Here is a 43,938-nt window from a genome sequence, read left to right as displayed (position 1 = left end):
GGCATGCCCCGCCTCTTACACCACATCTCTGTGCGCTACCGATTCGAAGAGGTTGAAAGCCGTCAAACGCCCTTTAAAGGGGGTTATATAAATTGATTTTGAGCCCGTTTTTGCTCAGAACAGGCCGAAAAATATGACACCTCTTTTGCAACAGTACTCATATTTGGCATTTTTTGACCACGGGGTCCAAAACCATGCCCCAAAACACAAAAGGAGGGGCCTCGTAAGGCCCCTCCTTAGGAAAGGGAATCGATTTATTCCACAGCCGTAGATTAATCCTAGCCGCTACTCCATCATGTCGAGGACGGAGGGGCGCAGCTCGCTCTCGGCGGCCTCGGGATCGGTCTCGCGCAGGCGGTTGATATAGCGGTTGTACCACATCACGGCAAGGCCCAGGAAGACAACTACACCGCCAACGTTGTAGACCAGCGTCAGCCACAGCGGCTGATCGAGCGGGATGGTGCCGCAGACAAGCACAAAGCAGAAGACCACAAGCAGGAATGCGGCAACGACCAGACCAAAGCTGCGCGAGCCCATGCGGAAGTCACGGGGAGCGGCGTCGAAGTTCTTGCGCAGCATAAAGTAGGCAAGCAGGATCAGCAGCGGCGGGAGCAGAGCAGTGGCAGCCGTCATGTTGGTGACGATCATGAGCAGGTCGTCGAGGTTACCAGATCCCAAGGCCGGGATGATCAGGATGGGGACGACGATGGCGAACTGCAGCCAAGCGGCGCGGGCGGGAATGCCGTGCTCGTTGAGCTCGACGATCTTGCTACCAAAGACGCCCTTGGGGATCTCGGTGAAGAAGACCTTGATGGGAGCAGAGGTCCACATCATGAGGGAGCCCAGCGTGGCAGCGAGAAGGATCAGGCCAATGACGCGCGTGGACACTTCCATGGGAATGCCAAAGTGGGCAAAGACAGCGCCGAATACGTCGAAGATACCGGTGGAGATGGCAACGCCGCCCTCGGGAATGAACAGGTTGACCAGCAGCGAAGCGCCTGCGTACAGAAGGCCGATGGTCAGGCCGGCGATAACGACGGTGCGCACGAAGGCCTTGACGCCGCCCTTAAGGTCGTTAAGGAACACGCCGACAGACTCAGCGCCGCCAACGCCCTGGATGATCCAGGCAAGCGTACCGAAGAAGCCCCACATAGTTGCGAAGTTGCTCATGTCGGGAGCCATGTTAGCGGGGGTAGGAGCCGTAGCGAACTCGACGCCGCCAAAGGCAGCAGCCAGGGACAGCAAGATGAACACGGCAGTCAGGCCGAGAGCCGCGGTCGAGCCGAAGGAGGAAATGGAGCCGATCCGCTTAGCGCCCTTGGTCGAAACCCACGTGGCGATAGCAAAGACGACGATCTCGATAATGGTAATCCACAGCTGCGAAAGCTCGGCATTGGCATCAAAGAACACGTAGCTCGCGTAGATGATGACGTTGGGCAGGACGGACGCAAAGTAGAACAGGTTAACGAACCAGTAGCTAAATGCCGTCAGGAACGCCCAGCGACCACCCATCGAGGTCTTAACCCATGCGTACACGCCAGACTCGGAGTCCCTGTTGAGGCCGACGAACTCAGCGGTAACCAGGGTATAGGGGACAAAGTACAAAAGCGTGGCGAAGAAGAACGACGGCGCAGCTGCCAAGCCGATGGCCGCGTTGTTGTTGATGATGTTCTTGATACCGAACACGGCGGCGACCGTCATGCCCAGCAGAGCGAACGAACCGATCGTTCCTCGTTTTTCAGAGCTCATAAGCCCTCCCAATCATCCGTTATATCTCATCTAAAACCGTCCGGACTGCAAGCGCAATCGTGGACGACGCACCTGCTAAGGGGAATGGGGAAAAGGGAGTCAACAAAGCCATCCCCCTTAACGGCGCGAAGCAAACGTCCAAACGGACGAATACTACTTGTTGGGGAAGGAATAACCTTCAACCGTCACGTGCAGTACCACGACGCGGGGATCCGCGACATCGGCCACGACACGGTAGGCCTCGTCGATCTCGACGACGGCAACGCCGCCGGCGGGAATCGTCACGGTCTCCCCCGTACCCTCAAAGCGCTCGCGATCGTCGATATCGTTGTAGGCGCGCGTGCGGGTAAGATCCGTCTTGGAAGCCACCTCGACAGTCAGGTCGCCGTCGAGCGGGGCGAGCACGGCATGGTAGCGACGGTGACCGACCAGGTCGGCGGTAGCCGCCTCGTGGGCGTTCACCCACCAGTACACCAACGAGTCGCCGATGGAGTAAGCCACGTCGTGCTGCAGGTCGGCAACGCCATCGAGCGCCTGACCGGTGCGCATCCACTTCTTGACAGACTTCATCTGAGCGTCGAAATCGGCGCGCGAGTTAAAGACATGCATGACTTATGCCTCCTTAATGGGTGCCAGCGCCTGAGCCAGATCGGCAGACGTCAGCGGTCGCAAGGACACCTCAAAGCTGAAGCTCTCAAAACGGGTGCGGTAGGAATCGAGTACCTCGGAACCCCAAGAGTTCGAGCCAAGGCCGAGCAGCTGGTCGTTGATGTTGACCGTGACCGTATCGCCCTTGACAAGGTCGTAGACGTGCTTGGCGTTATCGATTGCCTCGCAGCTATAGGGCCATGCCGAGAACGAGAACGGGTTGGAGGCGGCATCAGCCGGACGAGTCACCAACACGCCGTCACCGTGACTGGAGCGCAGGGCAACCCAGCGGGTACCCTCACGGTTGGCGCAGTCCTGAGGCATAACGTAGGGCGTAAACATGTCGTCGACCGTAGTGCGGTAATGACCGACCGGGTTGGCGCGCAGCGAGTCCGGATAGTTCTCGCCCGGGCCGTGGCCGTACCACTCGACGGCACGATTGCAACCGGGGACCTCGAAGGAGATGCCGATGCGCGGGATGATATCCGAGTAATCGCCGTAGGGCTCGCCGGAAACCTTGAGGTCGACGCGGCCGCTCGGAAGCACGGTGTAGACGAGCTCGACGCGCATGCCGAACGCGCGGACGGGAGGAGCGATACGCTGGCTCACGGTAACGACGACCGCATTGCCATCCTGCTTCCAAGAAACCTTGCGGGTAGACGTCTGCATCACATCGATGAAGTTGTCCTTCCACAGGGAGTCATACTCCTGGGCGTGGTTATCGACGAGCGGATGCCAAAAACCAACCTGGGGGCCAGAAGCCATTACGTCGCGGCCGGATGCCTTCCACTCGCTCACGGTACCGTTAACTTTGTTGAAGGTCAGCTCACCGTTGAGGGAGTGAATGCGGATCTCCTGCTCGGTCTCCTCGACCGTAAGCTCAGGACGAGCGGGGGCGGCGATGGCCGGCGCCGGATGGTTGGCGATGGCAAACTGGCTAGCGCCCAACTGGAACATCGGCTCGCACCAGGCGTGAGCCGCCATGGTGTAGGCGCGCACGGTCAGCAGGGTCTCGCCTACCGCGGCCTCGCGAATCACCAGTGGCAGCTGGACGGATTCGCCGGGAGCCACCGCGCCGGGCATAAGCGTCTTGCGGCACACTACATCGCCGTCTACCAGGGTCTCCGCCGACAGGCAGACATCCTCGAGGGTAGTAAACCAGCGCTTGTTCGTGACGGTCAGCTCGCCTGCCTCGGCATCGTAGGCCATGCGAACCGGGCAGATGACCTGGCCGTACTCGGTAAGGCCCGGGCTCGGCTGCTGCCAAGGGAACACCATACCGTCGATGCAGAAGTTGCTGTTGTTGGGGTAATCGCCGTTGTCGCCACCATACATATCGTAGGCAACGCCATCCTCGGTCACAGCAGCCAAACCGTGGTCGCACCATTCCCAGATAAACTGGCCTTGGATGCAATCCCAGCGATCGAAGACCTCCTGGTACTCGGACAGGCCTCCGGGGCCATTGCCCATGGAGTGGCCGTACTCGCAGTTGATGCGCGGCTTGGGGAACGGATGCTCACCAAAGTCGTTCATCTGCGACACACGGGAGTACATCGTGGAAATGACGTCGACGGTATCGGCGTTGCGATCCTCCTCGTAGTGGACCGGACGATCATCGAGCTCGTGAGCCTTGGCGTACATCGCGCGGATGTTGCAGCCATAGCCGCTCTCGTTGCCCATCGACCACATAATGATGCAGGCATGGTTGCGTTCCTGCATCACCAGACGCTCAATGCGGTCGACGTAGGCCGGCTCCCATGCCGGGTCGTCGGTGACCAGAGCGATGTTGCCAATATTCTCGAAGCCGTGACTCTCCATATCGGTCTCGGCGACCAGCATGATGCCATACTCATCGCACAGCTCGTAGAAGCGCGGGTCATTGGCATAATGAGAGGTGCGCACCGCGTTGATGTTGTGTCGCTTCATGAGCTCCAGGTCACGGCGCATGCGATCGAGGCCCACAGCGCGACCCTTGTGATCGTCGTGATCGTGGCGGTTGACGCCATGCATCTTAAAGTAGGTGCCGTTGAGGTAGATATGATTGCCCTCGACCGTCACCTCGGCAAGGCCCTGGCGATGCGGAACGTACTCGCTGACCTCGTCACCGTCGTAGATCTCAAACGTAAGGTCATAGAGGAAGGGGTCCTCGGGGTTCCAGAAGTGGGCATCGGCAACGCTGCACTCGGCATGGCCGTCGACGCACTCGCCCGTAGCGACCACGTTCTCGCCATCGCTGAGCGTAAACACGACGCGGGTAGCGCCCTCGGCCACCGTATCGAGCGTGATCAGAGCGGCATCGCCCTCGCGATGCGTGCGGAACCTAAAGTCGACCAGGTGCGCGGCGGAACGCTGCATAAGGTACACATCGCGGAAGATGCCCGAAGCCCACCACATGTCCTGATCCTCGATATAGCTGCCATCGCTGTACTGCAGGACCTTGACCGCAAACAGGTTGTCGCCTTCGACGAGCGCGTCGGTCACGTCGAACTCGGCGGACAGACGCGAACCCTTGGTCATGCCGATAAACTGGCCGTTGACGTACAGCTCGCCATAGCTCTCGATGCCGTCGAAGCGAATGATCTCGCGGGCGCCGGCGGGGATGGCGGGAAGGTTGACGATGCGCTGGTAGACGCCCGTGGGGTCGTCAGAGGGAACGAACGGCTGATCCACCGGAAACGGGAAACCCTCGTCGGTGTAGGCAAGGTTGCCATAGCCGTCTACCTGCCATAGGTGCGGAACCTCCACGTGATCCCACTCGGACTTGTACGTGGAGAGCTCCTCGTTGGAGACGGCAGCAGGCCCCTCAAAGAGGCGGAACTGCCACGAGCCAGACAGCTGGACAAACCCGCGCGACAGCTCGCGGCTGTACGTAGCGGCGAGATCGGCGGTCTCATAACCCATAAAGTACGCATGGGGTGCCAGGCGGTTCCTGTGGGTGAGCGCTTGGTTTTCCCAATCGTTAATGGCGTCCATGGTGATGCTCCTTCGTCATCGTAGTGATTCTTGTGCAACCGGTTGTCCTTATCTTACGGGCGATGCAAAAAACTGTGCAACCGGTTGTCCGCTGAACGGTCGATTTGGCCGGATTAACGGTGCAACCGGTTGTACAACCGCGACACTTATGTCACCCTGAATATCGAAACTCAACGCAAAACATCGTTCTTAAGCTCGTAGGCAACCGCCACGCCCGCTGATATCTCACCCACACGAGACGTATTCGATTGCGGCTTGGTTGCAAAACGACACCTGTCACCGGATATCATGAACGCTGTTCAGGTGCACTATAGTAAGCTGTATCCGCACCAGCCCGTATCAGTGACAACATCGACCGCATTTTCCAGGAGACGCCATGACCCAGCCAGTTCGCACCGCACCTACGCTTGCCGAGGTTGCCGCAGCTGCCGGCGTGTCGCGCTCCACGGCATCGCGCGCCCTCAACGATTCGCCCCGCATTAGCGAGGAAACCAAAAAGCGCGTCCGTGCGGCGGCCAAGAAAGTCAATTTTGTCCCCAACGCTCGCGGCCGAGCGCTCGCTGTCGGGCGCACGGAAATCATCGCCGTGCTCGTGACCGAGCCCCTGAGTGAGCTCTTCAGCGACCCCACCTATAGCGAATTTTTGAGCGGCATTACCGAGGAACTGTCGGAGTCGTCCTATCTGCCCGTTATCTTGCAGGCGTCTTCTACGCATGAGCGCAACCGCGCACGCGAGCACTTTGAGCGCCGCTCGTTCGATGCCGTGATCGACGTCTCCCCTTACAAGGGCAGCGAGCTGCTCGAGGTGCTGCGCGAGCTGGGCGTACCCACCGTGTTGTGCGGCCAGCTCGAGGGCCACCCCTATCGCGATGTGTTCTCGACAGTCTACTCTGACGACGAAGAGGGTGGACGCTTTGCGGCACTCGCTATGAAAGATCGCGGGCGCAAAGATATCGTCGCCGTGTTGGGACCGCAAGACAACCCCGCTGTTGTCGACCGCCTGCGCGGCTACCGCACCGTCCTGGGCGAAGACCTCCCAGGCGCAAACGTTATCTATACCGGCTGGAACAGCGGAGACGGCTATCAGGCCATGCACCAGATCCTCGCGCGCGAGATTGCTTTCGATGGCGTGCTCTGCGGATCGGACCGTATCGCGGCTGGCGTCATCACCGCACTCAACGAGGCAGGCCTATCCGTTCCGGCGGACGTTTCTGTCGTCGGCTTCGACGATCACGAGATTGCGGCGCGCTGCGTCCCCGCACTCACGACCGTCCGCCAGCCCCTGCGCGAAGAAGGCCACATGGCCGCCAACATTGCGCTCGACATGATCAAGGGTGCCGAGCCCACCACCTCCGTGATGCACATGCAGCTCGTTCAGAGAGACTCGCTGTAGGAAACTGGGCCGGGCTTTTCGCCAGACAGTTGTTGCGGAAAGCCTGCCCCGTTTTGAGCGCTCATTCTGGGGCACAGTTTCCGTTAGACCGCTCAAGCGGAAACTGTGTCCCATTATTTTGCCGAATTCTGGGTCGCGCTTTCCCAGAGGACCCCCTTTGGGAAAGCGCGACCCGTTCTGGACGCAGATTCCGGGACGCACTTTCCGCAACGCCCGGTCATCCCATGCCCTCACAATCTCGGCGTATAAAAAACGAGGGAAGGAGCGCGTCCTTCCCTCGTTACGGGCAATATGTAGCTGCTCGCCTACATCAGGCGCAGGCTGACATCCTTGAGCTGGGCGCCGGAAACGGCACTCGGGGCGCCCGACATGAGGTCGGAGCCGCTGGCCGTCTTGGGGAACGCCATGACGTCGCGGATGGAGTCGGAACCGGTAAGCAGCATGCACACGCGGTCCAGGCCCAGAGCAAAACCGCCCATCGGAGGTGCACCAAACTTGAGGGCCTCCATGAGGAAGCCAAACTGAGACTCGGCACGCTCCTCGGTAAAGCCCAGGAGCTTGAGCATGGACATCTGCATCTCGGCGTTGTGGATACGCATACCGCCGCCACCGGCCTCAAAGCCGTCCATGACAAAGTCGTAGGTGCAAGAGCCGGCTGCCAGCGGATCTGCCTCGATCTTGGCGATGTCGGTCTCGGTCGGCAGAGTAAAGGGCTGATGCTCGGCTGCATAGGCCTTGCGATCCTCGTCCCAGTGGAACAGCGGGAAGTTGACGACCCACAGGAAGTCGTGGCCCTCGCGCTTGATCTCGAGCGCGTTAGCCATGTGGGAACGCATGCCGCCCAGGATCTCGTCGGAGAGCAGGCGCGGGCCGGCGGCGAACATCACAAGGTCGCCGGGCTCGACGTCCATGCGCTCGCGCAGGGCAGCCATCTCCTCGTCCGAGAAGAACTTGACGATGGGGCTGTTGATGGAGCCGTCCTCGCGGAAGGCGATCCAGGCAAGGCCCTTGGCGCCAAACGTGGAGGCCACGCCGGCGAGCTTGTCGATCTTGGCGCGAGCCCAGACACCGGCACCCTTGGCGTTGATGGCCTTGACGACAGAGCCCTCCTCGTTTGCAGCAGTCGCAAAGACCTTGAACTTGGAGTTGGCAAAGATGTCGGTCAGGTCAACCAGGTGCATGCCGTAGCGAGTATCGGGCTTGTCGGAGCCATAGGTGTCCATGGCCTCCCAGTAGTCCATGCGACGCAGCGGCGTGGGCATCTCGACACCCATGCGGCCGAAGGCGTCGGCCAGGACCTCTTCGAGCGCGCTCATAACGTCGTTCTGGTCCACGAAGGACATCTCGATATCGACCTGGGTGAACTCGGGCTGACGGTCGGCACGCAGGTCCTCGTCGCGGAAGCACTTGGCAACCTGATAGTAGCGCTCGACGCCACCGACCATAAGCAGCTGCTTCAGGAGCTGCGGGGACTGCGGCAGGGCGTAGAAGTTGCCCGGCTGAATACGGCTGGGAACGATGAAGTCGCGAGCGCCCTCGGGCGTGGACTTAAACAGGGAGGGCGTCTCGACCTCCATGAACTCACGGTTGTGCAGCGCCTCGCGAATGGCAAAGGTAAAGTCGGAGCGCAGCTTGAGGTTGGCCATCATCTCGGGACGACGAAGGTCCAGATAGCGATAGCGCAGACGGGTGTCCTCGCTGGTCTCGATGCCGTCCTCAATCTGGAACGGCGGGGTGACGGATGTGTTGAGCACCTCGGCGTGGTCGGTGAGGACCTCGATCTCGCCGGTCGCGAGCTTGGTGTTGGTGGTCTCCTCGCCACGGGCGCGCACGACGCCGTGAATCTTGATGGGCCACTCGGGACGCATGGTCTCGGCGATCTTAAAGGCATCGCCGTCGGAGTGCTCGGGGTCGAAGGTGAGCTGCGTGATGCCCTCACGGTCGCGAAGGTCGCAAAAGATTAGGCCGCCGTGGTCGCGGCGACGGCTCACCCAACCGGTGAGGGTGACCTCTTCGCCCACGTTCTCGCGGCGAAGCTCGCCGCAGGTACGGGTGTGCATGGAATGCTCGTCGATGGGACGGGTCTGGCTCATACCAGTGATCCTCCTTTATGGATCTGTGCCGCCCCGTGTCGTTCCGGGCGGCGTCGTACAGATTTGCCCGGCCTGCGTAAACCGCGCAGCCAGACATGGCGTTCTATCTTATCGCACCTGTGTCGATGTGCCGCGGAAAAGTAGCTCCTGCCCAAAGACTTGACGGAGACGAAACAATTGACGCACCGCGGCACCCGCCCGCACTCGTCACGTGCGACAATATGCCCCAATAAAACAGCACTCGGAAAGGCCCGCCATGACTGCACGCCTCATCGTTATGGATATCGACTCCACGCTCATCAACCAGGAGGTCATCGACCTGTTGGGCGAGGAGGCCGGCGTGGGCGAGCAGGTGGCACAGATCACCGAACGCGCCATGCGCGGCGAGCTTGACTTTAAGCAGGCGCTCGAGGAGCGCGTGGGGCTGCTCGCCGGCCTGGACGAGAGCGTGTTCGAGCGCACCTTTGAGCGCGTGACATTTACCCCCGGCGCGTTGGAGCTTGTGCGCTCAGCGCACAGCAAGGGCTGGAAGGTCGGCGTGGTGAGCGGCGGCTTTCACGAGGTCGCCGACAAGATCGTGGCTGCCACGGGCATCGATTTTTGCCTGGCCAATCGTCTGGAGGTCGTGGACGGCAAGCTCACCGGTAAGTTGGCTGCCGACATTGTGACCAAGGAGTCCAAGCTCATCCAGCTGCTGGACTGGGCAGTTGAGTGCGGCGTCGATATGGCACACACCGTGGCAATCGGCGACGGGGCAAACGACATCCCCATGATCCAGGCCGCAGGCACGGGCATCGCGTTTTGTGCCAAGCCCAAGACGCGCGAGGCCGCCCCGTTTACCATCGACGAGCGCAACCTGATGCTCGCCATGGACATCATCCTGCGCGACTAGTCGATCCGTCTAACAATTGAATCAGTCTGTCCTATAGTTTCCGAACAATTTTGTCTTAGTGTTCGGAAATATACCCTTTGAGTGCTAGACTTTGCGCCGTCGAAGGGAACATATATGGATAAGCGAAATCTTGAGCAATTGCTGAGCGATGTTGCCGGCGGAGCAGTCACCCCTGCCGACGCCCTCACGCGCATCCAGACGGCTCCGACCGCCGATTTGGGCTTTGCGCAGCTCGATCTTTCGCGCGGGGTGCGCCAGGGAGCCGGCGAGGTTGTCTACGGGGCCGGTAAAACCGCCGATCAGATTGCCGCCATTATCGAAGCACTGCGCGATGCCGGCCAAGAGCGCATCCTGGTCACGCGCCTGGATGCCGAAAAAGCCGCGCGCACCGCTGAGCTTCTTGGCAACGGCATCGACCTGGGATATGTCCCGGACGCACAGCTCGCCCTCGTGGGCGGCAAGCCCTTCCCTACCGGCAACGGACGCATCGTCGTCGCCTGCGCCGGCACGAGCGACCTGCCCGTCGCCGAAGAAGCCGCGTTGACGGCCGAGTTCTATGGCAACGAGGTCGACCGCCTCTACGACGTGGGTGTCGCCGGCCTGCACCGTCTGCTCGCGCATGCCGAGGAACTTGCCCAGGCACAGGTGGTCATCGCCATTGCCGGCATGGAGGGCGCACTGGCGAGCGTTGTCGGCGGCCTGGTAAGCTGTCCGGTCATAGCCGTTCCCACCAGCGTGGGTTACGGCGCGAGCTTTGGTGGCGTAGCCGCGCTGCTCGCCATGCTCAACTCCTGCGCCAGCGGCGTTTCGGTCGTCAACATCGACAACGGCTTTGGTGCCGCCTACCAGGCAAGTCTTATCAATCATCTGAGCGCCGGCACGCCCTGCGCCCGTTAAGGAGCATTCCATGTCCAATCATCAGCACACGCTTATCATCGACGGCACCTCGGGCATCAGCGGCGATATGACCGTCGCGGCCTTGCTCGACCTAGGCGCCAGCGAGGAGCACCTGCGCGAGCAGCTCGCCACGCTGCCGGTCGACGGCTTTACGATCGCCGTCACACGCGTAAGCAAGCATGGCATCGACGCCTGCGATTTCGACGTCCAGCTTGCAGAGGAGCTCGAGAACCACGATCACGATATGGTCTGGCTCTACGGCAACGAAGCAGCTGCCGAGCACACGCACGAGCATGAGCACCACCATCATGATCATGGCGAGCACGAACACGAGCACTGCCACGAGCATGACCACGACCACGAGGGTCACCATCACGCCCACGGCCATCACCACCGTTCTTTGGCGGATGTCACCGCCATCATCGATGGCTCGCAGTTAAGCGATGGCGCCAAGCGTCGCGCTCTCGCCATCTTCACCGCGCTCGCTGCCGCCGAGGCCAAGGCCCACGGCAAAACGCCCGAGACCGTCATGTTCCACGAGGTGGGTGCCATCGACTCCATCGTCGACGTCTGCTCTGTCGCCATCTGCCTCGATGACCTAGGTATTGAGGACATCGTGGTCGAGTCGCTCTCCGAGGGTCACGGCACCATCCGCTGTGCCCACGGCCTTATGCCCATTCCTGTCCCCGCTGTCGTCAACCTGTGCCAAGCGGGCAATATCGCCCTCACGCCCGCGCCGGTCGCCGGTGAGCTCGTGACGCCCACGGGCGCCGCCATCGTCGCCTCACTGCGCACGTCCGAGCACCTGCCGGCCCGCTACCGCATCGAGGCCGTCGGCTACGGCGCCGGTAAGCGCCCCTACGAGGGTTGCTCTGGTACGCTCCGCTGCCTGCTCGTTCACACGGACGCATAGCCATGGATGCCCGCAAGGCAAAAAGCCGCGCCGCCATCGTCGCGGCGTTCTCCGAACTGCTGCGCGAAGAGGACTACGGCAAGATCACCGTCGGTGACATCATCGCTCGCGCCCATGTGGGTCGGGCCACGTTCTATGGCCTCTTCAAGAGCAAAGATGACCTACTGTCCGAACTCGTGAGCGACATCTGCACCCACGCCCTCGACGACGATGGCACACCGCTCGATGATCCGCTCGTACAAGTCGAGCATATCCTCAACAACCTCTGGGAACGCCGCCAGGGCGTACGAGCCCTCGTAGCCGGCGCCGGCTCACGCGTCTTCGCCGACTGCTTACGCAAAACCATCATGTCACGAGCAGCCGAAACCGTCCCTACCGACCCCACAGGTCCCGCTGGCACTATGGACCGCAGCTTCCTCCTCCATCACATAGCCTCAAGCTTCGTAGCCACCGTCCAATGGTGGGCCTGGCACAACTTCCAAGCCAACAAATCCAACGTAGCCAAAGACTACCTCTCAGCCATACAGCCCCTCTTCAGCTAAGTAAGGCCCCCATCCCAAAGCGCCATCCCAACAAAGCGCCCGTCCCATCCCCAAGTCACGCTTTCTTGTAAGAGCACCCAAAAGCAAAGTGCCCCTCACATCCAAATTCAGATATACATGTTGAGTTGCTTGTTCGGACACAGCCAAGAATGCCCGGGGCTCGGTAAGGGTTAACTTTCCAACGCATTCCGCAGGACGCAAAAAGGCTCGCCGCACAAAGTGCGCAGCGAGCCTTTTTGCATGTCCGAGGACGCGTTGGAAAGTTAACCCTTACCGAGCCCGGACCTTATAGAGCCGTCCTTCGACTAGAACATGCCCAAGAAGCCATGCACAAACAGCGCGGCCACAATAGCACCGACAAACGGCGCGATGCCAGGAACGAGCAGGCCGTACTTCCAGTTGTTGTCGGCCTTGTTCTTGATCGGCAGCACCTGATAGGCCATGCGAGGACCAAGGTCACGAGCCTGGTTCATGGCGAAGCCGGTGATGCCGCCCATGCCCATGCCAACGGCCCAAACGATCAGGCCGACGCAGATGGCGAGCATCAGAACGTTCTCGCCGGCGCGGCTAGCGGCAGCAAGGATAGCGCTGATGAACACAAAGGTGCAGATAGCCTCGCAGAAGAAGTTACGAGCATAGTTCGTGCCCTCGGTGGTGGGGTTGGTCGAGAAGATGTTGCGCTGAGCAATGGGGTCGACGACGTCCTCGGAAGCCTTGAACTCATCGGCATACATAAACCAGGCGATTACGGCACCCACAAAGCCGCCGAGCATATCGGCAATCATGAAGGGGATGCAGCTGCCCCACGGCACCAAGCCGACGATGCACTGGGCAAGCACCATGGCGGGGTTCATGCACACGGCGCCGCCAAAGACAAACAGGCAGACCGAGATGCCAAAAGACCAGGTGGTGATGGCAAACATATGGCCGGAGCCCTGATACTTAGTGCCCTTGAGCACCGTATCGCAGTGCACGCCCACGCCAAAGATGATCATGAGGGCCGTTGCGCCGAATTCACAGAGGAGTTTGGTAAGCATAAAACCTTATCTTTCTTGTCGGTTATAAACGATTCGTTTAGGCCGCGCACTAGTGCTGCGCGACGACAACGCCCAGGCCATCGGGAATGACGGCAACCTTGGCATCGGCACCCTTCATCTCAAAAGCAAGCTTGAGCGCCTCCTCAAGGGTGTTGACCGGCGTCATGTGCATATCCTTGAGCATCTGGTGATTGCACAGGTCGGTGACCATGATCACAGGGTGATGCGCCAGGATGCGGGCAAAGATCTGGCTTGTCCACTGGTCGGGCAGGGTCTCGTCCTTAGGACGGTCGATGCAGGCGCGCTCAAACTCTGCCGGATCGTTGTCGGCGATGTTGTGATAGAAGCCCTCGCCACCGTGACCGTCGGCACAACCGGCGACATCGATGATCACGCCGCCCTCGGGAAGTGTGGCCTCGGCAGCGCACATGCCCTTCACGGCCTGATAGATGTTCTGGTCGAGAGGGTAGCCACCATTGGTGGTGATGGCAATCTCGCACTCAACGGGCTCAACGCCGGCAAGGCTCTTCACGAACTCGCAGCCGACCTCGTGCGCCTTGTGGATATCGCCGGCAAAGGAGCCAATGACCTCGTGCTTGCCGTTGAGCACCACGTTGAGCACAAAGGCAAGGTGAGCCATCTCGGCAGCGGCAAACATGTCCTCGCTCACGTGGTTGTGGCACAGGTTGCCGGCACGCGAATGAGAATCGTTCACAAACTGACCGTTGTGGTTGTACATGATGGTCTTATAGCTGGCGATGCCGGGCAAGACGGACTTACGGCTGCCAGAGAAACCGGCAAAGAAGTGCGGCTCAATGAAGCCCTCGGCAAGCAGCAGGTCGCAATCGGCAGCGATCTTGTTGATGATGCACTCGCCACCAGAAGGCAGGGTGCCGATCTTTTTCATCATGCTGTCGTCGGTCGCGACATGCATAACGATTTCCTCGTTGGCAACGATGTCCTCGCCATACTTATTGACGAGCTCCTCGTGCGTCGACGGACGGTGCATACCCGTAGCAACCAAAATACGCACGCGAGCCTCAGGCGCAGCGGAATGGATGTGATGCAGCAGAATAGGCATCGTCACACGCGAGGGGACGGGACGCGTATGATCGGAGCTAATGATGACGATATCCTTCTTGCCAGCACAAAGCTCCTCGAGCGAAGGCGAGCCGTAAGGGTTGGCAAGCGACTCCTCCACCAGCTCTTCCTGCGATTTCGTGGTCTTAAACTCGTTTTGATGACCTTCCATCACACCCGCGAAGTTCTTATCCTCGAGCTCCAGATGCAACGTTTTGTGGTCAAACGGCAGTTCACATTCAAACAATGATGATCGCCCTCTTCCTTTCAACTGACACACTAGATAAACCGTTGGAAGGATACGCCGCTCACCGAAAAACACCACCGTCCACCGACTCATTAACACAACGTTCATATTTGACCCACAACAAAACAACCGCGATCCCAAACGGGACCGCGGCCGCTACAGTCGTAAATCGAGAAGCGCCACATGCATCTCAATCCCAATCGATAAGATGCGAGGCGCGAAGCGCCAAACGCGCCGCCGGGACAAGCCCCATCCAAAACGCGCGAAGCGCGCCATTATTCCCCCAGCCAGTAATCCGCCGAAAACCGGACATCGCAGGGGCCGCCGTATGTTTGCTTTCCGGCGCACTCCGCAGGACGCAAGAAGCCCTCGCCGCACGAAGTGCGCAGCGAGGGCTTCTTGCATGTCCGAGGACGCGCCGGAAAGCAAACATACGGCGGCCCCGGACAGCGACTACAGGGCTATCGATTACCCCGTGTTCTGCAATCCTGCCGAGACGCCGGTCACAGTCGAAAGAATCAGGCTCATGTACTCGGCCTTCTTCTCCTCTGCCATCTCGTCCTGGTTCATACGCACCTCGCGAAGGGCGCGGACCTGGGCGATGGACAGGGCGTCGACGTAGGGGTTACGCACGCGGACGGCGCAGCCGAGCACGCGGCGACGCTGCAACGGCCACTCGTCACCGACGATGGCAAGGACCCACTTACGCGTGAGCTGCATCTCGGTGAAGACCTTCTTGGACAAATCCTGGCGGTCGCCCAGGTGCAGATACATCTTGGCGATGCGCTGGTCAGTCTTGGCGATCGACATCTCGATGTTGTCGATAAAGGTGCGGAAGAACGGCCACTCCTGGTAGGCAGCCTTAAGCTGGTCCAGATCGCCAAACTGCTCGCAGGCGGTACCCAGGCCGTACCAAGCGGCCAGGTTAATGCGCGCCTGGCTCCAGCTGAAGATCCACGGAATGGTACGCAGGTCGTCGAGCGACTTGGCACCCAAGCCGCGCTTGGCGGGACGCGAACCGATCGGCAGCAGACCGACCTCGGTCAGCGGCGTCACGGTCGAGAACCACGGTGTAAAGTCCTCGGTGTTCAGCAGGTCCAGATAGCGCTCGTGGCTTGCGGCGTTGAGCTTGTCGGCCATATCCCAGAACTTCTGCGTAGTCTCGGTGTTGGTCTTCTCGACACTCGGGGCCGACTGCAAAAGCGTTGCGGCGGCAACGGACTCAACATGGCGCTGAGCGAGCGTGCGGTTGCCGTAACGGGCAAAGATGACCTCGCCCTGCTCGGTGAGCTTAAAGAAACAGTTAACCGAGCCCTTGGGCTGCGCCAGCACGGCCTTGTTGGCCGGGCCGCCGCCACGGCCCACGGCACCGCCGCGACCGTGCATGAGCACCAGATCGATATCGTTCTTCTCGGCCCACTTGGCAATGCGCTCCTGCGCGGAGTGCAGCGCGAGCATAGCCGTGGTAGGACCGGCATCCTTGGAGGAGTCGGAGTAGCCCAGCATGACCTCCATGCGGCGGTTGGTCTGGGCAAGGCGCTTTTGCACCACGGGCAGTGTAAGCATCTGGTCGAGCACGTCGACGCAGCCCTCGAGGTCCTCGAGCTGCTCGAACAGCGGAATCACGTCGAGCTCGGGGACATCCTCCTCGTGTGCAAAGGACAGGTGGGCAAGCTCAAAGACGTCGGCCACATGCTGGGCGCTCTTGGTGAACGAGATGATGTAGCGGTGCGCCATCTTCTTGCCGTAGCGCTTTTGGATGGAGCCGATAGCGCGGAAGGTATCGATGACCTCGCGCGTCATGGGCTGCAGGTCGCCATGGATACCGTTCTCGTGGATATCCTTGAGGGCGCGAGCGTGCACCACGGAGTGCTGACGGAACTCCATCTCGACCATATGGAAGCCGAAGGACTCGACCTGCCAGATGATGGTCTGGACCGGGCCGTAGGCAGCACGGACGGCACCGCAGGCGGCCAGGGAGCGCTGAACGACACGCAGGTCATCCAGGAACTCATCGGCGCTGTGATACATGGTATCGGTGATACGGCGCACGGTGGCGTTGAGTCGGTCTGCCATGACGAGCATGACGGCGCGATGCGGCTCGTGCTCGGAGATCAGCTCGGCGCGGGCCGTGTACCGAGGGCTCATCTCGACCTGATGGTTCCACAGGTTGATGAGCTCGGCAGACGGCTTGCTGTAAGTGGCCTCGAGCGTGAGGTTACGGCCGATGCGGCGGCACTTGTCCTCGAGCTTGAGCACCATGTGGGTGAAGTACTTGGCGGCGACCTCACGGCTCACCTTGGCGGTGACGTTGGGGTTACCGTCGCGGTCGGAACCGATCCAGCTGCCGGGATGGAAGAACGCCGGGCACAGCGGCGGCACGGTACCGGCCTTGTCGCCCAGCACCCAGTCGTCAAAGCGACGATAGATGACGGGGATAACGTCGAACAGCGTGTTATCGAAGATGTCGATGATGGTATCGGCTTCCTCGACCGGCGTGGGCTTCTTGAGCGCGATGGGGCTCGTACGCACCAGGGCGTCGATCTCCTGCAGCATATGGCGCTCGTTCTCCACCAGGTCGGAGCCGCCCAGACGCGGACGCTCCTCCAGCAGGTTGGAGATACGGCGAATCTTGCCCTCGACGGCCTTGCGACGGGCCTCGGTGGGATGTGCGGTAAAGACAGGGTGGAACTCGAGCTTGCTGAGCAGCTCGTTGGCGCCCTCGACACCCATCTCGTTTACCAACTGGTGATAGGCGACGGTGAGCTCGTTGGCGGGATCGACCTCGGTATCGGTCGATGCGCCGGCCTCGCGCTCGCGCAGCTGCGCCACACGGTAGTTCTCCTCCGACAGGTTTGCCAGGTGGAAGAAGCTCGTAAAGGCGCGGACAATAACCTGCTGCTTATCGAGCGGCAGGCTGTCAATCAGATCGACGACCTCACGAAACGCCACAGCAGTAGGCTCGTCGGCGGTGGGCACGCCCTGCTCGTCGACGGACTCGTCGGCAGCACGGGCGCCGGGATTTCCGGCATTGGCCACAATCTCGGCCGTCAGGATCTTGTCGAACAGGTCCGCGATCTCGGGATCATACTCGCTAAGCACACGGCGCTCCAGGCGCAGGAACAGCGCCAAGTTGTCGCGCAGCTCCTCGGGGATCTCGATCTCGGCGAGACGCTCCCTGGACTCGGCATTCGAGCCGATTCGGTTAACGAGGCGGTTGACCACGGCAGCGACGCGCGCCGCGGCTTCGGGTACAGACTGGTTGCTTAGGTTCTCAGCCACGTTTCCTCCCATTCCTCCTTCTATGCACGTAACATGCGGTATTCATTATAGGCGCTTGCGAAATACTTTCGACACTGATTGCGCTTTACCACACAAAAGTATTTTCTGCATTGCAAGGGTTTTTGCCCTAAATGGTCGTATTTCTCGGTGGGCGGCATACGTAAATGGGGGCATTCCGCATAAAAGCGAAACACCCCCGTAACAATCGCTCGCAATGAGCTGGGCACCTCAGCGGCACTACAGCTCAAAAATCATGCGCTACAGGCGCTCGCGAACCGCCTCGACCACGTTGGCCAGATCGACGAGGGCCTCGTCATGGCTCTCCATGTCGCGCACCTTGACCTTGCCGGCGGCAAGCTCGTCGCCACCCAGGACCAAAATGAGCTTGGCGCCAACCTTGTCGGCCTGCTTAAACTGAGCTTTGAGCGAACGACCCTGGTAGTCGGCCTCGGTCACGATGCCAGCGGCACGAAGCTCCTGCGTGATGGCAAAGACGTTCTGGCGCAGCTCCTTGCCGGCATTGGCGACGTAGACGCACGGGGCCTCCTCGGCACCCAGGTCGCTGCCAAAGGCCTGCAGGGCCAGCAGCGCACGCTCAAAACCGACGGCAAAGCCGACGCCTGCCGTGGGCTTGCCACCCTCGAGCTCGACCAAGCCGTCATAGCGACCGCCGCCACCGATGGAACCGACGCCGGCGCCGGGAGCCTCGACCTCAAAGACGGTACGGGTGTAGTAGTCCAAGCCACGCACCAAGGTGGGATCCTCGACATACTCGATACCCGCCGCATCCAAATAGCGCTTGACCTGCTCGTAGTGCTCGCGGCACTCATCGCACAAGTTGTCGCCCATCAGCGGTGCGTCGGCCATGATCTCGCGGCAGTGGTCGTTCTTGCAGTCGAAGGCACGCAGCGGATTGAGCTCGGCGCGCTCGCGGCACTCGTCGCACATCTCGTCGGCGTGATCGAGGATAAACTGCTTGACCTGCTCGCGATAGGCCGGACGGCATTGGGCATCGCCCATCGAGTTAATGAGCAGACGGAGCTTGGAAAGATCGAAACCAAGGCGCTTGTAGAACTCCATGAGCATGATGATGCACTCGGCGTCTGCTGCCGGATCGGGAGCGCCGAGCCACTCGATGCCCACCTGGTGGAACTGGCGCAGGCGACCCTTCTGGGGACGCTCGCCACGGAACATGGCCTCGGCGTAGTACGCCTTAAACGGCGTGGAGCCCTGGGGCACCAGGTTGTTCTCCACGACGGCGCGCACCACACCGGCCGTGCCCTCGGGACGAAGCGCCAGGCGCTGCTTGGGCTTGAGCTTGCTATCGGTGCCCTCAGCAAAGACGCGCTCCAGGTTGGCGCCGCTAAAGACGCGGAACATCTCCTTGCGCACGACGTCGGTCGACTGGCCGATGCCGTGGACAAACACGTCCACCTGCTCGATGGCGGGCGTCTCGATGGGCTTAAAGCCAAACGGCTCGAACACGCCGGCAGCGATCTGCTGCATCTTTTGCCAGGCGCGCATCTCAGCGCCGATAAGGTCGCGGGTTCCCTCCGCCTTCTGTGCCTGCATGGGCAAACACCTTTCTTTTGTATCGCGTCATAGGTAGTGGTCATTATACGGCACAAACACAAACAGCGGCGGTGCATCTGACCGAACGAGGGTATGGGGACTCGTTCGGCCAGACACGCCGCCGCGGTAGCCACGGACGAAGCGGACAAGCGGCAATGCGCTTTGGCCTATCTACTCCCCCGCCACGCTCGCGCGCAGCTTGGCAGCGATGGGTTCGGACGCCAACAGGAACACGAGCATAACCACGGAGCACACCAGGCACACGATCCAGGTGCTCGCAAAGGAGCCCGTAGCGTCGAACAGCACACCCGAGACGATAGCGCCCACGGTGCCACCGACCATCTCGAGCGAGGTGATGGTGCCCGTGACCTTACCCAGGTCGGCCATGCCAAACTGCTTAGACGCAGCGATCGTGGGCGTAATGGTGCCCATGCACGTTCCGATACCAAAGCTAATGGCAGCCACGATGGGGCCGAGGTCGGTTGCGGGGAAGCACAGGGCGACGCAGGCGACGATGCACGCAACGGACCCCAACACATTGCCGAAACGCAGGCCAAATCGATCATAGATGGCGCCAAGGGAGATCTTGGCGATAACGACGGTAACCATGTAGGCCGAAAGCACGGTGCCTGCCCACATGGGGTCGTGGCCGCCCGTGACGATCTTGGTGCCGTTGACGGTGACGCTCGTCATATTCGTAACCTGGTTGGGCAGGATGGCGCCATTGACAAGGCCCATGAAGAGGAATGCCGCGACGAGCAGCCAGAATGCCGGGCTCTTCTTAATGCGCGACCAACCGACGCTGACCTCGGGGGCCGTATGCTCGTCCTTATCGCCCGCGGTGGAAACAGACGGATCGCCCGGGTTCTCGCCGAGCGGCTTCAGGCCAATCTCGGAAGGTTTGGTGCGGAAGGAATACGCCGTGATGGGCAGCGCCGCCACAATGCAGACGGCGGCAAGCACCAAGAAGGCGGAACGCCAACCCACGCTCACGATCAGCGAGCTTACGATCGGCGAGAGAATGGCACCGCCAAAGCCTGAGCCCGAAAGCGCAATGGAGATAGCAAGGCCGCGCTTGGCCGTAAACCAGTTGGCAGTCACCAGGCTAATGAACAGGCGGGTCGAGGAGACAGCGAAGCAGCCCGAGACGGCAAAGAGCACGTAGACCTGCCACAGCTCACCGACAAAGCTCATGCCCACGAGCACCGCCGAGGTGGCTATGACGGTAAGCGAACCCAAAATGCGACCACTAACCTTGTCGGCAACATGGCCAATGACAAGCGATCCGATAACGCTCACCACCGTGGAGATCGCATTGGAGATGTTGTACTGGGCAAGCGTGATCCCGAGGTCGCTGACGATGAGCGGCTGGAACAGGCTCATGCAGTTGACGAAAATGGTGTAGCACGTGGCCATGATCACAAAGCCGGAGGCCACCACGAGCCAGCCGGGGAAGAACTTACGTTACTGAGACATGCTGTTCCTTTTTTAAACAAACGAGCAGCAAGATTGGGTGCTACCGGTGGTCGGCGATGTAGCCCAAAGCGACGGCGGCATAAGCCGCGGCGCCAAGGGGAAGCTCGGCATCGCTAAAACGTGCCTTGGGATGATGCTGAGCAAAATGCTCGTCCGTATCAGTCACGGCAGCGCCCACGGTAAAGTACGCACTCGGGATCTCGCTCGAGATCAACGCGAAGTCCTCGCTCGCCATGGCGTGGAACAGCGGCAGGAAGGCGGACTTGGGCAGCACCGCGCCCACGTAGCCAAGCGACGCCTGCGTCATATCGTCATCGAGTACGAGCGGGGGAACATCCGAGAGCGTCTCAATAGTCGCCGGCGTACGATAGGTCGTGGCAACGCCTTTGACGACCTCCGCGATGCGGGCCTTGAGGTGCTCCATGAGCTCGACATCGAAGCCACGCAGCGTTCCCTCGAGCACACAAGTGTCGGGAATGACATTTGCGGCCTGACCGCCGGCGAACTTGCCAACGGTAAGCGCGACCTCCTTGGCCGCCGGCACCTCGCGAGCGATAAGCTCCTGAAGTGCCAGATGCACGTGCACACCCGCCGTAATGGGGTCGATGCAGATCTCGGGGCTCGAGCCATGACCGCCCTTGCCCTGCAACGTGATGCGGAAACCGTACACGCCCGAGAGCGCCGGACTGCCGTAAAGCACCAGGCCAAGCGGCGACTGGCTATTGACATGCATGGCAAAGGCGACCTGAGGGCGCGGGTTCTGCAGCAGACCGTCGGCGATGGCGGCGCGGGCACCCTCAAAGGTTTCCTCGCCCGGCTGGAACAGCAGCTTAACCGTGGCGTTGGCATCAACAAGCTCAGTCTCGCGCGCTTTGAGCATACGAGCCGCACCAAGCAGCGCCGTCGCGTGCATATCGTGACCGCAAGCATGCATGCAGCCGTTGACAGAGGCAAAAGGCTCGCCCGACTCTTCCGCGACGGGAAGGGCATCCATGTCACCGCGCAGCATGATGACCGTGCCGGCCTGATCGTCCGTGCACGTACCGTTGCCCTGGGCCGCCACGGCCGCACCGGCACCGATGAGGCCCACAACACAGGAGCCGTCGACGAGCGTGGCAAACGGGATGCCCATCTCGGTCAGACGTGCCTGGATATACGCAGAGGTTTGCGGAAGTCGATTACCCAACTCGGGCGTCTGGTGCAGGTCGTGGCGCCACGCAGCGAGCTCGTCTGCAAAAGCCTGAGCTTCTGCAACGAGACCGTCGCCGATAGCGGTCTGCGCCGCTGTGGTAGCCTGAGGCGCTGGTTGCGGTTGAAGATCGGAAAGAGCTGGTGCCATAAATGCCCTCCAGTAACGTTTTTGCAGCAAGCACTTTGATAGCGTAAAGTGCAAGGTACAACTTTAAGGGCGACGCATAAAAAATGCCGCCCCGAGAGGGCGGCGCAACAAGTTGTTTACAATTGCGGGCGCAGCTTTTTGCGCAAAAAATCGAAGCGAGTCTCGCTCAAGATAATCGACAGGAAGATGAGCACGAAGCCGGCGAGCAGGCGCGAGGTGAGCGCCTCCCCCATCAGCAGCACCGAGAACAGCACACCCGAAGGCGACTCCATCGAAAGAAGCAGTGAGCCCGTCGAGGCGGGAACATGCGCCAAACCGACGTTTTGGACGAGCAGCGCCACGCATGTGCAGCCCACCGAGAGGAAAACAGCCACACCGATAAACTCCGGCGTCCATGCAGAGAGGGGCGCCTGTGTCTCGAATAGCAGCGACGTGATTAAACTCAAAACGCCATTGCCCACAAACATCCAAAACGTGATGACGTTGATGTCCATCTTGCGACCGTACTTGGCAGTCACCGCCATCTGGATGGCGAAGAAGATCGCGCCGCCCAAGGTAATAACATCGCCGGCATTGAACTCGACGCTATCGAGCGCTACCAGGCCAATACCCGCCAGGCACAACAACGCTGCACCCAGGTTATACCGGGTAAGCTTTTCACCGCTCAGGACATAGCTTGCAAACGGCACAAGGATGCAATACGTGCCGGTCAAAAAAGCGCTCTTGCCCGCCGTGGTCTGTGCCAGGCCGATCGTCTGCAAACCGTAGGCACCCCACATGAGCGCACCCATGCCAAGCCCGACGATCAGGTTGCGGGCATTGAAATGAGCGATGATGCGCTTATGGAAAATTGCAAACATAACCAGTGATGCCGGGAGAAAGCGAACATAGACCAGCTCGAACACCGGAATGGTGTCGAGTGCGTCCTTCATAGTGGTAAAGGAGTAGCCCCAGATAATCGCCACCGAAAGCAGTAGAACTTTCCAGAACAACGGCGAGCGTGCGCCGGCACCCCGGGGAATACCACCCGCGCCCAAATCCTCACGGGCTACAGGGCTATCGGGCATGTTTTCGATTTCGTTGGCAGCGTATTGGGCCATGGAACATCCTCGCACTCAATCTGGGCGTGGTGTCCGCACGCGTATGGCTGCGTGCCGCCTCATGGTCAAATAAAAACGGGACGCGCCGGACCCCCGGCACGCCCCGCTACTGTAGCAACAACCAAGCAGCCCGTGCAATTCACCGCACTAAAGCGTTTTGTTCCGCCGTTCTACCGAACGGCGGACCGGCCGACGCTGCGCGAGCCGCATTCACGCCAATCTGACGTTCAATTTCAAGGGCGCGACCAGAAGGTCAGCGCCCTTTCATTTCACGTCACCTTGGCGCAAATGCGGCTCGCTCGCTGGCATTAGCGCTGCATCGGCGTTAACGTTGCTGTACTAGATAAGCTTTGTTGATTCCAGCTTTTCGATGATCCAGTCGTTGGCTTTGATGACCGGACGGCGGAAGACGACGCCCAGGGCCAGCGACGGAATCAGATAGCTCGCCAAGATACCCAGCTCGACCCAGTACTCCATATGATACGCACCGGCCATGGCGGCATGCATGGCGTTGATGCCGTGGGTGAACGGCAGGAACGGATAGATCGCCTGGAACACGGGGCCGGTCATCTCGATGGGGAACGTGCCGCCCGAACCGCCGACCTGCATGACCAGCAGCACGACGGCGAGCGCCTTGCCGATATCGCCAAACGACACGGTGAGCGTGTAGACGATATTGGAGAACACGAGACTCGCGACCCAGCCCGCCAGCACAAACTGCAGCGGGTTGTCGCACTGAATGCCAAAGAACAGAATGTCGCCCGCGCACACGAGCGTTGCCTGCAGCAGGGCCAAACCGCCAAAGAACAGGTAACGGCCCAGGTAGATCTCGTGCAGGCGTACGGGGATGAGCTCGTTGATAAGTTCATCGTCAACCGACACCTTCATCATGGCTGCCAGCACGATCGAGCCGACCCAAAGCGACAGAATCGTGTAGAACGGCGCCATGGCCGAACCGTAGTTGCGGATCGGATAGACCGGCTTGCGATCGAGCGCGACGGGACCGGAAAGCGACACGGCCAAACCCTCGGGGTCGTTGCCAATCATCGTCTTGATCGTGGCAAGGTCGTCCGACATCAGGGCGCCATCGAGCTCGTCCTTAAAGGCGCTGATCTTGTCCGATGCCTCACCCAGCTGATCGGAAGCCTTGTTGACCAGCGTCGCAGCCTTGGAGAGGCCCTTTGCGAGCGAGCCAGAGGCGTCGGTCAGACCGCTCACGGCGCTATCCAAGTCACCCGAGATACCGTTCAGGGAATCCAGAACGCCCGAAATGGTCTTCTTGAGCTCCTTGGCCTTAACCGAGAACGTGGAATCGTAGTCGGACTTGGCTCCCGAGATACCCGCCTTGGCATCGGCGATGGCCTGGTCGACCTCGGCACGCGAGTTGTTGACCTCCGCCATGCCGTCCGAAAGGGACTTTGCGGTCGCCGTCAGGTCCTTCGCATTGTTGCGGTACTCCACGGCAATTCTGCCCAGCGACGTCGCAGCGGACTCGAGACCGTCTTTGAGCTTGTCATCACTTACCTGGTCGGCAAGGTTACGGAGCTGATCGGTCATCGCATCGATATCGTCAGCACGCGTATTGAGCGCCGCTGCGGCTTCGTTGAGCTGAGACACCGTAAGGTCAACATGCTGATTCGCGGCATCGAATGCCTTCGCAAGCTCGGCGGACACGTTGTCGAACGAGCCCGCGCTTCCGTCAATCGCCGCGTCAACGGCATCGTTGGCGGCCTTGAGCGCTTCCTTGGAATCATTGATGCCACTCTTGGCGTGCTCCATCAGCTGCTTCGTCGACTCATCAACGGTGCCCGTCTGCTTGAGCATGCCGCCCGCCGATGTCAGTGAATCGGACGTGGAGCTCAAAATGCCCGCGAGCGACGTCGCACTCGCCTGAACGTCCTGCAGGTCCTCGACCGAATCGCCCAGCGTCGAGGACAGATTGGCGATAAAGCTGCTCACCTGGTCGGTACTCATATAGTCGAGCAGGCTGGACACGGTCTTAAGGCCGATGGTCGTGATGGTCTTGGTAAAGGTCTCGTTGACCTGACTCTGGACGGCGCTCGAACCCTTTTCAGTCACGATCTGTGCGATGGCGTTGGCCTTCTGATTCTCATAGAACTCGATATCGGCGTGCTTCACCTCGGTCGAGAAAAGCGTCATCATGTCGGCGCTAAACGTTTTAGGGATAACGACGGCAGCGTAGTACGCGCCCGACTTAACGCCCTCAATCGCCTTATCACGGTCGTTGAGGACGACCCAGTCGAAGTTCTCGTTGCCGCGCAGGGTGGCGGTTACGTTTTCGCCCACGTTGACCTCGACGGGAATCAGATCGCTCTCGTAACCCTCATCAGTGTTGACCACGGCGATCTTAAGGTTGCCGGTGTTGCCGTACGGATCCCAGCTTCCGGCGATGTTAAACCATGCATAGAGACATGGCACGATGATCAGGCCCATCACGACGACCATGCCGATCACGGAGCGAGACACGTTTTGGACATCGCGCTTAAACAGGTGCAGGATGTTTTTCATTTATGCCTCACCTCCTTTAGAGTGCTTGCCAAGCGAGGTGGTGTCCCCGTCGTTTCCGTTTACGTTGTCAGCGCCGTCGGCATCTTGAGCCTTACGATGCGCACCGATATGCGACAGACGGCTCGTAGGCTGTTCGCCTCCCTTGGCGCCACGCTCGCTGGCGTTGAGACCAAACATGCGACGGGCGGCAGGGATGGCAGCCGTGTGCTCGCGCATCTCGCGGCGAAGGTCCTCGTCCGAAAGCGCCGAGATACGCATCTGGGTATTGAGGCTCGCACGGATGTATTCGATGTTGATGAGCCAGCCGCAGATGGCGATAACCGAAATGATCCAGATAACGAGCAGGATGATCTTGCCGTTATTGTCGATATCGAGCACCGTCGAAAGCACAAAGAGCAGAACCTGCACGCCTACCACGGCGGCAAAACCGCCCTTGATGTAGTACGGGTAGCGATGCTCAAACGCCACGGCATGATCGAGCAGCTCGCGACGGTACGAATCCGAATCGAGCATGACGCGCATGGCCGTGCGCAGCGAATAGCGCTGGCGCGGCAGGTCGTTGGACTCGCAGATCATGAGGCCCGTCGTGGAAAGCTGCTTGTCAAAGAGCAGGTTGAGGTTGAGCAGCAGCGGACGCAGCTGCAAGCCAATAAAGAGTGCGATGGCAAGGAACACGCCCAGGATGCACAGGTTGAACAGGTAGTTGAACGAATACATGCCACCGACGGTCTCGCGCAGCAGGTTGATGCCATAGGTGAAGGGCAGCAGCGGATGCAGCCATTGGAAGAAGCCGGGCATCATCTCGATGGGATACATGCCCGACGAGCCGGGGATCTGCACAATGACGAGGATGACGCCAATGGCTTTACCGATATGCTTAAACGTGGTGGACAGCGCATAGATGATGTTGACGTAGGTGAACGAAATAGCGATGCCGCCCAGTACAAAGAGCAGCGGATTGACGCACTGAACGCCAATGACCAGGTCGCCCACCGTAACGATAATGGCCTGGAACGCGCCCAGGATCACCAGCAGCAGCCAGCGGCCAAAGTAGCCCTGACGCGCCGTAAAGCTACCGATGCCCTCGCGGTCGACCTCGAGTTTATAGATAGCGATGAGCACATAGCCGCCTACCCACAGCGCCAGATTGGTGTAGAAGGGCGCGATGCCCGAGCCAAAGCTCTTGACCGGATAGATTGACTTGGACGTCAGCTCAACCGGAGATGCCATGAAATCTGCCACGTCATTGACGTCGACGTCCATGAGGTCGGCTAACTCGCCCATAGACTCAGAGGTCTGCAGCGCCGCAATGTCATTGGCGGCGGTCGCGAGCTTGTCCTGGACCTTGGCAAGCAAGGCATCGGTCTGGGACAGCGTGGTCTTGGCCTGTTTGAGCGTCGCATCGAGTTGGGCCAGCGTGCCGCGCGCGCTCGCTATCGTGGGGGTCATACCCGACACAATGCCGGTCAAATCGCCCGAAACGGCGGCAAAGGAGTCAAGCGCGCTCGAAGCCTTCGGAAGTGCGTTCTGACCCAGATCGGTCTGAGCCTGACCGAGGCTAGCCGTACCGGTCTGAATTGCCGCGTTGAGTGCGTTGCTCGCGTTCGAGATTGCCGTAGCGTCGTTTGCCATGGCGCTCGACTGTGCAGAAAGGCCATCCTTGATGCTCTGCAGCTTCTGGTTTTGCTCGCGAAGCGAATCGATGGTCGATACAATGCGCGCGTCAATTTCCTCGGAACCTGTCGACGTGTCATTAACGAGAATCTCCAAGTGCCCGATAACGGCCTTATTGTGATCGATCGTCGCCTGGAGAGACTCGAGCGAGTTGTCGATGCGGGTGGTCGTAGATGTGACCGTACCCGTTAGCTTGCCAATCGCAGCGTTCGCGGAGGCTGACGTCTTGATGAGTGCAAGGCTACCTTCCGAGAGTGCCTTGGAGAGCGAGGTGATAGAGTTGCCCGCCGTGGCGCGAGCCTCGCCCAGCAGGTCGTTGCCCTGGGAGATTGCCTGCGTCAGCGACGGTGCCTGACCTTGCAAGCCGGCAAGCGCCGCATCAGCCGAGGCGATAGCGCCACTCGTCTTATCGATGGCGGCATTCATATCGCCAATCGAATCGCGCACCTCACCCAAGGTGTCGGATGCCTCGGACACCGAACTTGTCAGCGAGTCCTGAGTCTGGGTTGCCTTGTCCTTTAAATCGATGCCGGCATCCTTGGCGATGCCCGCTACGGTCTCGCCCACCGTGGAGACAAACTCCGAGTTGATCTGCTCCTCGATGGTGTTGGCACCGGTATCGGTGACCTTGGGCGCAATGGCGCTCTTCTTCTCATTGACGTAATAGGTGAGCTTCGGCTGATGGTAATTGCCATCGAGCATCGAGACAAGATTGTCGGAGAAGTTCTTGGGGATTACGATCGCCGCGTAGTATTCCCCGCTCTCGACGCCCTCTTTGGCATCGGCAGCCGAGTCGACGAAGGTCCAGCCCAGCTGATCGTTTTCCTTGAGCTGGTCGACCACCTTATCGCCCGCATTGAGCTCGCCCACTAGGTCGTTTTGGGTACCCTGATCGTTGTTGGCGATAGCGATTTTAATGCCCTGGGTGTTTCCATATGGATCCCAGTTAGCCACGATGTTGTACCAAGCGTACAGCGAGGGGATAACGCACACGCCAAGGGTGACCACCAAGGCGACGGGGTTCACAAGCAGTCGCTTAATGTCGCGCTTGAATATCGCAAAGGAGACCTTTGCATCGGATAGTTTGCTGCCGAGACTCACGCTTGGACCATCCATCCTGTCGTTGAATCAAATCGTACTATCAACAACCATTGTACGTAGGCGCTTTAGCGTCTCGAAGCACAATGGTATTGAGTTTTGCGGGTAGCAATATACTACGAAGATGAGTTAACGTACAGTTGTACAGTATCTCAAATTTCAGCAGGTCGCAAAACCACAACCCGCACAAATTAGCAATCCGAATAGTCATCGGGGGCGTTCTTAAACTACCAGTCAAACAAGAACGTCCCCCAACGACCACTTTTTCTCCGTCCCCAAGGGATCATTATTGGACCGTCGATGTTTTGGTAATGCCAGCGAGCGGTCACCAGAGCGAACAAATTGGCATGAAAAGAGGACGGCATAGACCTTCTGGTCATGCCGTCCTCTTTGAATGACAAGTTGTCGCTCTGGTGCCCGCGCAGCGTCGGCTGGTCCGCCGTTCGTTAGAACGGCGGAACGAAGGGCAGCGTCGAGTGGTTACGCGGTTCGTAGAACCGCGTAACCCCCTAGTTACATCAGCTCGCAGACAGCCGCCGCGAAGGCAACGGGGTCCTCGGGGAGGATACCCTCGACCAGCAGGGCCTGATCGTAGAGCAGGCCGGAGTACTGCCTGATCTTGTCGGCGTCACCTGCCTTCTGGGCAGCGACAAGCTTGTCAAAGACCGGGTGCTTGGCGTTGAGCTCGAGCACGCGCTGGCTCTTGGGCATGCCGTCGGGCGCGCCCTCGGGCCCCTTCTGGAGCACCTTCTCCATCTCGAGCGAAAGCGGACCCTCGGTGGTGATGCAAGCGGGGGCATCGGTCAGGCGCGCGGAGACGGCAACTTTCTCGACCTTGTCACCGAGCGCCTCCTTCATAGCGCTAAAGAGGTCCTCGTTTTCCTTGGTGGCGTCCTCGGCCTCCTTCTTCTCGTCCTCGGTCGCCAGATCAAGATCGCCAGTCGCAACGTTCTTGAGCTCCAGGTGACGATCCTCGACCTCGGGCTCGGCACCGTCGGCAACGGCCTTTTCGGCAGCCTCGCGGGCGGCGTCGTCCTCGTAGATCTTGGGCATATCGGCGGCCACGTACTCACACATAGCCTGGAACGTGAACTCATCCACATCCTGCGTCAGCAACAGCACGTCATAGCCGCGCTCGAGCACGCCCTTTACCACGGGCATCTTGGCCAAGCGCTCACGCGAGTCGCCGGCGGCGTAGTAGATGGCCTTCTGATCCCCGGGCATGCCCTTGGCATACTCGGCCAGGGTGATCATCTTCTGCTCCTTGGCAGACCAGAACAGCAGCAGGTCGGCGAGCTCGTCGGCCTTCATGCCGTAGCTCGAGTAGATGCCGTACTTCAGACCGCGACCAAAGTTCTCAAAGAACTTCTCGTATGCCTCGCGGTCGTTGTCGCGCATGTCCTCAAGATCGGCAGTGATCTTCTTCTCGACACGCTTGGCAATGGCCTTGAGCTGACGGTTCTGTTGCAGCGTCTCACGCGAGATGTTGAGCGTCACGTCGGCAGAGTCCACGACACCGCGCACAAAGTTGTAGTAGTCGGGCAGCAGGTCGTCGCACTTCTCCATAATCAGCACGTTGGAACTGTAGAGCGCCAGGCCCTTCTCGTAGTCCTTGCTGTACAGATCGAACGGGGCGCGACCCGGCACAAACAGCAGCGCATCGTACTCAAGCGTACCCTCGGCATGGAAGCTGATAGTGCGCGCGGGATCGTCAAAGTCGTGGAAAGTGGACTTGTAGAACTCGTTGTAATCCTTCTGCTCAACGTCGGAGCTGCGCTTTTTCCAGATCGGCGTCATGGAGTTGATGGTCTCGAGCTCCTGGTAGTCCTCGTACTCGGGCTTGTAGTCGTCGCCGGCGTCCTCGGGCTTGGGTTTCTGGCGGCTCTTGCTCACCATCATCTGAATCGGGTAGCGCACATAGTTGCTGTACTGCTGAATCAGGCTCTTGAGGCCCCACTCGGTCAGGAAGCGATCGTAGGTCTCGGCCTCGCCGTCGGCGTCGAGCTTCTCGTTCTCGCGCAGCGTCAGGATGACATCGGTGCCGTGCTCGGCGCGCTCGCCGTCTTCGATAGTGTAACCCTCAAGACCATCAGACTCCCACACGTGAGCGGTGTCCTCGCCATAGGCGCGGCTGACAACCTTTACGTGGCTGGCAACCATAAAGGCAGAGTAGAAGCCCACGCCAAACTGGCCGATGATGTCGACATCGGAGCCCTGTTGCTCGGCGTTCTCGGTCTTAAACTCCTCGGAGCCGGAATGGGCGATGGTGCCCAGATTGCGCTCGAGCTCCTCGGCGGTCATGCCAATGCCGTTATCCGAGATGGTAATGGTGCGGGCGTCTTTATCAAAAGAGACGCGAATAGCCAGGTCGCCCTGGTCGAGCTTGACACTCGGGTCCTGCAGGCTCTTAAAGTTGAGCTTGTCGACGGCGTCGCTCGCGTTGGAGATAAGCTCGCGCAGGAAGATTTCCTTATTGGTGTAGATGGAGTTGATCATGAGGTCGAGCAGTTTTTTGCTCTCGGTCTTAAATTGACGCATGTGCAGTCCTTTCGCGCTACCCCCGTCCGCAAAAACGGCCCGGTTGCCCGAGCCGCATCGCAGACCTGCTATGTCCAGACTTAGATTTTATAACCCATTAGCGCGCATATATACATACGGAATCGAAAAACTGTATGTCCAAACGCTCTGATGCGCCAATTGCCAAGGAGTGTCCCCGACTGCCGGCAGGAAAGGAACGTCCCTATCTGCCATCTACGCGCTTGGCCATCCAAACATGGGGCTGGCCCTCGTCTTCGTAGTCCACCGGGGCAATCTGCGTGTAACCCGCCTTGGCATAGAGCGGCAGCACGTATTCCTGCGCGTGCAGCTTAATGAGCTTGGCGCCGGCATCACGCGCGCACGTATCACTGGCCTCGACAATCTTGCTCGCCAAACCGCGACGGCGCATGCTCGGCAGCACGGCCACGCGCCCCATAATGTAGGTCTCCTCCGCCGCGACGCCTTCGTCCAAGTCGCACGCCGGCGACACCGGAGCCTCTGCGTCAGCTGCGCGCTCGAGTTCTTCGGGAAACACGCGCGAGCAACCGGCAAGCTCACCGTCTACATAGAGCGTCACATGGATGCAGTTCGGATCCTCGTCGATAGCGTCAAACTCATTCTCGTAGCCCTGCTCGTCCATAAAAACGACGCGGCGCACCAACGCCGCGTCATCAAAGCATCCCGTCTTAAGTTGGATATCCATAGCTGCCCTTTCATTCAACGCGAACGTTAGGGACAGATTTTAGCGAAAATGAGCTCCGCGCACGCTAAACTTCGCGCGAGCCTTCGCCAGACAGTCGTAATGACCCACGTTATGGGCATCGCTCGCGATGAAGCTGTACAGGTTCTGATCGAACAGGCGCTGTGCCGGCTTTTTCTCGCGACCAAAGCGACCGCCGGCAATAAAGTCCGCCGAAGCCTGCAGCTTGCAGCCCATATCGACCAGGCGCTCCGCCACGCTTACATCCTTTTGAACCGCACGATAGCGCTCAGGATGAGCGATGATCACCTGATAGCCACGGCACTGCAAATCGTAAATCGTGTTCTCGTACTCTCTAAACGCATACGCATCGGCATGCGTCGAAAGCTCGAGCAGAAACTCGTTGGTCCCATCGAAATGCAAGTGATCCGCGGCATCGATACCAAGCTCAACGAGCTTTCGATGGTTGACCTCGAAGCCCATCTGGAGCGGAAAACCGTCAGCGTTATCGCGCAGCAGCTCAAAGGCATCCCACATCTTGTCGTAATCAAAATAGGGATCACGGCAGTGAGGAGTGCAAACGATTCTGGTTACACCGGCCCGCTTGGCAGCCTCGAGCATCGCCAAGCTCTCTTCGAGATCGGCGGCGCCGTCGTCTACACCCGGCAAGATATGGCAATGAATGTCACGCATAGGTCAGCCTTAATCAACTAAACGTTTGCTCGGTTGGTGAAAATGCCCTTTTTGGAAGTGCCCTGATCGTCGGAGCCCTTCTTAACCTTCTTACCGTCCTTGGTGTAGTAAGAATAATAGTACTCGCTGGTCTCGGTCTCACAGTAATTCATGACGGTACCGATGAGCTTGACCTTCTCGGACTTCTTAAGCTGGGCGATAGCGTTGAGCGCCTCTTCGCGCTTGGTAAAGTCCTCGCGCACCACGAACAGCGCGCCGTCGGTCAGGCTGGCAATCTCGGCAGCATCGATGAAGGTGCCGACCGGAGGAGCATCGAAGATGACGTACTGGAACTTAGCAGACAGTGCCTTGACCAGCTTGGCAAAGCGATGGGAGACGATGATGTCGGCAGGATTGGGAATATGCGGCTCAGCATCGAGGAAGTAGAAGTTCTTCTGACCCGTCTCGACAATTGCCTGGTCAATGGAGATCTGCTCGGAAAGGACCGCATAGAGTCCGCCGCGCGAACGAACGCCGAGCATATCGGAAAGGGACCTGCGGCGCATATCGGCCTCGACCAGGAGCACGGACTTGCCGCTCGTGGCGATTGCCTGAGCAAGGTTAATGGAAACCGTAGACTTGCCCTCGTTGGGAATCGAGGAGGTAACGGTGATGGTGCGAATGGGGTCATCCACGCTCGCAAAGCGGATGTTGGCCAGAAGGGTCTTGGCGGCATTCTGCACAACGAGCTTATCGGTGTTCTTTGCCTTAGCCATGCCTATTTACCACCTTTCATAGCCGGAATTCGGCCAACAACGGGAATACCCAGGAGCTCTTCTGCCTCTTCGGCACCGCGGATGCGGGTATTGAGCATGTCCGCCAAAACGACATAGGCAACTGCGATAAAGATACCGGCGAGGAACGCGACGGCAATATACAGCGTGCGCTTGGGGCCGCTGGGGGCTTCGGGGGTCTTAGCCTCGTCGATAACGTTGATGCTCTGGGCAGCGCCGACGTTCTGAGCGACCGTACTCACCGAGCTGGCAATGGCCTTTGCGACCTCAGCCGTCTCCTTGGCATCGGTGCCGGTAACCGAAAGCGTAATGACACGCGTGGTGGTCTCGGAGGAAACAGACACCTTGTAGTCATCCAAATCGGTGAGGCCCAGTTCTTTGGCGGCGCCGCTCTTAACGCTATCGCTATCCAGCAGCGTGGCGATATCGTTGGAAAGCATCTGGCTCGCCGAGAGATCGTTGTAGCTCATCTGACCGCTATCGTCGGTCTTGGCGAGAATGTACATGCTCGTCGTCGCGGTATAGGTGTTGTCCATCGCAACGAAGGACACGATGCCCATGGCGATCGCGCAGACCACCGGAAGGGTGATGACCAGCTTGAGGTGCTTCTTCAGCAGCTGGAACAGTTCGAGAAGGGTCATGCAGCTTGCCTTTCATTTCCCCAGTTCGGATTGACAAAACTGTCCGTATGTTATCGCATCTTTTTACCGAGACCAAACTCTATACATAAGAAACAGGCTCTCCTGTAAAAATGTCGGAAGCAATCGTAAAATTGCACAACAACGCCGCACCCGAAAGTCAAATGCGGCGTCTACATCAATATCTGTGTTGTATCGCTATGCGAATGGCTCGTCCTGCTGTATGGGAAACGTCACCGTAATGGTGGTTCCCACGCCCAACTCGCTCGACAGATCAAGCGTGGCGTGATGATACAGGGCCGCATGCTTGACAATGGCAAGCCCCAGGCCGGTTCCGCCGCGTGCCTTGGACCTACTCTTGTCCACGCGATAGAACCGCTCAAATACCTTGCCCTGTTCTTCAGGCGCGATACCGATTCCCGTGTCGGCGACAGCGAGGAACGGATGGCCTTCGTCGTTAGTGCCGCACTGCAGCGTAACCGTACCGCCGGGCCGATTGTAGCGGATGGCGTTGCTTGCCAGATTATAGATGAGCTCGTCGACCAAGCGCGACACGCCTTCGATGACCACAGGCTTGGTCTCATGACTTATCGTCACATTCGCCTGACGGGCAACCTGTTCAAGACGCTGCTCAACCGCGTAGATCGCACGCGAGAGCTCAATAGGCTCCGTGGACCCAATGGGCACTGCCTCGCCTTCAGTTGCACGTTCGGCCTCGTCCAAGTTAGACAGCGTAAGGATGTCGTTGACAAGCGCTGCCAAGCGGCCCGCCTCACGATAGATGCGACCGCCAAAGTTGCGCAGGTCGTCCTCGCCCTCGACCATGCCATTTGCGATGAGCTCGGCATAGCCCGAAATCGCCGTAAGCGGCGTCTTGAGCTCATGGGTGATATTCGCCGTGAACTCGCGGCGCATACGGTCGTTGTCCGCTAGCACCGCCATTTGGCGCTTGAGTTCCTGGCGCTGCGACTCGATACGCTCAAGCATGGGGACCATCTCGGCATAGGCGTGCTCATAGCTACGGCGTGGGTGATCCAAATCCACCTCTTGCAACGGCGCGATGATGGCACGGGACTCACGGCGCGCCATAAAAAACGAGAGTACCGCACCCGCTGCTGCGATAAGCAGCATCGGCGCCAGCATCGACAGCAAAATCGCCGCAACGCCAGGCTGGGCCTGCGCCAAGCGGACGACCTGGCCGTTATCAAGGGTGACGGCGCGATACAGCATAATCTCGTCGAGTGTAGAGCTTGCGCGCTCCGCGGAACCCGAACCACTCTCAAAGGCCTCGATGACCTCGGGGCGATCGCCATGGTTGGGCAGTGTGGAAGGCGACGCCTCGTTGTCGTAGGCAACAGATCCGTCCTTATTGATCAGCGTGATACGAAGATCCTCGCGATCGAGGCTTCGCAAGAACGGAATGGGCTCCTGCTGCTCGTCGAGAGCGGCAGCAATGAGCTCGGTTTCCTGCGCCAGATTGGCACTCGTGGCATCCGCCAAAGTGTTTTGCACAAAGAACGCACCCAGCACCGTAAACGCCACGATAACCGCCATGGCGCAGACAAAGATCGTCACAAAAACGCGGTGCGACAGCGTATGTTTTCCCTGGGGGGCGAAGACCACGGGTTACTCCTCCGATGCGGTGGCCGCGGTGTCGTCGCCTTCGGCACCATCACCGGCAGAAGGCTCGGCCAGGCGATAACCCACGCCGCGCACGGTCTCGATGGCGCTGGCATGCTCGCCCAGTTTTTGGCGAAGCGTCTGCACGTGCACGTCAACGGTGCGCGAACCGCCGTCGAAGTCCCAGCCCCACACGCTCTGCAGCAACGACTCGCGGGTAAAGACCACGCCGGGCTTGCGCATGAGGTACTCGAGCAGGTCGAACTCGCGCAGGGTGAGCTTAAGCGGCTCGCCGGCAACGGTCACCTCGCGATGGCTGGGCGAGAGCACGATGTCGCCCACGCTGAGCACATCGCTCGCCTGCTTGACCATGCCGCCGCGACGCAGCAGTGCGCGGCAGCGGCTCGCAAGCTCCATGAGCGAAAACGGCTTAGTCAGGTAATCGTCGGCACCGCCATCGAGCGCCATCACCTTGTCGAGCTCGGTGTCCTTGGCGGTAAGCATCATGATGGGCACCGTCGCCGTCAGGCGATCGGCACGCAGACGACGCATAATCGCCAAGCCATCGGTGTCGGGCAGCATGATATCGAGCAGCACAGCATCGGGCACCCGTCGCGCCACGGCAGCTTTAAACTCGCCATCACACGAAAAGCCCTCGGCCTCGATTCCCTGCTTGCGCAGCGCGTAGACTGTCAAATCCCTGATGTTGTCATCGTCCTCGACGTAATAGATCATGTTGAACCCCTTTGCGGCCGATATGACCGCATCTTAACCCTAAAGGCACCTGTAAAAGACAGCGTCAGCCAAAACGCCCCGTCAAATAATCCGCGGTGCGCGGATCGGACGGATTCTTGAAGAGTTGCGCGGTGGGCGCGTGCTCCACCAGCTCACCCAGCAAAAAGAACGCAACCGAATCGGAAATACGCGCGGCCTGCTGCATGTTGTGCGTCACGACCACCAGCGTGCAGGTCTCCTTGAGCTCGCAGGCCAGCTGCTCCACCACCAACGTCGACACAGGGTCGAGTGCCGAGGTCGGCTCGTCCATCAGCAGAATGTCGGGCTGCACGGCAAGTGCGCGGGCGATGCACAGGCGCTGCTGCTGTCCACCCGAAAGACCCAGGCCCGACTCTTTGAGCTTGTCCTTGACCTCGTCCCACAGGGCAGCGCGACGCAGGGAGTCCTCGACCAGCTCATCGAGCACGGCGCGGTCGCGCACACCCATACCGCGAGGACCGTAGGCGACGTTGTCGTAGATGCTCATGGGAAATGGGTTGGGGCGTTGGAACACCATGCCCACGCGCTGGCGCAAACGGCAGATGTCGCAATCGCCCAGGATATCTTGACCATCGAGCGCAATCTTGCCCTCGATGCGGCAATCCTTGATGCCGTCGTTCATGCGGTTAAAGCAGCGCAGCAACGTGGACTTTCCGCAGCCCGAAGGCCCGATGAACGAAGTGATCTGCTTGTCGCGGATCTTGATATTCACGTCCTTGAGCGCATGGTGATCGCCATAGAACAGGTCGAGGCCCTCGACGTCGATGCGCGTCGGCGAGGCGGCAAGATCCTCTGCCGTGGGGCGAGTCGCATCCCCAACCTCGCGCTCATGCGCGGCCTCGGCCTGCGCTTCCATGAGTTCTTCAAGCTCCGTGGGCTCCACAGCCGCAGCAGCCGTCATACCGCACACCTCCATATCGATATCAATTCAGCAGTATCGATAGTAGGAATCGCGGCTCATACGCACGTGAGCACATTGTCAAGTGTTTGTAAGGGCACACTGGCTATGCGGCGGGCAGCTCGATGGTGAATATCGTGTGTTCGGGCGTCGATTCACATGCAACGGTACCGCCGTGTGCCGCGATGATCTCCTTGGCAATAGCAAGGCCCAGGCCGGCACCACCGCGATTGGTCGCACGCGCCGCATCCAGGCGATAGAACTTCTCAAAGATCACCTTGAGCTTAGCCGCAGGGATAGGATCGCCCTGATTGATAAAGTGCACGCGCACGCCGCCATCGTCTTGGCGCCTGGCCTCAATCGTGATAGTCGAGCCCTCATAGCTATAGGCGACGGCGTTTTTCATGATGTTGTTGAACACGCGGGCCATCTTGTCGCCATCCACGAGCACCGTCAGGTCCTCGCGAATATCAACCTGGGCTTCCTTATGCTGCTCGTTGAGGATGGGATAGAACTCGTCAGCCACCTGAGCCAGCAGCAACCCCAGATCAACATAGCCGCGCGTGAGCACGATATCGTGGAAGTCAAAGCGCGTGATATCGAAGAACTCTTCGATGAGCGCATCGAGCCGGCGCGCCTTGTCGAGCGCCACGCCCGTAAAGTGCGCACGTTGCTCAACCGGCAGCTCAGGAGCCTCTTGAAGCAGCGAAAGATAGCCCACCACACTGGCAAGCGGGGTGCGTAGGTCATGTGCCAAGTACGTGACCAGATCGTCCTTGCGATGAGACTCGTCACGCAAGGCCTGCTGCACCTTGCGCTCGCGATCGCGCACACGGTTGAGTGCGCCCTCGACCTCCAGGAAGTCGCCGTCGATGTTGTCCCAGGTGTCGGGGTGATCGATCAGGCGATCTTGAATACGAGCGGCCAGCACACAATCGGCATGCTGCTCGCCCTGCTCATAGCCCTGGTAGTACAGGGCGCGGCCGCAAAAGAACAGCACGCACACGGCAAGCGCCAGCACAAAGCCAAGCATGTTGAATACAAAGCCGGCATCGAACAGCACCGGCCCTTCGATGCCGCCGAGTGCCATGGCGCCAATCGCCAACGTCATGGCCCACGCGGCACCGCCAATCACCACGCAGCGGCGTACGATTTCAAATCGATCGATCAGCAAAAAGCCGACAAGCAGCACCGCCAAGATTCCAGCGATGTTATCGATGCCAATCAGCAGCAGGCTCAGCAAAAAGAGCAGCACCGTTGCAAGTGCGCGGTTGTCGACGACCGACCTCACGTATTCAAAGAGTCGATCGGGCACCTCGAATGCCTGCCTATCGTCTTTTGTCATGTCCACTTCCCCACCATCAAAGGCGCTATTCGATTATGTAGCCGACGCCCCAGACGTTTTTGATAAAGCGCGGCTTTTGAGCGTCGTCGCCAATCTTTTCGCGCAGGTGGCGAATGTGCACCATCACCGTATTGTTGGAGCCGGGCATAAAATCCTCGTTCCACACCGCGCGGAACAGATCCTCCACGGCTACCACGCTGCCGCGATGCTCAACCAGATACAGCAAGATGGAATACTCGATGGGCGTGAGGCGCACCGGTGCACCGTCCACCGTTACGGAACGAGCATCGCGGTTGATCTCCAGGCCGTCGAGCTGGATGGTCGGCGACTCGGCCGCCTGCGAGCGGCTACCGTAGCTGGTGTAGCGGCGAAGCTGAGCGTGCACACGCGCGATGAGCTCCAGCGGACGGAACGGCTTAACCACGTAATCGTCCGCGCCAAGCGAAAGGCCCTCGATCTTGTCTTGCTGGGCATCGCGCGCCGTCAGCATGATCACGGGATAGGTATGGCTGGAACGGATCGTACGCAGTAGCTCAAAGCCATCGATATCGGGCAGCATGACATCCAACAGTGCCAGATCGAACTCCTGCTCCAGGATTGCCTTGGCAGCATCGGCCCCGCTATAGGCAATCTGGACATCAAAGCCCTCTTTTGTAAGGTAGATACCAACCAAGTCGGCGATGGCCTTCTCGTCATCAACTACCAAAATGCGCTCGTTCATGCGTGCTCCTCTCGCGCTCCATTATGCCCGAGGCGACGCACGCCACACACAACAAGCGTGGGTGATTAAGTCGGCCTTAAGCACCCTTGTGCCCGTTCGGGCGCGGATGTGGGCCACGCACGCACGCGATGATCGCCGACGCCGGCAAACGATATACTCTAGTTCCAGAAGAGACCATCCCGTCGAAAGCGAAATCCGTGAAGTCCCTCACCTCTTTTGCAAAGCGCTCAGCCCAGCTTGCCGCCGGCTTTGTCTGCGCTATCGCCCTTGCCGCTGGCGCGCCCACCGTCGCCGGCGCCCAAGTGCTCACGACCGACAATGTTTGCGGCAAAACCGCCGATGCGCGCGGCATCACGGCCGAAAACCTGCCCGATATCGATGCGACCAATGCCCTCGTCATGGGCAAAGACGGCACCGTCTACTATGCCCGCGGCGCCGATGAGCAGGTCAAGATTGCCTCGATCACCAAGGTCATGACCGCAATCCTAACCGTCGAGAATTGCAAGATGGACGAGAAGGTCACGGTGAGCAACGCCGCAGCCACCGTGGGCAATTCAACAGCCGGCCTACTCGAAGGCGACGAGCTCACCGTGGAGCAGGCACTGCGCGGCCTGATGATTCCCTCGGGCAACGACGCCGCCATCGTGCTCGCCGAATATGTGGGCAAGAAGATCGACCCTAAGACCAAAGATGCCGAGGCAACATTTGTGAAAGCCATGAACGAGCGCGCTAAGAAGCTCGGTTGCACCGGCACGCTTTTTGAAAACCCGCATGGTCTGGACTTTGATGAGTGGGCTGGCGATATGCACTCAACCGCACACGACGTAGCGCTGATGATGCAAGAGGCCATGAAAAACGACACGATCCGCGAGGTCGTAGCGAGCGAGGATTCCTGGATCGAGGTCACGGGCGCCGACGGCACCGACCATTCGCATTCCATGGACACGCATAACTATTTGCTAGGCCAAGATGGCAACATCGGTGGCAAGACCGGCACCACCGATGATGCAGGCTATTGCTTTACGGGTGCCTACAACCGCGATGGCGACGAGATCTACACCGTCGTTTTGAACTCCACCACCACCGACCAGCGCTTTACCGATACCGCAACCCTTGCCAATTGGTACTACGGTCACAAGGTGACGGTCGCAATCGCCAACACGCAGGAAAAGACCGCCAACGGCAACCCGCTTATGGCGCGCATTGGCCAAACCGACTGGACGGATAAGACGATCGACGCCACGCTCGCCGATCCTACGGCGCAAGCGACCGTGTTTTCCCTTGCCGGCGAGGTGACCGAAAAGGTTAGCTACGACGATCTTTCGGGCACGGTGCATGTGGGCGACAAGGTGGGCAGCGTTACGCTCAAGCAGGATGGCACCAAGATCGCCGTCATGGACCTGGTTGCCGACGAGGAAGGCGCAGGGCCGAATCCCATTGAATGGCTGCTCGTGAAGCTCGATCGCTTGGGCCGTCGCATCGACAACCGCCCACTCACGGCAGAAAGCGAGACCGTCGCCAAGGCGCCCGAGGTGTAGGGCGCAAGAATAATAAGTCCACTGAAAGGAGGCGTCCGAAAGGATGCCTCCTTTTTTGAGGGTTCGAATCCCCAGCTAACGTGGTTCAACTAAAAAAGGGTCCCTTTCGGAACCCTTCTTTAAAGTCTTACTGGCGGAGAGCTGGGGATTCGAACCCCAGATGCCCTTTTGGGGCATACTCGCTTAGCAGGCGAGCACCTTCGGCCTCTCGGTCAGCTCTCCGTAACAGCCGTTCTATAGTAACCAAACAGCCAAGGATGAGCAAGAGGAAATTTTCTAATTGCCTAGCAGCCTTTCCTTCTTGAAAGCTTCGCCTACCCCAGCGAGCGGTTGAGGGAGCCGAGCTCGTCGTTGCCCATGGTGCGCCACATTTGGAAGATACAACCGCGCGCCAGGAAAAAGAAACCGTTGTCGACCAGTTGCACAGCGGCATCTGCCAGCTGATTCGTCACGGCGGACACTGGCGGCAGCTCTAGTCCAGCCTTATGGATGGTCTCGACCGCTTCCTCGAACGTCGGAGGCTCGCTGACGCCCATCTCGTTCATAAGGCCCTGCATTTCTTCCAGCGCGCTGCTGCCCGACTCCTCGCCGCGCGGCACCAGACGGTAACAAGCCAGCGCCAGGTCGAGCTGATCGCAATTCCAATAGGCAAACGCCAAGCGATAGAACAGGTAGCCGATTGCAGAACGATCGCTGGCAATACGTAGGCCGTGGCGCGCCACCTCGATAATCTCGTCAAAGCGCTCCAGACGCGCAAGCACGTTGATGAGCGCAAAGTGCGACTGCATGGACGAGCGCGCCAGATCGTAAAGATGGCGCACCTCGGGCAGTGCTCGTTCAAAGTCCTCTTGCTCGGCGTAAAAGCTGCAGATCTCGTGCTGGGCAAAGTACAGCGCATCGGGCGCACGAAGGATTCGCACAGAGCGGTCTTCTTCCAACACCGGTAGCACCATGCGCACCAGCTGGTTATCGCAAAACTGCGTTTGAACCGGACCTGTCGCCAAAAGCTCGGCGACGGCGCACTTAGCCTCCAACTCCTCAACAAGACGGGAAAAGCCTTCAAAAGCACCTGTACGGTCGACTTTTGCCTGCTCGCGCAATTCAACAACACGGGCCACGTATGGGTCGTCGTCCTCTTCCATGACCTCCAGCTCGTCAGCCGTATCGGCAAGCAGCAGATCGCGCAGCGCCGGCGGCAGCATGCGATGGTCATCACGCGGACGAGCATGAACCTCCGCCGGCTCAATCGTCTCCGGAGCGGTTGACTCATACGCCTCAAGCACACGCTTGCACGGCATATCGTCCATGTCCATGCTCTCAAGATCCTTGGCGACAGGCACGCAATCGGCCAGATAGGCCGCGCGCCCAAAGAAATACGTTGCGACAACGCACTCGCCCTGCTCACTGTCGGGAGCAGCAATCTGCACATAGCAGCGCGTGATGCAGGTGCCCGCGGCAAAACACGCTGCCGCAAGCGTGAGCGCCACGCGCGCATCGTGCTCCGCGGCCCAGATCGTGCGCGTGTCCTCGTCCAGCTCGTGCCAGGCGTCATCTTGAGCGTCGTATTCACGTTGCGGCATGGCATCAACGACAGACTGCCCAAACCGAACGAGCATAATCCCCTCGGCAACGTTTGCCCGATAGGTATAGTCGAGCCGCGTGACCACGTTAAGCGCCTCGACAATACGCGCGAAGCGGGTACGCACATCCCACTCACCGCCCGGCTGGCAAGCCACCGTACCCGGTTTGCCCCACGGGTTATCGCTCGAGGCCGTATCAAGCAGTCGGGGAACATCGTTGGTCGTCTTGGCGATATGCCACGCATCAAAGAGCGCGCAGCCCTCAAGGCTCGGCGAGGATGCCGCAGGGACCAATCCGGCCCCGATGTGCTCAAGGATGCCGGAGAGACGGTTAAGACGGCACTCGATGGCAAGCAGCATGTCAATCTCGTCCTGGTCCAGCAGGCTGCGATCAAAATTGAGATAGAAAAGCTTTGAGCGATCGATGCGAGCCAGGCTCATCTCGGACTTAGCGGCGATGGTGCGCAAGCGAGGCAAGTCAATTTCACTCATAAGGGCGGCGGCATAGCGCTCGATACCGCTCGGATTCTCGGCATGGTCAACGCGGTAGAGCAGCGTCTCGATAGCGTCAGGTAGCGGTGTCGTGTTAAAGCCCAAAAACACCTCGACCGGCTCGGGCAGCTTTACGAGCTTGATCTTGTCGACAACGTTTTGCATACCCTCGTCGAGTCCGTCGGCGTCCGCCGTGCTCGCAATGGTATTTTCGGAGTCAGCGAATATCACGTAGCGCAGGAACATCGATGCCATGAACTCACCGTAAGGAAGGGAGCGGGTCGAATTCCATGTCTCGTGATCGGACTGCTCGCGCATGGGACCTTCGGGAGAGCCGACGGTTCGCGCGCACGCGCGCATCGTGCCGTTTGCTCCCCTCACCATAATCTCACCAATACCGGAGTCCGACTCGTCAAGGACCAGTTCCATGTCGGGATCGTTGGGCAGCGGAGCCTCGCTGACGGGGCGGTCCACCTTGTACACCTCGCCCGAAACGCTTACGTAGCCCAAAAGCGACACATGGCTTTTGCCAACGAATTCGACGACATAACAAGATTCATGCTGATCCTCGCCAAAGAGTTTCCAGACCACGCCATATGAGCGTCCCGCAGGCTGCTCGGGCATCGCCGGAAAGCGCTTCTTGGGATCGAGAAACCTGAGCTTGTATGTCGGACGCTCTGCCACGGAATATCACCCTGATCGGTCGCTTGAAGAAGGAGTGGTCGCGAATAAGTCGCGACATCTACTCGGAATCTTACACGAGTCGACAGGAAATCGTCCGCTTTACGCCCGCGCCTCGACCGAGGTTCGAATCAATGCGGTGTTTACGTAAAAGAAAAGCCCCCGTTGCCGGGAGCTTTAATCTCAAATGGTGCGGCGTATAGGATTCCGCGCATCCGCTGCGCGGATCCGCACCGGCTTCGCCCGCCTGCCGGCGTGCTCGCCCGCGGGCTAAAAACGCTCCGCGTTTTCTTTACGCCCGCGCCTCGACCGAGGTTCGAATCCATGCGGTGTTTACGTAAAAGAAAAGCCCCCGTTGCCGGGAGCTTTAATCTCAAATGGTGCGGCGTATAGGATTCGAACCTATGACGTTC

General features: G+C 59.6%; 30 protein-coding genes and 1 tRNA gene. 6 read left to right on the top strand and 25 right to left on the bottom strand.

The window, feature by feature from the left end:
- Positions 1–285: 285 nt before the first annotated feature.
- The 3 genes from DXD16_RS06470 to DXD16_RS06460 form a co-directional block, all read right to left on the bottom strand.
- Positions 286–1,749, bottom strand: coding sequence for an amino acid permease (locus tag DXD16_RS06470; RefSeq protein ID WP_117655521.1), 1,464 nt, complete (start codon positions 1,747–1,749; stop codon positions 286–288).
- A 153-nt stretch (positions 1,750–1,902) separates the two neighbouring features.
- The gene (locus DXD16_RS06465; protein WP_117655520.1) at positions 1,903–2,358 is read right to left on the bottom strand and encodes a hypothetical protein; all 456 of its coding nucleotides are present in this window, start codon (positions 2,356–2,358) and stop codon (positions 1,903–1,905) included.
- A gap of 3 nt (positions 2,359–2,361) precedes the next feature.
- Positions 2,362–5,370, bottom strand: a complete 3,009-nt coding sequence (locus DXD16_RS06460; RefSeq protein ID WP_117655519.1) for a glycoside hydrolase family 2 TIM barrel-domain containing protein — start codon at positions 5,368–5,370, stop codon at positions 2,362–2,364.
- A 376-nt stretch (positions 5,371–5,746) separates the two neighbouring features.
- Here DXD16_RS06460 and DXD16_RS06455 point away from each other — a divergent pair, with 376 nt between their 5' ends.
- The gene (locus DXD16_RS06455) at positions 5,747–6,763 is read left to right on the top strand and encodes a LacI family DNA-binding transcriptional regulator (protein ID WP_089572647.1); all 1,017 of its coding nucleotides are present in this window, start codon (positions 5,747–5,749) and stop codon (positions 6,761–6,763) included.
- A 305-nt stretch (positions 6,764–7,068) separates the two neighbouring features.
- Here DXD16_RS06455 and aspS read toward each other — a convergent pair whose 3' ends face one another.
- Positions 7,069–8,856 (bottom strand): aspartate--tRNA ligase, encoded by a 1,788-nt coding sequence (aspS, locus tag DXD16_RS06450; protein WP_117655518.1) that lies wholly within the window; start codon positions 8,854–8,856, stop codon positions 7,069–7,071.
- A gap of 256 nt (positions 8,857–9,112) precedes the next feature.
- Between aspS and serB the strand changes: the two genes are divergently transcribed.
- From serB to DXD16_RS06430, 4 genes are all read left to right on the top strand, one after another.
- Positions 9,113–9,748, top strand: coding sequence for a phosphoserine phosphatase SerB (gene serB / locus DXD16_RS06445; protein WP_117655517.1), 636 nt, complete (start codon positions 9,113–9,115; stop codon positions 9,746–9,748).
- A gap of 114 nt (positions 9,749–9,862) precedes the next feature.
- A complete protein-coding gene (gene larB, locus DXD16_RS06440; RefSeq protein ID WP_117655516.1) occupies positions 9,863–10,645 on the top strand; it encodes a nickel pincer cofactor biosynthesis protein LarB in 783 nt (260 codons plus the stop codon).
- 10 nt (positions 10,646–10,655) lie between these two features.
- The gene (locus DXD16_RS06435; protein WP_117655515.1) at positions 10,656–11,558 is read left to right on the top strand and encodes a LarC family nickel insertion protein; all 903 of its coding nucleotides are present in this window, start codon (positions 10,656–10,658) and stop codon (positions 11,556–11,558) included.
- Between the two features lie 2 nt (positions 11,559–11,560).
- Positions 11,561–12,100, top strand: coding sequence for a TetR/AcrR family transcriptional regulator (locus tag DXD16_RS06430; RefSeq protein WP_117655514.1), 540 nt, complete (start codon positions 11,561–11,563; stop codon positions 12,098–12,100).
- A gap of 305 nt (positions 12,101–12,405) precedes the next feature.
- On the opposite strand, the gene larD is transcribed toward DXD16_RS06430, so the two are convergent.
- The 19 genes from larD to DXD16_RS06335 form a co-directional block, all read right to left on the bottom strand.
- Positions 12,406–13,137, bottom strand: a complete 732-nt coding sequence (larD, locus tag DXD16_RS06425; protein WP_117655513.1) for a D/L-lactic acid transporter LarD — start codon at positions 13,135–13,137, stop codon at positions 12,406–12,408.
- A 49-nt stretch (positions 13,138–13,186) separates the two neighbouring features.
- A complete protein-coding gene (larA, locus tag DXD16_RS06420; protein WP_117655512.1) occupies positions 13,187–14,464 on the bottom strand; it encodes a nickel-dependent lactate racemase in 1,278 nt (425 codons plus the stop codon).
- Between the two features lie 468 nt (positions 14,465–14,932).
- Entirely contained in the window at positions 14,933–17,746 is a 2,814-nt protein-coding gene (locus DXD16_RS06415) for a phosphoenolpyruvate carboxylase (RefSeq protein ID WP_369831468.1), read from the bottom strand.
- Positions 17,747–18,004: 258 nt separating this feature from the next.
- The gene (gene hisS / locus DXD16_RS06410) at positions 18,005–19,318 is read right to left on the bottom strand and encodes a histidine--tRNA ligase (RefSeq protein WP_117645931.1); all 1,314 of its coding nucleotides are present in this window, start codon (positions 19,316–19,318) and stop codon (positions 18,005–18,007) included.
- A 171-nt stretch (positions 19,319–19,489) separates the two neighbouring features.
- Entirely contained in the window at positions 19,490–20,734 is a 1,245-nt protein-coding gene (locus tag DXD16_RS06405) for an MFS transporter (RefSeq protein WP_233502640.1), read from the bottom strand.
- 100 nt (positions 20,735–20,834) lie between these two features.
- A complete protein-coding gene (locus tag DXD16_RS06400) occupies positions 20,835–22,133 on the bottom strand; it encodes a M20 family metallopeptidase (protein ID WP_199408134.1) in 1,299 nt (432 codons plus the stop codon).
- A 116-nt stretch (positions 22,134–22,249) separates the two neighbouring features.
- The gene (locus DXD16_RS06395; protein ID WP_117655509.1) at positions 22,250–23,233 is read right to left on the bottom strand and encodes a DMT family transporter; all 984 of its coding nucleotides are present in this window, start codon (positions 23,231–23,233) and stop codon (positions 22,250–22,252) included.
- Positions 23,234–23,572: 339 nt separating this feature from the next.
- A complete protein-coding gene (locus DXD16_RS06390; protein WP_117655508.1) occupies positions 23,573–25,762 on the bottom strand; it encodes a YhgE/Pip domain-containing protein in 2,190 nt (729 codons plus the stop codon).
- Positions 25,763–28,537 carry a YhgE/Pip domain-containing protein gene (locus DXD16_RS06385; protein ID WP_233502639.1) on the bottom strand — a complete coding sequence of 925 codons (2,775 nt, stop codon included), beginning with the start codon at positions 28,535–28,537 and terminating at the stop codon, positions 25,763–25,765.
- A gap of 510 nt (positions 28,538–29,047) precedes the next feature.
- Positions 29,048–31,072: a molecular chaperone HtpG gene (htpG, locus tag DXD16_RS06380; RefSeq protein ID WP_117655506.1), complete on the bottom strand. Its 2,025-nt coding sequence runs from the start codon at positions 31,070–31,072 to the stop codon at positions 29,048–29,050.
- 202 nt (positions 31,073–31,274) lie between these two features.
- Positions 31,275–31,775: a GNAT family N-acetyltransferase gene (locus DXD16_RS06375; RefSeq protein WP_117655505.1), complete on the bottom strand. Its 501-nt coding sequence runs from the start codon at positions 31,773–31,775 to the stop codon at positions 31,275–31,277.
- Positions 31,776–31,814: 39 nt separating this feature from the next.
- Positions 31,815–32,465 carry a tyrosine-protein phosphatase gene (locus tag DXD16_RS06370; protein ID WP_055250497.1) on the bottom strand — a complete coding sequence of 217 codons (651 nt, stop codon included), beginning with the start codon at positions 32,463–32,465 and terminating at the stop codon, positions 31,815–31,817.
- 17 nt (positions 32,466–32,482) lie between these two features.
- Complete coding sequence (locus tag DXD16_RS06365) at positions 32,483–33,220, bottom strand: CpsD/CapB family tyrosine-protein kinase (RefSeq protein ID WP_055250501.1); 738 nt, start codon at positions 33,218–33,220, stop codon at positions 32,483–32,485.
- A 2-nt stretch (positions 33,221–33,222) separates the two neighbouring features.
- Entirely contained in the window at positions 33,223–33,879 is a 657-nt protein-coding gene (locus DXD16_RS06360) for a YveK family protein (protein WP_055250503.1), read from the bottom strand.
- Positions 33,880–34,074: 195 nt separating this feature from the next.
- Positions 34,075–35,499, bottom strand: coding sequence for a cell wall metabolism sensor histidine kinase WalK (locus tag DXD16_RS06355; RefSeq protein ID WP_117634258.1), 1,425 nt, complete (start codon positions 35,497–35,499; stop codon positions 34,075–34,077).
- Positions 35,500–35,502: 3 nt separating this feature from the next.
- A complete protein-coding gene (locus DXD16_RS06350) occupies positions 35,503–36,231 on the bottom strand; it encodes a response regulator transcription factor (protein ID WP_089572665.1) in 729 nt (242 codons plus the stop codon).
- A gap of 64 nt (positions 36,232–36,295) precedes the next feature.
- The gene (pstB, locus tag DXD16_RS06345; RefSeq protein WP_192934545.1) at positions 36,296–37,171 is read right to left on the bottom strand and encodes a phosphate ABC transporter ATP-binding protein PstB; all 876 of its coding nucleotides are present in this window, start codon (positions 37,169–37,171) and stop codon (positions 36,296–36,298) included.
- 103 nt (positions 37,172–37,274) lie between these two features.
- Entirely contained in the window at positions 37,275–38,513 is a 1,239-nt protein-coding gene (locus tag DXD16_RS06340) for a sensor histidine kinase KdpD (protein ID WP_117655504.1), read from the bottom strand.
- A gap of 25 nt (positions 38,514–38,538) precedes the next feature.
- Positions 38,539–39,234 carry a response regulator transcription factor gene (locus DXD16_RS06335; protein WP_117655503.1) on the bottom strand — a complete coding sequence of 232 codons (696 nt, stop codon included), beginning with the start codon at positions 39,232–39,234 and terminating at the stop codon, positions 38,539–38,541.
- Positions 39,235–39,431: 197 nt separating this feature from the next.
- Here DXD16_RS06335 and DXD16_RS06330 point away from each other — a divergent pair, with 197 nt between their 5' ends.
- On the top strand, positions 39,432–40,772 hold the full coding sequence (locus DXD16_RS06330) for a D-alanyl-D-alanine carboxypeptidase family protein (RefSeq protein ID WP_158548905.1): 1,341 nt from the start codon (positions 39,432–39,434) through the stop codon (positions 40,770–40,772).
- A 131-nt stretch (positions 40,773–40,903) separates the two neighbouring features.
- Here DXD16_RS06330 and DXD16_RS06325 read toward each other — a convergent pair.
- Positions 40,904–40,994 (bottom strand) — tRNA-Ser (locus DXD16_RS06325).
- 92 nt (positions 40,995–41,086) lie between these two features.
- Positions 41,087–43,528 carry a lipopolysaccharide assembly protein LapB gene (locus tag DXD16_RS06320; protein ID WP_117655502.1) on the bottom strand — a complete coding sequence of 814 codons (2,442 nt, stop codon included), beginning with the start codon at positions 43,526–43,528 and terminating at the stop codon, positions 41,087–41,089.
- Positions 43,529–43,938: the final 410 nt, after the last annotated feature.

Source organism: Collinsella sp. TF11-5AC, assembly GCF_003436775.1.
Lineage (GTDB): Bacteria > Actinomycetota > Coriobacteriia > Coriobacteriales > Coriobacteriaceae > Collinsella.
The sequence above is the reverse complement of the archived record's forward strand: the minus strand, read 5'-3'. Positions and strand labels throughout refer to the sequence as shown.

Excerpts from the sequence above, each read along its gene's own strand:
- serB (WP_117655517.1), top strand. The coding sequence starts at position 9,113 with ATGACTGCACGCCTCATCGTTATGGATATCGACTCCACGCTCATCAAC.
- DXD16_RS06455 (WP_089572647.1), top strand. The coding sequence starts at position 5,747 with ATGACCCAGCCAGTTCGCACCGCACCTACGCTTGCCGAGGTTGCCGCA.
- DXD16_RS06435 (WP_117655515.1), top strand. The coding sequence starts at position 10,656 with ATGTCCAATCATCAGCACACGCTTATCATCGACGGCACCTCGGGCATC.
- DXD16_RS06365 (WP_055250501.1), bottom strand. The coding sequence starts at position 33,220 with ATGGCTAAGGCAAAGAACACCGATAAGCTCGTTGTGCAGAATGCCGCC.
- DXD16_RS06335 (WP_117655503.1), bottom strand. The coding sequence starts at position 39,234 with ATGAACGAGCGCATTTTGGTAGTTGATGACGAGAAGGCCATCGCCGAC.
- larD (WP_117655513.1), bottom strand. The coding sequence starts at position 13,137 with ATGCTTACCAAACTCCTCTGTGAATTCGGCGCAACGGCCCTCATGATC.
- DXD16_RS06470 (WP_117655521.1), bottom strand. The coding sequence starts at position 1,749 with ATGAGCTCTGAAAAACGAGGAACGATCGGTTCGTTCGCTCTGCTGGGC.
- DXD16_RS06350 (WP_089572665.1), bottom strand. The coding sequence starts at position 36,231 with ATGATCTATTACGTCGAGGACGATGACAACATCAGGGATTTGACAGTC.
- DXD16_RS06465 (WP_117655520.1), bottom strand. The coding sequence starts at position 2,358 with ATGCATGTCTTTAACTCGCGCGCCGATTTCGACGCTCAGATGAAGTCT.
- DXD16_RS06375 (WP_117655505.1), bottom strand. The coding sequence starts at position 31,775 with ATGGATATCCAACTTAAGACGGGATGCTTTGATGACGCGGCGTTGGTG.
- htpG (WP_117655506.1), bottom strand. The coding sequence starts at position 31,072 with ATGCGTCAATTTAAGACCGAGAGCAAAAAACTGCTCGACCTCATGATC.
- pstB (WP_192934545.1), bottom strand. The coding sequence starts at position 37,171 with ATGACGGCTGCTGCGGCTGTGGAGCCCACGGAGCTTGAAGAACTCATG.
- DXD16_RS06460 (WP_117655519.1), bottom strand. The coding sequence starts at position 5,370 with ATGGACGCCATTAACGATTGGGAAAACCAAGCGCTCACCCACAGGAAC.
- DXD16_RS06390 (WP_117655508.1), bottom strand. The coding sequence starts at position 25,762 with ATGAAAAACATCCTGCACCTGTTTAAGCGCGATGTCCAAAACGTGTCT.
- DXD16_RS06395 (WP_117655509.1), bottom strand. The coding sequence starts at position 23,233 with ATGGCCCAATACGCTGCCAACGAAATCGAAAACATGCCCGATAGCCCT.
- DXD16_RS06400 (WP_199408134.1), bottom strand. The coding sequence starts at position 22,133 with ATGGCACCAGCTCTTTCCGATCTTCAACCGCAACCAGCGCCTCAGGCT.
- DXD16_RS06340 (WP_117655504.1), bottom strand. The coding sequence starts at position 38,513 with ATGACAAAAGACGATAGGCAGGCATTCGAGGTGCCCGATCGACTCTTT.
- larB (WP_117655516.1), top strand. The coding sequence starts at position 9,863 with ATGGATAAGCGAAATCTTGAGCAATTGCTGAGCGATGTTGCCGGCGGA.
- DXD16_RS06360 (WP_055250503.1), bottom strand. The coding sequence starts at position 33,879 with ATGACCCTTCTCGAACTGTTCCAGCTGCTGAAGAAGCACCTCAAGCTG.
- DXD16_RS06370 (WP_055250497.1), bottom strand. The coding sequence starts at position 32,465 with ATGCGTGACATTCATTGCCATATCTTGCCGGGTGTAGACGACGGCGCC.
- hisS (WP_117645931.1), bottom strand. The coding sequence starts at position 19,318 with ATGCAGGCACAGAAGGCGGAGGGAACCCGCGACCTTATCGGCGCTGAG.
- DXD16_RS06405 (WP_233502640.1), bottom strand. The coding sequence starts at position 20,734 with ATGGCCACGTGCTACACCATTTTCGTCAACTGCATGAGCCTGTTCCAG.
- aspS (WP_117655518.1), bottom strand. The coding sequence starts at position 8,856 with ATGAGCCAGACCCGTCCCATCGACGAGCATTCCATGCACACCCGTACC.
- DXD16_RS06430 (WP_117655514.1), top strand. The coding sequence starts at position 11,561 with ATGGATGCCCGCAAGGCAAAAAGCCGCGCCGCCATCGTCGCGGCGTTC.